This is a genomic window from Pseudomonas sp. KB_12 (assembly GCF_052114545.1).
Taxonomy (GTDB): Bacteria; Pseudomonadota; Gammaproteobacteria; order Pseudomonadales; family Pseudomonadaceae; genus Aquipseudomonas; species Aquipseudomonas brassicacearum.
In genome coordinates this window covers 1-55205 of record NZ_JBFREY010000036.1, presented here as the reverse complement: position 1 = coordinate 55205, position 55205 = coordinate 1, and the positions used below count along the sequence as shown (strand labels likewise).

At 62.1% G+C, this 55205-nt stretch carries 41 protein-coding genes; 23 read left to right on the top strand and 18 right to left on the bottom strand.

Annotated features, from left to right (window positions below; translation table 11 throughout):
* Positions 1-439 precede the first annotated feature (439 nt).
* From cobG to AB4Z20_RS23755, 5 genes are all read left to right on the top strand, one after another.
* Complete coding sequence (gene cobG, locus AB4Z20_RS23775; protein WP_442090689.1) at positions 440-1789, top strand: precorrin-3B synthase; 1350 nt, start codon at positions 440-442, stop codon at positions 1787-1789.
* Positions 1782-2408 (top strand): precorrin-8X methylmutase, encoded by a 627-nt coding sequence (locus AB4Z20_RS23770; protein ID WP_442090688.1) that lies wholly within the window; start codon positions 1782-1784, stop codon positions 2406-2408. Before cobG ends, AB4Z20_RS23770 begins: the two co-directional genes overlap by 8 nt.
* Positions 2408-3139 carry a precorrin-2 C(20)-methyltransferase gene (locus AB4Z20_RS23765; protein WP_053185496.1) on the top strand — a complete coding sequence of 244 codons (732 nt, stop codon included), beginning with the start codon at positions 2408-2410 and terminating at the stop codon, positions 3137-3139. Before AB4Z20_RS23770 ends, AB4Z20_RS23765 begins: the two co-directional genes overlap by 1 nt.
* Entirely contained in the window at positions 3139-4839 is a 1701-nt protein-coding gene (gene cobJ / locus AB4Z20_RS23760) for a precorrin-3B C(17)-methyltransferase (RefSeq protein WP_442090687.1), read from the top strand. Before AB4Z20_RS23765 ends, cobJ begins: the two co-directional genes overlap by 1 nt.
* Positions 4840-5358: 519 nt before the next feature.
* Positions 5359-12417, top strand: coding sequence for a TcdA/TcdB pore-forming domain-containing protein (locus AB4Z20_RS23755; RefSeq protein ID WP_442090686.1), 7059 nt, complete (start codon positions 5359-5361; stop codon positions 12415-12417).
* A gap of 12 nt (positions 12418-12429) precedes the next feature.
* Here AB4Z20_RS23755 and AB4Z20_RS23750 read toward each other — a convergent pair whose 3' ends face one another.
* Complete coding sequence (locus AB4Z20_RS23750) at positions 12430-13026, bottom strand: MarC family protein (protein ID WP_003186248.1); 597 nt, start codon at positions 13024-13026, stop codon at positions 12430-12432.
* 246 nt (positions 13027-13272) lie between these two features.
* Here AB4Z20_RS23750 and AB4Z20_RS23745 point away from each other — a divergent pair, with 246 nt between their 5' ends.
* The 3 genes from AB4Z20_RS23745 (at position 13273) to AB4Z20_RS23735 (ending at position 15470) form a co-directional block, all read left to right on the top strand.
* On the top strand, positions 13273-14049 hold the full coding sequence (locus AB4Z20_RS23745) for a hypothetical protein (RefSeq protein ID WP_053177932.1): 777 nt from the start codon (positions 13273-13275) through the stop codon (positions 14047-14049).
* A gap of 60 nt (positions 14050-14109) precedes the next feature.
* A complete protein-coding gene (locus AB4Z20_RS23740) occupies positions 14110-14838 on the top strand; it encodes a hypothetical protein (protein WP_253471348.1) in 729 nt (242 codons plus the stop codon).
* Between the two features lie 98 nt (positions 14839-14936).
* Positions 14937-15470, top strand: a complete 534-nt coding sequence (locus AB4Z20_RS23735; protein ID WP_442090691.1) for a hypothetical protein — start codon at positions 14937-14939, stop codon at positions 15468-15470.
* A 29-nt stretch (positions 15471-15499) separates the two neighbouring features.
* On the opposite strand, the gene AB4Z20_RS23730 is transcribed toward AB4Z20_RS23735, so the two are convergent.
* The 7 genes from AB4Z20_RS23730 to prmA all read right to left on the bottom strand — a co-directional run bounded on the left by AB4Z20_RS23730 (position 15500) and on the right by prmA (position 25195).
* On the bottom strand, positions 15500-18274 hold the full coding sequence (locus tag AB4Z20_RS23730) for a hybrid sensor histidine kinase/response regulator (RefSeq protein WP_253471352.1): 2775 nt from the start codon (positions 18272-18274) through the stop codon (positions 15500-15502).
* A gap of 99 nt (positions 18275-18373) precedes the next feature.
* Positions 18374-19669, bottom strand: coding sequence for a phosphoribosylamine--glycine ligase (gene purD / locus AB4Z20_RS23725; RefSeq protein WP_253471354.1), 1296 nt, complete (start codon positions 19667-19669; stop codon positions 18374-18376).
* Positions 19670-19858: 189 nt separating this feature from the next.
* Complete coding sequence (purH, locus tag AB4Z20_RS23720; protein WP_253471356.1) at positions 19859-21466, bottom strand: bifunctional phosphoribosylaminoimidazolecarboxamide formyltransferase/IMP cyclohydrolase; 1608 nt, start codon at positions 21464-21466, stop codon at positions 19859-19861.
* 83 nt (positions 21467-21549) lie between these two features.
* The gene (fis, locus tag AB4Z20_RS23715; RefSeq protein ID WP_003186237.1) at positions 21550-21870 is read right to left on the bottom strand and encodes a DNA-binding transcriptional regulator Fis; all 321 of its coding nucleotides are present in this window, start codon (positions 21868-21870) and stop codon (positions 21550-21552) included.
* Positions 21867-22874 (bottom strand): tRNA dihydrouridine synthase DusB, encoded by a 1008-nt coding sequence (gene dusB, locus AB4Z20_RS23710; protein WP_253471358.1) that lies wholly within the window; start codon positions 22872-22874, stop codon positions 21867-21869. The genes fis and dusB overlap by 4 nt, the downstream gene beginning before the upstream one ends.
* Positions 22875-23059: 185 nt before the next feature.
* Positions 23060-24286 carry a DUF3426 domain-containing protein gene (locus AB4Z20_RS23705; RefSeq protein ID WP_253471361.1) on the bottom strand — a complete coding sequence of 409 codons (1227 nt, stop codon included), beginning with the start codon at positions 24284-24286 and terminating at the stop codon, positions 23060-23062.
* Positions 24287-24316: 30 nt separating this feature from the next.
* Complete coding sequence (prmA, locus tag AB4Z20_RS23700; protein WP_013692161.1) at positions 24317-25195, bottom strand: 50S ribosomal protein L11 methyltransferase; 879 nt, start codon at positions 25193-25195, stop codon at positions 24317-24319.
* 194 nt (positions 25196-25389) lie between these two features.
* Between prmA and AB4Z20_RS23695 the strand changes: the two genes are divergently transcribed.
* Positions 25390-29343, top strand: coding sequence for a type III effector 1 (locus tag AB4Z20_RS23695; RefSeq protein WP_442090685.1), 3954 nt, complete (start codon positions 25390-25392; stop codon positions 29341-29343).
* An 80-nt stretch (positions 29344-29423) separates the two neighbouring features.
* Here AB4Z20_RS23695 and accC read toward each other — a convergent pair whose 3' ends face one another.
* The 5 genes from accC to AB4Z20_RS23670 form a co-directional block, all read right to left on the bottom strand.
* Positions 29424-30779, bottom strand: coding sequence for an acetyl-CoA carboxylase biotin carboxylase subunit (gene accC, locus AB4Z20_RS23690; protein ID WP_018605713.1), 1356 nt, complete (start codon positions 30777-30779; stop codon positions 29424-29426).
* 17 nt (positions 30780-30796) lie between these two features.
* Complete coding sequence (gene accB / locus AB4Z20_RS23685; RefSeq protein WP_018605714.1) at positions 30797-31261, bottom strand: acetyl-CoA carboxylase biotin carboxyl carrier protein; 465 nt, start codon at positions 31259-31261, stop codon at positions 30797-30799.
* A 47-nt stretch (positions 31262-31308) separates the two neighbouring features.
* On the bottom strand, positions 31309-31761 hold the full coding sequence (aroQ, locus tag AB4Z20_RS23680; RefSeq protein WP_442090684.1) for a type II 3-dehydroquinate dehydratase: 453 nt from the start codon (positions 31759-31761) through the stop codon (positions 31309-31311).
* Positions 31762-32564: 803 nt separating this feature from the next.
* Positions 32565-33608, bottom strand: coding sequence for a methyl-accepting chemotaxis protein (locus AB4Z20_RS23675; protein WP_442090690.1), 1044 nt, complete (start codon positions 33606-33608; stop codon positions 32565-32567).
* Positions 33609-34563: 955 nt separating this feature from the next.
* On the bottom strand, positions 34564-36234 hold the full coding sequence (locus AB4Z20_RS23670; protein ID WP_253471369.1) for a diguanylate cyclase: 1671 nt from the start codon (positions 36232-36234) through the stop codon (positions 34564-34566).
* 284 nt (positions 36235-36518) lie between these two features.
* Here AB4Z20_RS23670 and AB4Z20_RS23665 point away from each other — a divergent pair, with 284 nt between their 5' ends.
* From AB4Z20_RS23665 to AB4Z20_RS23640, 6 genes are all read left to right on the top strand, one after another.
* A complete protein-coding gene (locus AB4Z20_RS23665; RefSeq protein ID WP_003197431.1) occupies positions 36519-37586 on the top strand; it encodes a DUF2333 family protein in 1068 nt (355 codons plus the stop codon).
* A gap of 3 nt (positions 37587-37589) precedes the next feature.
* Positions 37590-38147 carry an NUDIX hydrolase gene (locus AB4Z20_RS23660; protein ID WP_024617882.1) on the top strand — a complete coding sequence of 186 codons (558 nt, stop codon included), beginning with the start codon at positions 37590-37592 and terminating at the stop codon, positions 38145-38147.
* A 168-nt stretch (positions 38148-38315) separates the two neighbouring features.
* The gene (locus AB4Z20_RS23655) at positions 38316-38687 is read left to right on the top strand and encodes a translation initiation factor Sui1 (RefSeq protein ID WP_003197435.1); all 372 of its coding nucleotides are present in this window, start codon (positions 38316-38318) and stop codon (positions 38685-38687) included.
* Positions 38688-38898: 211 nt separating this feature from the next.
* Entirely contained in the window at positions 38899-40812 is a 1914-nt protein-coding gene (gene speA, locus AB4Z20_RS23650) for an arginine decarboxylase (RefSeq protein WP_014336393.1), read from the top strand.
* 413 nt (positions 40813-41225) lie between these two features.
* The gene (locus tag AB4Z20_RS23645; RefSeq protein ID WP_253471371.1) at positions 41226-42533 is read left to right on the top strand and encodes a type VI secretion system Vgr family protein; all 1308 of its coding nucleotides are present in this window, start codon (positions 41226-41228) and stop codon (positions 42531-42533) included.
* Positions 42530-43327, top strand: coding sequence for a DUF4123 domain-containing protein (locus tag AB4Z20_RS23640; RefSeq protein WP_253471373.1), 798 nt, complete (start codon positions 42530-42532; stop codon positions 43325-43327). Before AB4Z20_RS23645 ends, AB4Z20_RS23640 begins: the two co-directional genes overlap by 4 nt.
* Positions 43328-43330: 3 nt before the next feature.
* Here the strand turns inward: AB4Z20_RS23640 and AB4Z20_RS23635 are convergent, their stop codons facing one another.
* Both AB4Z20_RS23635 and AB4Z20_RS23630 read right to left on the bottom strand, forming a co-directional pair.
* Positions 43331-44680, bottom strand: a complete 1350-nt coding sequence (locus AB4Z20_RS23635; RefSeq protein ID WP_442090683.1) for an MATE family efflux transporter — start codon at positions 44678-44680, stop codon at positions 43331-43333.
* A gap of 183 nt (positions 44681-44863) precedes the next feature.
* Entirely contained in the window at positions 44864-45157 is a 294-nt protein-coding gene (locus AB4Z20_RS23630) for a hypothetical protein (RefSeq protein ID WP_018607618.1), read from the bottom strand.
* A gap of 164 nt (positions 45158-45321) precedes the next feature.
* Between AB4Z20_RS23630 and AB4Z20_RS23625 the strand changes: the two genes are divergently transcribed.
* The 4 genes from AB4Z20_RS23625 to AB4Z20_RS23610 are packed head-to-tail and all read left to right on the top strand — an operon-like array spanning position 45322 to position 47581.
* Entirely contained in the window at positions 45322-45627 is a 306-nt protein-coding gene (locus AB4Z20_RS23625; protein WP_003186192.1) for a MazG-like family protein, read from the top strand.
* A complete protein-coding gene (locus AB4Z20_RS23620) occupies positions 45624-46373 on the top strand; it encodes a methyltransferase (protein WP_253471379.1) in 750 nt (249 codons plus the stop codon). Before AB4Z20_RS23625 ends, AB4Z20_RS23620 begins: the two co-directional genes overlap by 4 nt.
* A gap of 12 nt (positions 46374-46385) precedes the next feature.
* Positions 46386-47003 carry a DUF4136 domain-containing protein gene (locus AB4Z20_RS23615; protein WP_320389844.1) on the top strand — a complete coding sequence of 206 codons (618 nt, stop codon included), beginning with the start codon at positions 46386-46388 and terminating at the stop codon, positions 47001-47003.
* Between the two features lie 20 nt (positions 47004-47023).
* Positions 47024-47581: a DUF4136 domain-containing protein gene (locus tag AB4Z20_RS23610; protein WP_024617878.1), complete on the top strand. Its 558-nt coding sequence runs from the start codon at positions 47024-47026 to the stop codon at positions 47579-47581.
* A 97-nt stretch (positions 47582-47678) separates the two neighbouring features.
* On the opposite strand, the gene AB4Z20_RS23605 is transcribed toward AB4Z20_RS23610, so the two are convergent.
* Positions 47679-48533 (bottom strand): MaoC family dehydratase, encoded by an 855-nt coding sequence (locus AB4Z20_RS23605; RefSeq protein ID WP_253471383.1) that lies wholly within the window; start codon positions 48531-48533, stop codon positions 47679-47681.
* Between the two features lie 2 nt (positions 48534-48535).
* Positions 48536-49888 (bottom strand): 3-oxoacyl-ACP reductase, encoded by a 1353-nt coding sequence (locus AB4Z20_RS23600; protein ID WP_253471385.1) that lies wholly within the window; start codon positions 49886-49888, stop codon positions 48536-48538.
* A 256-nt stretch (positions 49889-50144) separates the two neighbouring features.
* Between AB4Z20_RS23600 and AB4Z20_RS23595 the strand changes: the two genes are divergently transcribed.
* Positions 50145-51422 carry an acetyl-CoA C-acetyltransferase gene (locus tag AB4Z20_RS23595; RefSeq protein WP_442090682.1) on the top strand — a complete coding sequence of 426 codons (1278 nt, stop codon included), beginning with the start codon at positions 50145-50147 and terminating at the stop codon, positions 51420-51422.
* Here the strand turns inward: AB4Z20_RS23595 and AB4Z20_RS23590 are convergent.
* The gene (locus tag AB4Z20_RS23590) at positions 51409-52437 is read right to left on the bottom strand and encodes a bile acid:sodium symporter family protein (protein ID WP_253471389.1); all 1029 of its coding nucleotides are present in this window, start codon (positions 52435-52437) and stop codon (positions 51409-51411) included. The two genes, AB4Z20_RS23595 and AB4Z20_RS23590, sit on opposite strands and share 14 nt — an antisense overlap.
* A gap of 79 nt (positions 52438-52516) precedes the next feature.
* On the opposite strand from AB4Z20_RS23590, the gene AB4Z20_RS23585 reads away from it, so the two are divergent.
* The 3 genes from AB4Z20_RS23585 to AB4Z20_RS23575 all read left to right on the top strand — a co-directional run bounded on the left by AB4Z20_RS23585 (position 52517) and on the right by AB4Z20_RS23575 (position 54834).
* Positions 52517-53308, top strand: coding sequence for an AraC family transcriptional regulator (locus tag AB4Z20_RS23585; protein ID WP_018607635.1), 792 nt, complete (start codon positions 52517-52519; stop codon positions 53306-53308).
* A 239-nt stretch (positions 53309-53547) separates the two neighbouring features.
* Positions 53548-54441, top strand: coding sequence for a PA4780 family RIO1-like protein kinase (locus AB4Z20_RS23580; protein WP_018607638.1), 894 nt, complete (start codon positions 53548-53550; stop codon positions 54439-54441).
* 249 nt (positions 54442-54690) lie between these two features.
* Positions 54691-54834, top strand: a complete 144-nt coding sequence (locus AB4Z20_RS23575) for a hypothetical protein (protein ID WP_442090692.1) — start codon at positions 54691-54693, stop codon at positions 54832-54834.
* Positions 54835-55205 lie beyond the last annotated feature (371 nt).

The window sequence follows — 55205 nt, the reverse complement described above, 5'->3', positions numbered from 1 at the left end:
GGCGGCGGTCCATTCAACATCATCTTTCCAGACAGACCGCTATCGCGAGCAGGCTCGCTCCCACRGTTTTGATTGAGGGTGTTCACAAAACCGGGTCCGCCACCAATCCTCTGTGGGAGCGAGCYTGCTCGCGATGGCGGCGGTCCATTCAACATCATCTTTCCAGACAGACCGCTATCGCGAGCAGGCTCGCTCCCACRGTTTTGATTGAGGGTGTYCACAAAACCGGGTCCGCCACAAATCCTCTGTGGGAGCGAGCTTGCTCGCGATGGCGGCGGTCCATCCAACATCATCTTCTCAGGTAGACCGCTTTCGCGAGCAGGCTCGCTCCCCAGTTTGGAATGGGGACGTTCGGAAATTGTGTGTCCGCCGTCAGCAATCCGACCGGCAAGCTTTTCATGACCCCCGGCAAAGCAGGCATAATGGCGGTCCTTCGCCGATGCGGCGTTTCTTATTTGTCGGTTTTCCCTTGAACGAACGTCCATCCTCCAACGTCGTACGCCCCTCCGGTTGCCCGGGGTTGCTGCGTGTCGTCCAGGCGCTGGACGGTGGGATCTGTCGGATCAAGCTCGATGGCGGTGCCATCCAGGCGGATCAGGCCGAAGTCGTGGCGTCGGTGGCCGAGCGGTTCGCCGCTGGCGTGATCGAGGCGACCAACCGAGCCAACCTGCAAATTCGCGGGATCGGTCCTGGGCACGACGCGCTGATCCAGCCATTGCTGGCCGCCGGGCTTGGTCCGCGCAAGGCGGCCGGCGATGACGTGCGCAACCTGATGCTCAGCCCTTCGGCCGGGATCGACCGGCAGATGCTGTTCGACACCCGCCCGTTGGCGGCGCAGATCCTCTTCACTCTGCAAACCCACGAACGCTTCCCCGAGTTGTCGGCCAAGTTCGCCGTGCAACTGGACGGTGGCGAAGCGTTGGCGATGCTCGAACATCACCACGACCTGTGGCTGTCGGCCCTGGTCCGTGATGGCGAGCCTTGGCTGGCCTTCGGCTTGGCCGGTTGCCCATTGGATAAACCGGCGGGCAGGGTGCCCCTGGCCCAGGGGCATACCTTGGTGGTGGCGGTGCTGGAACTGTTCCTCGACCTGGCGCGCCCGGACCAGATCCGCATGCGTCACTTGTTGGCTGAACTCCCCAGTGATGAATTCATGAGCCGATTGGCCCGCCGCGTGCCGCTGCAAACTTGCCTGGATTGGCAACGGGACGGGGCCAGCGACGGACTGCACATCGGCGTTCATCCCCAGCACGACGACCGGGTCTACGTCGGCGCGGCGGCGCCCCTTGGCCGACTCGACGCCGGCATGCTGGGGGAGGCGGCGCAATTGGCGCGGGAGAAGGGCGACGCAAGCCTTCGTTTCACCCCTTGGCAAAGCCTGCTGCTGCCCAACGTGCGCCGCGAGGACGCCGACGAAGTGCTGGCGCGGCTTGAGGGGTTGGGCCTGTTGGTTTCGGTCGATCAGCCCCTGGCACAACTCATCGCCTGCACCGGCTCCAGTGGCTGCGGTAAAGCCCTGGCCGACACCAAGGCCGATGCTCGTCAATTGGCCGAGCTGCTGCAACGCCAGGGCCAGACCCTGAAAGTCCATCTGTCGGGCTGCCCGCGTTCCTGCGCGGCGGCCCATATCGCGCCCGCCACCTTGCTGGCGGTCGCCCCTGGTCGTTATGACCTGTATTTTCGCGATGCCACGCTGCCGGGTTTCGGCGCGTTGCAGGCACACAATCTGACTATTGAAGCGCTCGGCCACTGGCTCGACGCTCGCCCCCGGAGCCCCCTTGATGCTTGATTACATCCGCGACGGTCAGGAGATCTATCGCAACTCCTTCGCGATCATCCGCGCCGAAGCCGACCTGGCGCGCATTCCGGCCGACCTGGAAAAACTCGCGGTACGGGTGATCCATGCCTGCGGCATGGTCGAGGCCATCGATGGCTTGCAGTTTTCCGAGGGCGCGGGCACGGCCGGGCGCCAGGCGCTGGCCGCCGGTGCGCCGATCCTGTGTGATGCGCGGATGGTCTCCGAAGGCGTGACCCGGGCTCGTCTGCCGGCCAACAATCAGGTGATCTGCACCTTGCGCGACGAGGGTGTGCCGGCATTGGCCCTGGAACTGGGCAACACCCGTTCGGCGGCAGCGCTGGAGTTGTGGCGTCCGCACCTGGAAGGCAGCGTCGTGGTCATCGGCAATGCGCCGACCGCGCTGTTCTACCTGTTGGAAATGCTCGATGCCGGCGCGCCGAAACCGGCACTGATCCTCGGTTTTCCGGTGGGCTTCGTCGGGGCTGCCGAGTCCAAGGCGATGCTGGCGGCCAACAGCCGCGGCGTGCCGTTCGTGATCATGCAAGGCCGCCTGGGCGGTAGCGCCATGGCCGCCGCCGCCGTCAACGCCCTCGCTACGGAGATTGAATGATGCAGCAGCCTGGACGTCTGATCGGCCTCGGCGTGGGCCCCGGTGACCCGGAACTGATTACGGTCAAGGCCCTGCGCCTGTTGCGCGAATCGCCGGTGGTGGCGTACTTCGTCGCCAAGGGCAAGAAGGGCAACGCCTTTGGCATCATCGAGGCCCATTTGCAGGACGCGCAGACCTTGCTGCCGCTGGTCTACCCGGTCACCACCGAAGCGCTGCCGGCGCCGCTGTCCTATGAACAGGTGATCGCCGACTTCTACGACACCGCCGCCGAGCAGTTGGCCGTGCACCTGGATGCCGGTCGCGACGTGGCCGTGATCTGTGAGGGCGATCCGTTTTTCTACGGCTCCTACATGTACTTGCACGATCGCCTGGCCGAGCGCTATGAAGCCCAAGTCATTCCTGGCGTGTGCTCGATGCTGGGCGGGGCCTCGGTGCTCGGTGCGCCGCTGGTCTATCGCAACCAGAGCCTGTCGGTGCTCTCCGGCGTCCTGCCCCACGACGATCTCAAGCGTCGCCTGGCCGACGCCGATGCGGCGGTGATCATGAAGCTGGGGCGCAATTTTCCCAAGGTTCGCCAAGTGCTTCAGGAATTGGGTATGGACGGGCGGGCGCTGTATGTCGAGCGGGCGACCATGGCCAACCAGAAAATCGTGCCGTTGGATGACGTCGAGCCGATGTCTTCGCCGTACTTCTCGCTGATCATTGTCCCGGGCGAACGGTGGCAGGGTTGATGACTTCTACCGCGCCGGCCATCGTCATCCTCGGCCCGGGCAGCCTCGCAACGGCCCGGCGGATCCAGCAACGCTATCCCGAAGCCGTGATCCACGGCCTGGCCGCAAGGGTCGAGGGCGCGGATCGCCAATACATCGAGTTCGGCGCGACGTTGCGTGAGCTCTACCAACAGAACATACCGATCATCGCCCTGTGCGCGGCCGGCATTGTCATCCGCACCCTGGTGCCGCTGTTGCTGGAAAAAGGCGTCGAGCCGCCGGTGCTGGCGGTGGCCGAGGATGGCAGCGCCGTGGTGCCGCTGCTGGGCGGCCTGGGCGGGGTCAATGTCATGGCCCGGGAGATCGCGGCAACGCTGCAAGTGGCGCCGGCGATTACCACCAGCGGCGAATTGCGTTTTGGCACCTGCCTGCTCAATCCGCCAAGCGGCTACAGCCTCGGCGACCTGGAGCAGGGCAAGCGCTTCGTCTCCGACCTGTTGGCCGGTGAGCCGGTGCGCATCGAAGGCGCGGCGCCATGGCTGGATCAGGCGCAGTTGCCGCAAGACCCGCAAGCCCGACGCACGATCCACGTCGGCCATGCCGAGCGTGAGGCGAGCGCCCATGAACTGCTGATTTATCCGCGCAGTGTCGCGGTGGTGGTGAGCGCCGAGGTGGCTGATCTGCCGGGCGCCATTCGTGCCGCTTTGCAGCAAGCCAACGTGGCGCTTCCGAGCCTGGCGTGCCTGGTGGCGGCGCAGACGCTGATGGCCAGCACGGCCTTGCGTGAAGCGGCGCTGGAACTCGGGGTGGCGCTGCGCTTTGTGGCGATGACCGGCGATGCCGCCACCTTGGCGCGCAGTTCGATGCCGGCGGCGAACATCCTTTCGGCGACGGACAACCTGGCCATTGCCATTGCTGCGCAGCCCTTGGATGTGGCCCAAATCGGTCGTCCACGCGGACGCCTGGCGGTGATCGGCCTGGGGCCGGGCGCGGCCGAACTGATGGTGCCGGCGGTGAAGGCCGAACTGACGCGGGCCACCGATGTGCTCGGCTACGAAACCTATGTGCGCATGGCCGGCCCGTTTCGCGACGATCAAGTGCTGCACTGCACCGACAATCGCGAAGAAATGCAGCGTGCCCGACACGCCTTTGAATTGGCCGCCCAAGGCCGTTCGGTGATCGTGGTGTCGTCCGGCGACCCGGGTGTATTCGCCATGGCGGCGGCGGTGCTTGAAGCGTTGCACGAATCCAGCGACCCAGCCTGGCACCAGGTTGACCTGGAAATCCTGCCCGGCGTGTCCGCCTCCCTCGCCACCGCCGCCCAGGCCGGTGCGCCGTTGGGGCATGACTTCTGCGTGATGTCGCTGTCGGACAATCTCAAGCCTTGGTCGATCATCGAAAAACGCCTGGACCTGGCGGCCGAAGCCGATCTGGCGTTGGCTTTCTACAACCCGATTTCCCGTGCGCGACCGTGGCAATTGGGGCGCGCGCTGGAGATCGTCGCCCAGCACCGCACCCCGGAGACGCCGGTGGTGTTGGGGCGTGACATCGGTCGTCCGGGCCAGACCCTGCGTGTCACCACGTTGGGGCAACTCACTGCCGAGCAGGTGGATATGCGCACCATGGTCCTGATCGGCTCCTCCACCACCTGCGTGTTCCCGCGCGCATCCGGTGGGAACTGGGTGTACACGCCTCGCTGGTATGGGGCTAAACCGGCCTGAACCGCGACACTGTTCTGTGGTGGGGGCGTTACTGTGGCGAGGGAGCTTGCTCCCGCTGGGCTCTGTAGGAGCTGGCGAAGCCTGCGATCTTTTGATTTTGATCTTTTGCTCTCGACTCAATTGTCAGTGGAAAGATCGCAGCCTCGTTGCACTCGTCAGCTCCTACGGCGCAACCCAGCGGGAGCAAGCTCCCTCGCCACAAAAGAGAAACATCGCCCTCAGGACCGTGCATTCGATTCTTTCGCTTTAGTTGTCGTCCGTATAAATAAAAGAGCAAGTTTCAGTCTTGATCCTTCTTTGAAATGCATTGAAAGCCTTCCCATTTGAGTTGTTGGTTTTCAAGCGTTAGTTTGCGTGCCTGATAAGTTGTCGGTGTGCGCTTGTCAGTGCTTGGCAAACGCTTTAGATGTCGCCAGGTTGCAAAATATTAAATTGAATCAATAGGTCGCCAGAACACGTGCTGGCGACGGCGTTGTTATAGGCCTGTTTTTAATGGAACAGGCCAAGGAGTGTCTTTTTATGCAGGAAGCAAACATCAAGACAGGCGACAGTGCGCTCGGCTTCATCAGCCTTTTCAAACTGGCCGACCTCGAACGGGCACTGTTGCCCTACAAAAACAATGAGCACTACGACGTGGTCATCCGTTATTACTTTGCCTGTATCGGCATGCCGGATTCCCACAGGCTGCTCGAGCCACTGGGGCTCTTGAAGCAGACGCTGGCCAGGCTGGTGGGCGCGCGCAGGGTCAAGCGCAGCCAGGAGACACATATCTCTGGCCCTGCCAGGGCGGGGATAGACCTGCCGCAGATATACGACAAAGTCGAACAGCACGAAGCGCGCCTGCAGTTCAGTGCCGAGCAGATGAAAAAATTGCCCGCGGAGGTGCCCAGGACGTTGCACTTCGTCTGGCTCGGCGGTGGCCTTGGCGACATTCAGCGCGATTACCTCAATGTATGGCGACAGGTGTTGGCCCGGCAGGGTTATACCTTGAATCTTTGGTATGACAGTGATGCACTGCTGGCCTGGCAAACCAATAAGCTTATTGTCGAGGCCGCCAAGGCCAATGTTTTTTTACACGACGTAGATGTGCGTATTAGTGAAATCGAGTTGGGGGCACTGTACAACGAACATGCCCTGGTTCTGAAACAACAGATGCAGGCCCATATCAATACCGCGGTAACGAATGGCGGATCCGCCGATGAGGCCCGGATCGATTTACTGACCCGCGCCTACGGTCAGGATACGCAAGTGCTGCGCCAACAGTTGGAACGCAATCGGCGCAGTGTCCTGGACATGGACGGCTTCAAGTTGCGCGATCTTGCCGCCGGCGCAGTTTCGCTGCAATTGCAGGAGGTCTATGACCGGCAGATGCGCTTGCTCGGCAATATGGCGGCAGCCTCGGATGTGGTACGCGCTGAAGTCCTGTTTGCCGAAGGTGGCAGTTATACCGATATCGACCACCTTCCGCCGTTATCGGCCACCCTGGGCGGCGTCGACATCAGCGGGTTTGGCCAGGATGCCCGTCTGGGGGCCCTGCAATTGCTGCTGAACGAGAACCCCGGATGGATGCCGAGCCGCCAGGCCTCCTCCCGTTATCGCGTGCATATTCCTGCCGAGCATCTGCCGGCACTGCAAGCGTACGCGCGAAGCCGGCCAAGCTTGAGCGAGGTCTTCGAGCTGCCGACGGAGCGGTTGGCCCGACCTTTCGCGCTGCGGGCCTTGAGCATGGAAATGTCGTTATCCAATGCCTTCCTGATGGCCCATCCGGGCGCTGAGATGCTTGAAAGCGTGATCGATCGTCTGTGCGCCAATCACGAGTTGATTGAAGCGTCGGTACAACTGGCCGCCCAGCGCGATGTGACATTGAGCGACGTTGCCGGGATGTTAGCTCTGGTGGAAGAAGTCTTCGAAAAAACCAATGGACCGCTGAGCCGCCTGCCGATGGGCGAAGTGCTCAGGGCGATCGCGCGAATATCGGGAGTAGCGACCCACTTCGGCGACGGCATTCGCTTCGAGAGCGAAGGAACCGTCCATCTGACGGGCCCCGGCGCCATGCGCGACGGCATGGCCGACTATGCGAACACACACTTGAGCGCGGAAGTTGCCAGCACTTTACACAAGGAGGCGGGCATTGCTCCCCACCTGACGGTCAATGGCGCCACAGAAGAAGAGCAGGATCACTCCTGGAAAGAAAATGGCAACCAACCCGAAAAATGGGTCAGCGACGAGCAGGCACGCTGGCGTGAAGGTCAGTACCGTACGCGCTACAGCGGCGACATCGCCCAGTTGCTCAAGCATTCGACTGTTGAGTTCCAGCAGGGCTGGCCGCTGATCGAAGGCCGCGCCGTGCTGCTGACCGATGTGCTGGAGCGTTTGGTCGAGGGGCTCGGCGAGCCGTTCATCGAGGCGATGAGCCGGGGACACGATGGTGAGATTCGCTTCGACAAGCCGCTGCCCTTGAGCTTCGATGATCGCCAGCGTATCCGGCACCAGCCTGCCGATGCACTGGTTCCGGTGTTCCTGAGCGATGCAAAGATGCAAAGCCTGGGGATCGATGACGTACTGGGCGAGATTGCCAGCGGCTTGCGGCGCGTCATTGAGGCCAGCCCTGTGCAAAGGTTGTCGCTGGGCGTGCTGCTCGGCTTGGAGACTCTGGATAACCCGCATTTCAACGCGGCTACCAGCGCGCTGGAGAACCTGGCCAACAGCGTTGCCGAACAGGCTGTGGCCGGCCGTTACGCAGTCATCGAGCGGCAATTGTTCAAGCGCAAGGCGCCAGGGTTCATGAACGGCCTGGCGAGCGATTTGGCGGATGTGCCGCTGTCGTCCGACAGCGCGCTGGAGCTGAAGAAAACCGCTTTGAAACAGGCGCGGACGCTGTTCCAGTGGGGGCGTCATGTCGCACGGATCCAGAAGGTGGCAACCCTTGAGCATCGCCTCCAAGTGGTCGAACGCTCCGGGCAGGTGCTGGACGGATTCGGCCACACCGGTGTGCAAATGGTCCCCCAGGATTTGCTGCTCAACGGCGATGGCGAGGCGATTGGTGGGCGCTGCTATCCCTTGGCGTTGGTGATGAGTGCAGCGCTTGCCCAGGGTGACGTCGCCTCCGGGCACTTGCGCGAGCGTTTCTTCCTGGCGGTGCTCGAACCCGGGCAAGCCGACTCCCAGGCCTTTGTGCAAAGCCTGGAAGCTCTGCGGGACGTGTCGCTGGGCGAGGTGGGTACGCGGCTTGGCCAGGCGAGCCTGGACCAGGTCACTGCCGCACTCGAAAGACACGTCGCGCCCCGTACGCTGATGCTCAACTCGGACAACCATTCGATGCTGGTGGCCAAGACCGCCAGCGGAGAACGCGCCAGCTATCATTTTTTCGACCCCAACTTTGGCCTGTGCAAATTTGATCATGTGGACGGGCTGCAACGTGCGCTGGAACACTTTTTCCAGACCGAGGGCATGGCCCGCTATTACGTCGCCTATGGTTCTGAAGCTCGACCGCAATTCGATCTGATCGACCTGCACAGCGCAAAGATCTCGACCTTGGAACTGTCTGACGGTTTCACGGTGGAGCACCTGCTCAAGCCTGATCCCTTGCCAGGAAAACCGGCGCTTGAGATTCGCCAGCGCTTGAACAGGGCCTATGGAAAATCCCTGGTCGACAACTCGCACCTGGGCAGCAGTTTGCTGGCGCTGGACAGCCATTGGTGGGGCCAGCAGATCGCCCAGGCAACGGTCGATTTGCAGGACTTGCATGGTTCGGCGACGCCGCTGGTGCCCTTGTTCGAAACGCTGGAAATCACCCCCGAGGGCAAATACCGGGTGAGCCTGATCGACCCCGCGCAACCGCAACAGTCGGTTCAGGTGCTCAGCGACGATCAGCGCCTGTTGCGGATCAAGAACTGGCTGTCGGAACAGTTTTCGACCCTGGCCCGCCAACCTGTGCAGAGCGGTGGCGTCCTGGATCCGACCGAGGCCGACAGTGTCCATACCCTCAACGCCGGTTTCACCATCCAGGCCTTGATGAACGCCTTGCGCGGGCGGGAAGGGGATGACCGAACCTTGACCACTGCCGTGCGCTTGCATGCCTACGTCAACTACGCGCAGCTGGTGCACGGCAATGTCGTGGATGTGGCGGGGCTGGTGCAGTTGGTCCGCACAGCCCTGGCGGAAGAACGGCTCATTGCCCGCACGTGTGCGCCGGTCGTTGGCCAGGCGCTGGGGCATGCGGCCAACGAGGGCGTCGGCGCGGTGTTGGGGCTGGCCAATGTCGGCTTCGATATCTACCAGTTGAAGACTGCGCAAAACGACATCGAAAAAGCGCAATTCGGTACCCAGCTGACATTCGACTCTGCCAGCCTGGCCTTGACGGCGGGCGGTGTCGGGGCGGGGTTGGCCGGGGCATCGACCGCTGCGGCGGTGCTCGGTGGTGCGGGCGTGATTCTGGGTGGGGTGGCGGTAGGGGTCGCCGCCCTGGCCCAGGGATTTGCCACCATCGCTCGCGAGGCACGGCAAGTCGGTCAGTTTTTCGACGACCTGGAACAGGCCTATCGTGGTGACGCCTACCGCTACGATCACACGCTGGCCGCGTGGGTGGCACGTCCGTCACTGCTGATTAAAAGCATCGATCTGAACGACGGAACGTTGCAGCTCGACAGTCCAAGGCTGTATCCCTTGCATGATCATTTCGGTGTGCCGGGTTTCGATCCCGATGACGCGCGGGCCATCGATATTCGCCGGGAGCTGGGGCTACCCAGGCAGATCGGATTCACCCCGCCTGGCGGACAACCCATCGTGCTGCCCTGCACGCCGCAAACCACTTACGGCTATGAATACAAGGCGCTGCCCTTTGCTCGCTTGCGCCATGATCGCGGCTTCGACACGGCCCGGCGGCTGGAGAAGAGGCAAGCGGACGGCACCTGGCTGTTCTTGTTCTCGTTCTATTCGTTTCCGTCCGACTACATTCTCAATCGCCTGAACCCGGTGTATGGCGAAACGGTCATCCGGGTGAACCTGGATGCGCTGGAGCGGACGCTGGTGATTCCCGTGCTGCCAGACGCCTGGCACGGAAAGTTGTCCTATCGGCTCAGGGGCGCGGGTGCGCGCTGTACCGTGACGCTCAATCCCGGGGTTGATATCAGCCTTGTCGCACCGAACCAGATGTATTGCCGCTGGGTATTGCAGGCAACCTGGGCCAATGAAAGCGATATCCGAGTCGAGCCTTCAGGCGAGCTGTACATCGGCTCCGTCCATGTCAGGCGTTCCGGCGACCGGCAGGAAGTGCTGATCCGCACGGCCGACCAGTTGTTCAGCGTCACCCAGGGTAAACAGCAACTGGACCTGGTCGAGCAGACCGCGCCCGAGGGGCTTGATGAGCAGGCGTTGCTTGACCACTACAAGGACCTGGCGCGGGAGCATCGATTGGCGCTGCCGTATACGCCGGTCCAGCGTTTCCTGATCCCGTTCGAGGAGCCCGGGCAACCGCGCTACACCACCGCCTGGTATGACGCCCACGAAGACCGCTTCCTCTACATTCGCGACGACCTGGAAGTGCTCGGTGAGCCGCAGTTGTCGGTGGTCCTGGGGGGGGCTGCGTATTTCTACGACCCCGAGCAATTGCAGATATGGCAAACGGATTGCGCCACGGGCCTGCTCAAGCGCCGTTACCTGTTGCTCATCCAGGACGGCCAAAGCACCGTTCGCAGCGTCGAGGCGGATGCTCAGGGCGTGATTCATGTGGTGCAGGAATACCTCTTCGAGAATAAAACTACCCGGCAATACCGCTACCTGATTCATGACGGGCAATTGCTGTTGAGTTCCGTCACTTACGACACCGCGCCGCAACTGCAGGCGCTGCTGTTGACCAGCGATAGCCTGCCCGAGTGGTCGTCCGTACTGGGCGACTTTCTGCGGTTGCCCCCCGGGCCTTCGAATAACGGGGCGCCGACCGTCGATTGGCAACCGGCTTCGTACGTTTCGATCTGCTGGACGATTGCGCCCGATTCCCGAGACCTGGCGTGGGTTCGCAGCAGCGATCGACGGCTGATCCTTGCGCAACCCGCCATGCCTCATCCCCGTGGCTGGGATGACTCGATCAAGAACCTGGACGGGTTGCTGCTATTGCCGATGGCCGACGACAGCGATGTGTTCTTCGTGTACCAACGAGTCACCTCCAACCAGACGCTCTGCCGACTGCAACGCAGCGTGTACGACGGTAGAGCGCTGTGGACCCAGCAATGGGTGCAGCCTGAGGGGCTCAAACAGATCCTGGCCGTCGACGGGGGCTATGTGGCGCTTGATGAAAACGGACGGTTCTTCAACCTGGCCGCACAAGGACCGTTGCAGTTTGCCGGCGTGAGTGAGCACTGGCTCAAGGACCGTGCCCAGTGGTGGCAGGCGCTGGAGCCGTTGGCCAAGCGCTATCCGGACAAGGATTTCGCCATTGCCGGCCTGCGCAATGCCGCCGGTGACGGCAACCTGTGTGCCTGGTACGTGAAGCACCGGTTGCTGTTGTGCGATCCAGGGTTCGACAAGGAAGTTCGCGTGCTTGGCGTGACGCCCGACAATCAGTCGGTCTGGCTGTTCGAGCGATCGAGCGGTGAAGTCGTGAGCCAGGCATTCTTCGACCCACTGCAACTGGATCAGGCATTTGGCACCGGCGCGCAACTGTTGCCAGGCGCCAGTCTGCCGGCTTATCGGCGCGAGTGGGCGGGCTGGAGCTTCGCCGACGTCACGCCCGAAGGTAGCGGATTGCGCGGGACAAGCGTGGACGGCGTGTCGCTGGCGCTGGGTCATCAGGAAACGGCGACCGTCATCGGGGTCAACCACGCCTGGGTGCTCGCCCAAGGTGAGCACTTGATCGAAGCCCTCCAGCGGTTGCTGGACGCGGTGCAACATGCGGAGTTCGTGTCGGTGGAGTCCGAACCTGGAAGCCTGCAATGGTACGACGTGCAAAGTGCCCGGCTGCTGCGGGTCACCGGCAGGAACCTACCCAGGGACTTTACTTTGCTGGGCACGCAAGCGCAGGTGAACGTGCTGTTGCACGAGCATCAGGATGGGCGGGTGCTGATCTATCCGGACAAACGCAGCATCGGACCGTTCGATTACGTCCGGCGCAACGTGCAGGTGCTGGTGGTCGAGGGGGAGAAGGTCGGCCGCGATCTCTTGCCGCTGATTCCCGACGAGGTCAATCGGTTGATCCTGCGCATGGGGCAAGGCGCGGTGACTTGCCATTTGACAAGGGCAGTGTGGCTGAAGCTGGAGTCGGTCATTGTCGACTGTCGACATGCCCTGAATGAACCACCTGCCACGGCAAGCACGTTGGTCTGGGCTTTCGATGAGCCTGGAAAACTCGTGTTCGAAATTGTCCAGGCGCATCTGGTCATTGTCGATCCGGACAGTGAACGCTGCTTGATCTTGCGTGACGTGTGTTCCACCGATCCGGCCTTGCGCGGTGAGATATGCCTGGGCTTCAACGCCGCGCAATCTCGCCCGGTGTCGACGTTCGTGGCGCGGTTAAAGGACCTGGGGGCGACTGGCAGTGCAACCCTGCAGGAGCTGCTGGCGACAACACCGGTAGCAGAATAAACCGTCCTCCTTTTACGGCACCAGGTAGCCCTTCACCCCGGTAAAAATGATCTGCGCCGCCAAGGCGCAGACAAACAGCCCCATCAGGCGGCTGACGATCTGCAAGCCCTGGTCGCCGAGGATTCGTTCGATACGGCTGGACAGGTAGAGCACGACGCCGACGGTGAAGCTCGCCAGGGCGATGCTGATGATGGCCATAAGTTTGTCGTCCCAGTGCGGCTGGCTCACGCCCATTACCAGCAGGGCACCGATGGTGCCGGGGCCGACGGTCAATGGAATGGTCAGCGGGACGATGGTCACGTCCTGCTGCACGTTGTCGGTCTGCACGGCCGACTTGCCCTGGGCCATGCCCAGTGCCGAAATGAACAGCACACTGCCGGCGCCGATACGGAAGGCATCCACGGTGATGCCGAACACGCTGAAAATCACCCGTCCGAACAAATACAGCAACACGCTGGAGACCAACGTCGCGGTCGCGACCTTCCAGGCCAGGCGGCGTTGTTCCTTGCGCGAATAGCCGCGAGTCAGCCCGATAAAACACGACAGCACGAAGAAGGGGCTATAGAGCACCAGCATCTTGAGGTACACGCTGAATAGCACGTGGAGCATGGTTCAGACTCATTGCGAAAGACATCGCTGGAGTCTATCAGCCTCTGAATCGACTGTCGGCATTTGATTGGATGTAATGGCGGGGCGTTTTTTATTCGAAGGGTTGTTTTGAGTTTGTTTTATTAATGTTGCTGGGTTGACTTTTATTTTGAAGTTACAAGTCAGGTGTTGTTGTGCCTGATTGAGTTGGTTAGTGTGGGGTCGCAGGTCATGGAGTGACTTGCTTTATAACTTAAGGAGTAACTTATGAGTTTTGAAGTGTGTGATAGCAGTGTGGCCGCCTGTGTGGCGCGCCTGGAAAGTTATGATATTTATCCCGATGTCAGTCCCCGCTCGTTGTATTCGGGTGATATCGAGCCCCCTGCGAAGGGGTCGGTTGTCGGTGAAGGCATCCTGGCCTTCGCCGGTGGTCTTTCTCCCCAGCATCAAGAAGACGCGCAGCATGCTTTTCTCTTTGCTTCCCTGGTCGCCAACAGGCAATACCCTCTCGAATCCCAAGGACGAGAGTGGTACTACAAGTTTGTTGAAGTCATGACGAATGCCGGTTGGGTCGCTACCCAGCGGTTCTATGATGACCTGAGCATTGCCGGTAACACCGTGCGGATGGACAAACTGGTGTTGGACATCCTCGCGTCCGTAGTGTCGGGTATTGCCCTTGGAAGCGCGGCTTCGGCGTTGCTGCTGAAGGTCGCTGACAGTGCGATTACTGCCTTGCAGAAGAAAGAAAAGACGCTGACTCTTTTTGAACGAAACCTGCTGGAGCATGGGGTGGGCGGAATGGCGGCCGGTACCTGCGTCGAGATTGATGGTGAAGTCAGCATGTTGCTTGGCACCGTGCGCTTTATCCGGCGCAACAGCGCGACCCAGGTCCTGTTTGCAGATTGGAGCAGTCGCGAAGTGAAGTTGTATAAAGGTGAGTCGGTTTTCAGGAAAGTTCCGAGTATTGTCGAGCGCACCCGGGGCATCATTATTGGCAGGTTGGGTAATCATGCCGTAAGCAAGATCGAAGAATACGAAATCTAAGCTTCATTTCAATAAGGCAGCCGGAGGGTCGGTTGCCTTTTTTTCAAAAGGAATAAAAGCATGGACAAGGCATATTCGGTTTTTGTTAACGCGGCGGCGATTGTTTTAGTTCCCTCCATTGTGCGGGACGCGGCAATTGACGACCTGATGAACTCGGTCTTGCTCGCGCAATTGGTGGCTAACAAAAATCTGCAACGCCTACCAAGCGCTGATTGGTACGGTAGTTATATGGACGTCCTGGGTGTCGCCTGGATATCAGGTGCCAAGCGGCGAAAGGACCTGCTACCGAAACAAGAAGGGACTAGCTCGCCATTGGAGTGGGTTGCAGCAATACCCTTGGACGATCGTCCGGATCAGCAACAGCAGATCATGGCGGTGTTGGACCGTGTCGCAGCGTTACCCGGCTCGCTGCCAGCGCTGAGTATCCTGCGCAAGCATATGCAAAAACACAACGAACCTGATCCGCCGCAGAGCCCTTCATCGTCCAGCCCCGTGCGCTTGTTGGTGATCGTGGCGCACAGCCCTGTTTCGATGGCAGGTGTCTATTTGCAATTCGACACAGTGAAAGTGATCGAGGCCAATCCTTGGAGGCAGTGCTTTGATGGCAAAGACATCGACGGCTGTGTGACGGCACGTTATTTCCGCGTGCAACTGAGCGAAACATTGTTCGCCCCTGCCCGTGAGGTTATCGCCCGTAAGGTTGCGGCTGTCGTCGGCGACACCATTGCCGATATCACCAAGGCTATCGATGATGCAGGTGTTCTTCCTGCCGAAGAGGTCTGCAGATGAGGGGGCCGATTCCATCTGCCGCAGTCGTTGGCGGCAGTGTCGTTTCGTTCGCTGCCGGTCTACCTGATTCCCATCGGGAAGATGTGTACTTGAGCACGATGTATGCGCAACGGGCCACTTGGGCGGCCTATCGCGACGGGTTGTCTGGTCACTGGTTCGACTATTACTGCAATCAGCTCAGATTCCTGGGCTGGGACGTACCGCGCCCGCAGACGCTGCCGGCCATTGAAGGTCCGATGGGGGTGGGAGCGACACAACATATCGAGGCTCGTCTTGGCGAAGCTTTTCATGCCCCGGCCAGTGGTGCGTTGGTGGCATTGGAGAGCAATCCCAAAGCGCTAGAGCTGTTCGAATCAACCAGCCTGTCGCGCGACACAGGCATTTTCCAGATGATTCCCTGCGTGCCGAACGGCACCCATCGAATTGCAATGGGCGTCTATCACTGCCAGTTCCAGCTGCGTCGACAGACGTCTCGATTCTTGTTCATCGAGCGCGGCGACTGGGTGCGCAACAGTGTCGAGCGAATGACCTTCATCAACTTCAATACGCTGTACTACGCCACCTTCAGGGAAAAGGTAAAACGTTCGGTGATGTCCCAAGCGTCCACCTACCTCAGCGCCCTGGAACTCTGAGGCGTGCTCTCCCGCAGGCTTGGCTCGGTTCAATAAGTCGATGCAGTCGGTTTTTGCTGATCGCGCTGGGCCACCCAGTGTTCGATCAGCTCACGCAGCTGCGACAGCTCCACCGGCTTGGCCATGTGGCCGTCCATCCCGGCCTGGCGGGCGCGTTCCTTGTGCTCGGCCAGGATGTGCGCGGTGAGCGCCACCACGGGAGTGCGGGTCCGCTGGTTGCCCATTTCCCAGGCGCGCAATTGCTGGGTGGCGGAAAACCCGTCGAGGATCGGCATTTCGCAGTCCATCAGGACCAGGTCGTAGCGCTGCTCCTTCATGGCCTTGAGGGCTTCTTCGCCGTTGCTGGCGGTGTCGGGTTGCAGGTTGAGCTTGCCGAGCATGCCGCGGATGACCTTGGTGGAAATGCTGTTGTCCTCGGCCACCAGGATGCGGAAATCGCTCGGCACCTTTACCGGTAGGGGAGGGCCGGCGTTCACCTGCACATTCGTCGCCTGGCCCCGGTTGCGCTGGTTCAGCTCGTCCGCCAGGGTGGTCTTGAGGGTATAGCCGGCCACCGGTTTGGCGAGGATGCGCTTGACCCCGCTGTTGCGTGCCACGATCTTGCTCGGCGCGTTGCTGATACCGGTGAGCATGATCAACAGGATGTCGTGGTTCAGGCTCGGGTCTTCCTTGATCTTGGCCGCCAGTTGCATACCGGTCATGCCTGGCATGTTCTGATCCAGTAACACCACGTCGAAATAATCGCGCAGGTGCGCCTTGGTGCGCAGCAGCGCCAGGGCTTCCTTGCCCGATGGCACGGCGCTGACGTTCAGGCCCCAGGCGCTGCACTGTTGCACCAGTACTTTGCGGCAGGTGTCGTTGTCGTCGACGATCAATACCCGCGCCCCTTGCAGCGGGCCATCGAGGTCGGAAGTCGGATGTTCGAGGCGATCCGGGTCCAGCGGCAGGGTCAGCCACAAGGTACTGCCCTGGTTGCTGCCGCTTTTGATGCCGAATTCCCCGTGCATCAGGATGATCAACTGACGGGCGATGACCAGGCCCAGGTTGCCCCCCAGGCGCGTGGCCGACAGGAAGTTCTTGCTGTGCAGTTCGGCGTGCATCAGCGTGTCGCGCTCTTCGGCGTCCATCGGCGTCCCGCTGTCCTGCACGGCGATGCGCAGGCGCGGCTGATTGCTGCGCTCGTCGAGGGCGACGACGATCAGCACTTCGCCCTCGTCGGTTTTCTTCAGGGCGTTTTCCAGCAGGCTCAGCAGCGCCTGGCGCAGCCGCGTCGGGTCACCGCTGATCACTCGCGGTACCTGGGGCTGGATGAAACTGATCAGCTCGACATTCTGCTGTTCGGCCTTGGCACGGAAGATACTCAGGCAATCCTCGATCAGTGCATTGAGGTCGAACTGCACGTCGTCCAGTTCGATCTGCCCGGATTCGAGCCGGGAGATGTCGAGGATCTCGTTGATCAGGGTCAGCAGCTCATTGCCGGCGCTGTGGATCGTCTGCACGTAGTCGCGTTGCTTGACCGACAACGGCGTACCCAGCAGCAGCTCGGTCATGCCCAGCACGCCGTTCATCGGGGTGCGGATCTCGTGGCTGATCTTGGCCAGGAACTCGGCCTTGGCATTGATCTCGGCATTGCTCGCCGCCAGGTCGCGGCTGATGCTGAACCGGCTTTCGTTGATCGAGCGCTGGCGCTCGCCCAGGGCGACACTCATCAACAGGCCGCTGATGCAGATGAAGATCAGCAGGGTGATGATCAAGCCCTGGGGAGCAACCTCCGTGAGCCCTTGCAGTGCCGGAAGGATAATCAGCGTGCCCAGGTTGAAGACCACCATGGCCGCGACGAACAGCCGGGCCGGGCGGTAGCCCTTTTGCCAGTGCCAGGCGCTGACGAGCAGCATGCTCAGGCCGGCCAGGGCCACGAGGGCGTAGGTCATGATATTGAGCGGCAGCGTGTTGACGAACAACAGCAACAGGCTGCACAGCATGACGAGCACGATGTCCCCCAGCAGCAGCCGATTCAACGGGTGCGGCCCCAGGGGTGCGAAGAAACGGTAGGCGAACATCAAGCCGCAGGGCGCAGTCAGCAACAAGGCCAGGTAGGCTCCGGGCGTCTGGACGGCTGGCCAGTCGGGCAGCCAGGGTCCGGCCAGATTCAGCAACAGCGCCAGGCTGAGCATCAGCAGTCCTTCACAGGCTGCCAGCCACAGGCAACTGCGTGAACGGGTGTAGGCATAGCGGGTGAGGTTGTGCAGCACCAGCATGGCGATGCAGCCGAACAGCAACCCATAGATCAGTGTCTGGTTCTGATCGGCCGCGGCCATGACTGCCGATTGCAAGGTGATGTAGGGGCGCAGTTCATGGCGCGAGGACAGTCGCAGGTAGACGTCCAGCGATTTGTCGCTGCGCGGCAAGGGCAGCATGAAATCGCTGCTGGGTACCGCAGGTTCGGTGTGCGGCGTGGCATTGCCGCTGACTTGCTGGTCAACCAGGGCGTCGCCGTCCAGCACGTAGAGGTTCAGGCGCGACAGGTCGGGCGCGAAGATGCGCAGGATCTGTTCATGCCGGTCGGGGGCCAGGCGGAAACGCAACCACAATGCCCCGCCGGGCTCGGCGGCCTTGAGGCGGTCCAGGTCGATGGGGCTGAATTGATTGGTGTAGCGGGCAGAACGGATGTCGCTCAGCGTCAGGTCGCCCTGTTCGTCGAGCAATACCGCCCAGCCACTGCCTGGCGCGGCCTGGGCCGGGAGCATGCAGAGCAGCGTCAGCAAGGTGACGGTAAGGCCTATGGCAATCCTGAGCCAGCGCACGGCGAAATCCCTTCGTAGGTTGATGCCAGATTATAACTATGCGCGGCGCCGGAACAGTCAGGCAAGGGCCGCAGACCCTTGCCTGGCTGAATGGCTGGGTTATTCCAGATTTTCGCCACGCTCGCGGGCAATGGCGCGGTAGCCAATGTCCTTGCGGTAGAAGCAACCTTCCCAGTCGATCTCGGCGGCAAGCTTGTAGGCCTGCTGCTGAGCTTCGTCGACACTGGCGCCCATGGCGGTGGCGCAAAGCACACGACCGCCGGCGGTGACCACTTGCCCATCCTTCAACGCCGTGCCTGCATGGAAGACCTTGCCTTCCAGGCGAGCCGCGGCCTCCAGGCCCTGGATCGCGCTACCCTTGGCGTAGTCGCCCGGGTAACCGCCAGCCGCCAATACGACACCGACGCTTGGACGCGGATCCCACTGGGCTTCGACCTTGTCCAGTGCCTGGGCCAGTGCGGCCTCGACCAGCAGGACCAGGCTCGACTGCAGGCGCAGCATCACCGGCTGGGTCTCAGGATCGCCGAAACGGCAGTTGAATTCGATGACTTTTGGGTTACCAGCCTTGTCGATCATCAGGCCAGCATAGAGGAAACCGGTGTAGACATTGCCTTCTTCGGCCATGCCGCGCACGGTCGGCCAGATCACCAGGTCCATGACGCGCTGGTGTACTTGGGCAGTCACCACCGGGGCCGGGGAGTAGGCACCCATGCCGCCGGTGTTCGGGCCGCTGTCGCCGTCGCCGACACGCTTGTGGTCCTGGCTGGTGGCCATTGGCAGGACGTTCTTGCCATCGACCATGACGATGAAGCTGGCTTCCTCGCCGTCGAGGAACTCTTCGATCACCACGCGGGAACCGGCGTCACCGAAGGCATTGCCGGCGAGCATGTCGCGCACGGCGTCTTCGGCTTCGGCCAGGGTCATGGCAACGATCACGCCTTTACCGGCAGCGAGGCCGTCGGCCTTGATCACGATCGGTGCGCCTTTCTCGCGCAGGTACGCCAGGGCCGGTTCGATTTCGGTGAAGTTCTGGTAGTCGGCGGTCGGGATCTTGTGACGCGCCAGGAAATCCTTGGTGAACGCTTTCGAGCCTTCCAACTGCGCGGCACCGGCAGTCGGGCCGAAGCAGTCCAGGCCACGGGCGCGGAACAGATCGACCACACCGGCGACCAGCGGCACTTCCGGGCCGACGATGGTCAGCGAGACGTTCTTCTCGGCGAAGTCGGCCAGTTGTTCCAGGGCCAGCACGTCGATGGCGACGTTTTCGCATTTGGCTTCGATGGCGGTGCCGGCATTGCCCGGTGCCACGAAAACCTTCTGCACGCGTGGATCCTGAGCCACTTTCCAGGCCAGGGCGTGTTCGCGGCCACCGCTGCCAATGATCAAAACATTCATTTCAAAAACCTCGGATGACGCTGATTCTGTTGAGCATCGCAGAGATGCTTTTCTGTGGGAGCTGGGCTTGTGTGGGAGCAAGGCTTGCCCGCGATAGCATCACCTCGGTTTGCCTGATGGACCGAGTTGCCTGCATCGCGGGCAAGCCTTGCTCCCACACCCACCCAGCTCCCACAGTGGGTCGGTGTATCAGTGACGGAAGTGGCGCATGCCGGTGAATACCATGGCGATGCCGGCTTCGTCGGCGGCAGCAATCACTTCAGCGTCACGCATCGAACCACCCGGCTGGATCACGGCGGTGATGCCGACCTTGGCCGCGTTGTCGATGCCGTCGCGGAACGGGAAGAACGCATCGGAAGCCATGACCGCGCCTTGTACCTGCAAGCCGGCGTGTTCAGCCTTGATGGCGGCGATGCGGGCCGAGTTCACGCGGCTCATCTGGCCGGCGCCGACACCGATGGTCTGGCGGTTCTTGGCGTAGACGATGGCGTTGGATTTTACGTACTTGGCGACTTTCCAGGCGAAGATCAGGTCGTTGATTTCCTGCTCGCTCGGGGCGCGCTTGGTCACGACCTTGAGGTCTTCGCTGCCGATCATGCCGATGTCGCGGCTCTGGACCAGCAGGCCGCCATTGACGCGCTTGTAGTCCCAGGCCGGCACACGGTCGGCCGACCATTGGCCGCAGGCCAGCAGGCGCACGTTGGCCTTGGCGGCAACGATGGCGCGGGCTTCTTCAGTGACCGAAGGGGCGATGATCACTTCGACGAACTGACGCTCGACGATGGCCTTGGCGGTCTCGGCGTCCAGCTCACGGTTGAAGGCGATGATGCCGCCGAAGGCCGATTCGGTGTCGGTGGCGTAGGCCAGTTCGTAGGCCTGGCGGATGCCGCCCTCGGCGTCCGGGCTCACCGCCACGCCGCACGGGTTGGCGTGCTTGACGATCACGCAGGCGGGCTTGACGAAGCTTTTCACGCATTCCAGCGCGGCGTCGGTGTCGGCCACGTTGTTGAACGACAGTTCCTTGCCTTGCAGCTGGGTGGCGGTGGCAATGCCGACTTCGGCAGGCTTGGCTTCCACGTAGAACGCCGCGCTCTGGTGCGGGTTTTCGCCGTAGCGCATTTCCTGGGCCTTGACGAACTGGGTGTTGAAGGTGCGCGGGAATTCGCTGCGGCCTTCGGTCGACAGGGTTTCAGCAGCCTGGTTCACGGTGCCCATGTAGTTGGCGATCATGCCGTCGTAGGCGGCGGTGTGTTCGAAGGCCTTGAGCATCAGGTCGAAACGCTGGGCGTAGGTCAGGCCGCCGGCCTTGAGGTTTTCCAGCACGCCGGCGTAGTCGCTGGCGTTGACCACGATGGCCACGTCCTTGTGGTTCTTGGCCGCCGAGCGGACCATGGTCGGGCCGCCGATGTCGATGTTCTCGATGGCGGTCGGCAGGTCGCAGCCGGGCTTGTTGATGGTGGCTTCGAACGGGTAGAGGTTGACCGCTACCAGGTCGATCGGCTTGATGCCGTGTTCGTTCATGATGGCGTCGTCGATGCCGCGACGGCCCAGGATCCCGCCGTGGATTTTCGGGTGCAGGGTCTTGACCCGACCGTCCATCATTTCCGCAAAACCGGTGTAGTCCGCGACTTCCACTGCGGCGACGCCGTTGTCCTGCAGCAGCTTGAAGGTCCCGCCGGTGGAGAGAATCTCGACGCCCAGCTGTTGCAGCTCGCGGGCGAATTCGAGGATCCCGGTCTTGTCGGAGACGCTGATCAAGGCGCGGCGGATCGGCAGGCGGGTGGTCTGGTCGGTCATTTCAATTTCCATCAAAAGCAAGGGAAGTCAGCAAAAAAGGCGACCGTTTTTTACGCGGGCGCCTTTCTGGTTTGATTGAATGCTTACAGCAGATCGTACTGCTTGAGTTTCTTGCGCAGGGTGCCGCGGTTCAGGCCCAGCAGCTCACTGGCCTTGGTCTGGTTACCCTTGACGTAGTTCATCACGCTTTCGAGCAGCGGCGCCTCGACTTCGGAAAGCACCAGGTTGTACACATCCGTGACGGCAGCGCCCTCAAGGTGGGCGAAATAATTGTGCAGCGCCTTCTCGACACTCCCGCGAAGGGTCTGGCCTTCTTCGCTGGGCGTATTGAGGTGCTGTTTCAAATTCACGTTGTCGCTCACGGGTGTTGTTCCACTCACTAAAGTCTCGGTCATCATCGTCATGCGGCCACCCCTTCGTCCCCTGTCAGGCTCTTGTAACGCTCAGCGAAGAACGCCTGAACGTCGGCGCATTGTGCTTGTGTACCATCCAAACGATTGAAACGGGCGCGAAACTCCCTGGCGCCCGGCAGGGTTGCGAGATACCAGCCCACATGCTTGCGAGCGATGCGTACACCCATGACTTCTCCGTAGAAGGCATGTAGCGCGGCCAGATGCTCTAGCAGAATACGTTCCACCTCGGACAACTGCGGCGCCGCGAGCTTTTCGCCCGTGCGCAGGAAGTGTTCGATCTCACGAAAAATCCATGGCCGCCCCTGGGCGGCCCGGCCGATCAACAGGCCATCGGCACCGGTCGCGTCGAGCACGTACCGGGCCTTCTCGGGCGAATCGATGTCGCCATTGGCAAACACCGGAATCGACACCGCCTGCTTGATCGCGGCGATGGTGTCGTACTCGGCCTCGCCGGTGTACAGGTCGGCACGGGTGCGGCCGTGGACCGCCAGCGCCGTGATGCCCGCCTGTTCGGCGATCTTCGCCACTACCAGGCCATTCTTGTTCTCCCGGTCCCAGCCGGTGCGGATCTTCAGGGTCACCGGCACATCGACCGCGGCGACGACCGCCTGCAGGATCTCGGTGACCAGTGCTTCATCTTTCAACAGTGCCGAGCCTGCGGCCTTGTTGCAGACCTTCTTTGCCGGGCAACCCATGTTGATATCGATGATCTGCGCCCCCAGCTCGACGTTCGCCCGGGCCGCCTCCGCCAGCATCTGCGCGTCGCCACCGGCGATCTGTACCGAGCGGGGCTCGGGATCACCTTCGTGGATCATGCGCAGACGCGATTTGCGGGTGTTCCACAAACTCATGTCGCTGGTGACCATTTCCGAAACCACCAATCCTGCACCCAGTCGTTTGCACAACTGACGAAAGGGCTGGTCGGTGACCCCCGCCATAGGGGCGAGAATCAGGCCGTTCTGCAATGTATATGGGCCGATGCGTACCGCCGACATAGGACTTCCCTGAAGTGGGGCCGGATCATGAGACTTCGAAAAAGGGTTGGCATGATACCCGCTCTCGATGACTGGATAAAGATCGAATTGGATAAAATCTGAACAGCTATTTTGTTATCGCCAGCGGTTTGGTCTGGGTAGGGTCAGTCAGAAAGCTGCCGTCAATTGGCCGACCCTGGCCGGCTTCATTCGGGGGAATGGAAGCTCAGACTGTAGTTAACCGCCTTGGGGCCAGGGTCCAGGATATCCAGCGCGATGTGAATGGGCGTCTGGGGCGGCATTTCGCCGCGGTCCTCGAGGTCGCCACCCAGGTATTCGCCGGGCTTGAAGCGACGGCTGGCGATCAGGTGTCCGTTGAGGTCGGCAAAGCGCAGTTCCAGCAACGGAAAAGGTTGGGAGAAGGGCGCACGGTTGTAGATGATCGCGTCCACCACCAGGGCACCGCTGAACTCCGGATGGCTGCGCACCACCAGGTTGCTGCTCTTGATCTTGGCGATGTCGACCTTGGACGGTACTTCGCAGCCGATGGTCGGACAGATTTGCAGGAACCACGGCCGGTACTGGTCCTGGCGGGCCAGCTCTTCGAAATGGTAGGCGATGTACTGGCCGCCCAGGGCCGCGCTGGCGAGCAGTATCAGCAGGCCCCACAACAAGCGTCGGCCCCAGGGCGAGCGGCGTTTGCGCCAGTCCAGTTGCAACGGGTCGTCGTCCAGGTCGTGGAGGGCTTCGGCGCGTATTCCCGGCTCCTGGCGTTCCCGTGACTTGCGCAGTGGCACCGGTGGCTCGGGTTCGTCGTCGTGGTCGTCGGTGGCGGACAGGCGTTCGAGGTGTTCCTCGGGCTCGTCGTCCGGCGCGAGGCGGAGCGGGGCGACCGGTTCGTCGTCCGGCTCCAGCGGTTCGAGGGCCAGGGACAGGGACGGCTCGGTACGCGGTGGCCGCACCGGTTCGTGGGGTTCGAACGGTTCGAAGGGGGTATCGAGGACGGTTTCGGCGCGTTCGCTCAGGGTTTCGCTGTACAGGCTGTCATCCCAGGCTTGCTGTTCGCTGGAGAGCGAGTCGCGTTGCGCGCTCAGGTTGTCTTCCCGGCGCCGGCCGGTATTTCCGGGCGCGCGATTGTCGCGCCGCTCCAGGCGCGCCAGTTCCTTGTCCAGGTCATCCAGATCCAGCTCGGCGGCGCTCCATTGTTTCTGGCTGATCGCCCGGGGCGGGGCTTCGACGGCAGGTTTGGTGGGCGGCGCGACGGCAGGTGCCGCTTGCTTGGCAGTGCGTTGTTCCAGCAACTGTCGTGCGGCATTGAACACCTGCAGGCACGAGCCGCAACGAACCACCCCGCGGGCCACGCTCAATTGAGCATGGCTGACGCGAAAACGGGTATGGCAATGCGGGCACTGGGTGACGAAGCTGTCAGTCATGCGGCAATCCGGTGGATACAGGCGGTCATTCTAGCGCCGACGTCCGGTGATGCGCACCCAGCCATCGCGATTGGCGATCGGGTCCAGGTCAAAGTCCGCGGCATAAGCGGCGGCGACTTCTTCACCCTGTTCGGCCAAGATGCCCGACAGCGCCAGGCGTCCGCCCGGCTTGACCAGGCTCGACAGTTGCGGCGCCAGGGACACCAGCGGGCCGGCGAGGATGTTGGCCACCAGCACGTCGGCCTGGACCTGTGGCAAGTCCTGCGGCAAGTACAGCGGGAACAGGGCTTCGGCAATGTTGTTGCGCCCGGCGTTGTCGCGGGAGGCTTCCAGGGCCTGGACGTCGATGTCGGTGCCGACTGCTTCCCTGGCACCCAGCAGGAGTGCGGCAATCGCCAGGATCCCCGAGCCGCAGCCGAAGTCGAGTACGTTGCAGCCCTTCAGGTCCTGGCCGTCAAGCCATTCCAGGCACAGTGCGGTGGTCGGGTGGGTGCCGGTGCCGAACGCCAGGCCCGGGTCCAGCAGCAGGTTGACTGCGTCAGGCTCTGGCGCGGCATGCCAGCTTGGGACGATCCACAGGCGCTGGCCGAAACGCATTGGCTGGAAATTGTCCATCCAGCTGCGTTCCCAGTCCTGGTCCTCGATCACTTCGCTGTGATGCTCGGGCAGCGGGCTGCCGGTCAGGAGCTCGAGATGGGCCAGTACGCTGGCCGCCTCGGTACCGCCTTCGAACAGGGCCAGCAGGTGGGTGTGGGACCACAGCGGGGTGGTGTTGAGCTCCGGCTCGAAGATCGGCTGGTCTTCGGCGTCCATGAAGGTTACCGATACGGCGCCTACTTCAAGAAACGCGTCTTCGTAGGTTTCGGCTTGTTCCGGGCTGATGGCCAGACGTACTTGCAGCCAAGGCATGGCGGGCACCTTTGGAAAAAAATCTACAGGGGGCAGCGCAGGGCTGCAAAGGCGCGCAGTGTACGCCAGGTCGCCGCCAAAGTGGATAAGCGAGTCTCGTGCCGTCCGGGTGGGTGTTTCGATATATATATGTATGCCATGGGCGTATCGCCGGGCGGATAAGGTGCCGGTCCACACAGCAGGGAGGAATGTGTATGGACATCACTGCCGAACGGCACAGCAACATGGCGCGCACGGGGCCGGTCTCTTCCCCGCAGGTGGCGACTGCACAAATGACCCTGGAGAAATTGACGCGTTGGCAGGTGGCTATCGACGCGCGACTGCAAACCCAGATGAGCTTGCTGGAGGTGCTGGAAGAGTACCTGCTGGTCGAGCTGCGCACCCATTATCACCAAGGCAACATCGATCCACACTTCATTGGCACCCTGCTCGACACGGTGTTGCAGCGCATGATCGACCAGGCGCCTGTGGTTTATGACGAAGAGCAGGATTTGCCCTACCGTTGGCCCGAGGGGGTGGACCTGGGATTTGCCCCCGAGCGCCGCGAGTGCGTTGCCCAGGCGGTGGAAAGTGCGGCGCTGAGGTTTGTCAGTCACTACAAGGATTATCTGCGACGGCATTGGCGAATGGCGTCGCAGGATGCCTCGCTCGAAGCGTTGCTCAGGCAAAAACTCGATGAGCATGGGGTTGCGGTCGACGGGCTTTTCCAGCCTGACCATCTGGCCGGCCTGGACGTCGATGAATTGCGAGAACAGATCGAAGAGCTTCAGGACGCCTGGCGCCAGGCGAGTCGCTTGACCGCGTTGGCAACAACCCGCGAGCGGCGGGATCTTGGAGCGCTCGCGCGATTGCAATTGCCGCATTGGCTGCGGGGCTTGAGCAATCCGGATCGTGAACGGCTGCGGGCGCTTGAAAACCAGGCCGCGCTGGCGCAGGTACAAGTCGATGAACTGGTCGATGACCTGGTTTCGCTGCGGGCCTTCGCTCGGCAATTGGCCAGGGACTATGCCAGGGATGAATTGGACATGCTGGTCGAACCCGACAGCATTCGCGTGCAGTTACAGTGGCGAACGGTGATGGGCCAGCCGGTGCACACCTACAACCTGAGTGAGTTGGTGGCGGCAGGCCCGGTACGGCCGGACGCAGTGTCGGTGTTCCTGGTGGAAAATGGCGGCATGCTGCGTAACCAGTCCCTTTCGCCAGCCTTCATTGGCCGATTGCTGGCGAACGTCGATGCGCCTGCCGGGTACCTGCAAGCGCTGGCCGACCGATACGAACGGGCTGACCTGAAAGAGGCCATGTTCGATTGGTTTTTGGCGCGCCTGCAGCACAGTGCGTTTATCGCGCGTTGTGCGGGCCAGTTGTCGGCGACCGGCCATGACGCTCTCCATGCCCTATGGGAGAGTGACGTCGCGACGCCAGCCGCCAGCCTGGTGCTTCCCAATGGCCTGAAGTGTGCCGATCTTCTTCTGTTCTACCGCGAAGACCTGGGCGACGACGTCAGCGGCTTGCTGCTGTATGCCCCCGGCAAACCCGATGGCCAGGAATGGGTCGAATTGACCTCGCTTCGGGCGCTGAGCGGGGAGGTCGGTGCCTGGACCCAAAACGAAGCCGGTCGCGAGTATCTGCTGCAGCAACTCTCTGCGACCGATCATGGGCGGGCCCGGGAATACTTTGCTGGCGTGGCGGAAAAACCAGCCTCGTGGGACCTGGGCAAAGACCTCAGGGGGGCGGTCAGCGGTTTCAGGGCCGGTCTTCAGAACGCGGTCTTGACCGGCCTGGCCAATAACCTGACGCAAGTGGAACTGAACGAGTCGCCTCGCTGGTACTCGGCGTTGCCGCTTGAGTCCCGGCGCAACATCAGCGGCTTGAACCAGGAGTTTCTGGTTCAGCGGCAGGTGTTCGATGACCAACTGGTCGACTATGAAGTCTTCATCGACTTCGCCAAGCGCACCTTCGCCCATTTGATTGCGCCGTACCTGCGTAGCAAGGGCGTGCTTGAAGCGGTCGATCCGGCCACTGTGCTCATCGACTACAGCCCAGGGCTGGCAGCCGAGAAAAAAACCGCCAGCCTCTTGGACCTTGCCATTTTTGGATACGAGCACAACTCGGATATCGACGACCCCGCAAGAGGCGTGCGTTCTTCTGTCGGGCAGGATTTGAAGCAGGTTCGCAGCGCCGAACTGGCGTCGCACATCCGCGTGGCTTACCTGGGGGAACAATATGCCAAGCACATCCGCGCCAGCTTTCTCGATGCCAAGGACCCTGAGTATTCGAAACGCCGCGAGGCTTACCGCTACATGGTGTTGGCCCGGATGGATCGCGACCTGCGTGTGGCCCACGGCAAGTCGATGTTGAACACCGACGAATTCCAGTGGCTCACCCGGCAAGTCACGCTGCTGAGCGATGGGAGGCCTGTGAACAGCGCCACGCACCCCGGCGCTGCCGTGGCGCGCGAAGGCGTGATCAAGTTGACCGTCGGCGGTCACGTCGTGCAAGGGGTCTACGTTTTCACCTACTTCGACCCTAAGGTTTTTTACTGGTTGTACACACCCGACGCCCCGGACGGGATCCTGTTTCGCAAGTACCTGGACTTCTCCGGGAGCATCGCCGCGCAACTGCATCATTACCTACTGGAGCGGGTCGCACTGAGCGCGCGTGCCGCTGCAGGACGTTCGCTGGTGGCTCTGGCGAACGGGAGCACGCGCGTCGATACAGTGCGCGAATTCAATCGGGTCATGGACATCAGTGCTGAGTTCGATGCCTGCATCGAGCGCGCTGTCACCGATGTGGAGGACATCACCACAAGTCGTGCCGAAATGATCAGGGATCAGGTGTTCAAGGGCCTGATCTTCGCGGCGGCTCCTGTGTGCATGGTCTACCCCCCGTTTGCCTTGTTGCTGGACATTGGCTTGGTGGCGGTCAGCGCCGGGCAGGCGGTCGAGGCGCATGGGCAGGGCGACACGGAAGGCGCGCTTGGCCACTGGCTGGCCGCGACCTGGGGGACGCTGTTCGCCACGCTCGGTGCCGCAAGCATGGCCACGCTGCTAGGGCGCGCGGCCAGGAACCTGAAGCTTGCGGTGAAACCGCTGTCGTTGTCCGCTCAACGCTTGAGGCGCGCGACATCGGGCATCGCCAAAGAGGCTGGGCCGGTGATCCCGCCCATACGCCTGAAGCCGCAGCAGGCGGTCAGCAGAACACCGGAGCACTTGCAGCCGGTGACCGAGGAGGGGATTTTTTTTGGCGCCTATCGCAGCCCGTCCAGCGCAACGCAACCGCGAGGCGCTCACTACATCCAGAGCAAGGGCCGGTACTACCAGGTGATGGAGGATCCCTACTTTGGCGGGTTATGCCTGGTGGATGCCAGGCGTCCCGGCGCGTTGTACAAGCTGCCCATCCGCAGGCTGGCGAATGGCAAATGGACCCATAACAAGGTTGGCTTGAGAGGCGGCAACGACCATGTGCGCAACCTCGGGCGAGTGGGGGAGCTGCGGGAGGCGTTTCCCGGGCATGTCTTCCCGGACGTGACGAGGGGGGCGTTGCAGGGCGAAGCCGTGGTGGCGAGGTTCAGCGAGGCGGCGGACAATTATCTGTTCTCGCTGAATGCGCAAACGTGCGTGATCGCTTCGTTGTACAACCCGACCACCAAGGTCGGGGCGGTCATTCATTTTGATCACAACATCCGCACGCTGATCGAGCGCAGTGTTCGCGATGTGACGCGGCGCCTGGGGGGATCGCCCAAGGACATTCGTGCCACGCTGGTGGGTGGGGACTGGCTGACGGGGGCCGACATTGGCGAGCCGGTCCGGTTGGTGATGAGGCGCCAGGGTCTGCAGCCCACCTGGGATCACTGGTCGTATTCTTCCTGCTTTGGGAATAACTATGGTGTTGCGCTGGATCTGCGCAGTGGTGTCACCTCAGTGTTCAAGACCTCGCAGAGTCAAGTCGAGCGCTATTACATACCGGTACTGGCGAGGGCGAAGCAGGGCTCTGATCCGGTATCGATACGTGCGCGCGGGTTCATGACGCGCTTGCGCAGCGAACCGTTGGTGGCCAATGCCAACGGTGCCGTTCGCACCCATCAGGGCCGGCCGGCGACTGCGGCGCAACTGGCCTTGCAGGAATTCTCTACGGTGATGCTGAGCTGATGCCGTTGCCTGCATCGTGAACGACAGGCAAAAAAAGACCCCGGCCAATGGACCGGGGTCTTTTTACATCACTTGAAGCATCAGTGCTGGTTGCCCAGCTTGTGTTCCAGGTAATGGATGTTGACGCCGCCTTTGCAGAAGCCTTCGTCACGTACGAGGTCGCGGTGCAGCGGGATGTTGGTCTTGATCCCGTCTACCACGATTTCGTCCAGCGCATTGCGCATGCGCGCCATGGCTTCATCACGGGTCGCCCCGTAGGTGATCAGCTTGCCGATCAACGAATCGTAGTTCGGCGGAACGGCATAACCGCTGTACAGGTGCGAATCGACGCGAACGCCATTGCCGCCCGGGGCATGGAAATGCTTGACCGTGCCTGGGCTTGGCATGAAGGTTTTCGGGTCTTCGGCGTTGATCCGGCATTCCAGCGAGTGACCGCGGATGACCACGTCATCCTGGGTGAACGACAGCTTGTTGCCGGCGGCGATGCTGAGCATCTCCTTGACGATGTCGATACCGGTGACCATTTCCGAAACCGGGTGCTCCACCTGAACACGGGTGTTCATTTCGATGAAGTAGAAACGACCGTTCTCGTACAGGAACTCGAAGGTACCGGCGCCGCGATAGCCGATGTCGATGCAGGCCTTGACGCAACGCGCCAGGACTTCCTCGCGAGCCTGCTCGTCGATGCCCGGTGCCGGCGCTTCTTCGAGGACTTTCTGGTGACGACGTTGCAGCGAGCAATCGCGGTCGCCCAGATGGATCGCATGGCCCTGGCCGTCGGACAGCACCTGGACTTCGACGTGACGTGGGTTGGTCAGGAATTTTTCCAGGTAGACCATCGGGTTGCCAAACGCCGCGCCAGCTTCGGAGCGGGTCAGTTTCGCCGAGGAAATCAGGTCTTCTTCCTTGTGTACCACGCGCATGCCGCGACCACCGCCGCCGCCAGCGGCCTTGATGATCACCGGATAACCAACTTCGCGACCGATGCGCAAAGCGGTTTCTTCGTCTTCAGGCAGCGGGCCGTCGGAACCCGGAACGGTCGGCACACCGGCCGCGATCATGGCGTGCTTGGCCGAGACCTTGTCGCCCATCAGGCGGATGGTGTCGGCTTTCGGGCCAATGAAGGCAAAACCGGAATTTTCGACCTGTTCGGCGAAGTCGGCGTTTTCCGCCAGGAAGCCGTAGCCAGGGTGAATGGCGGTGGCGCCGGTCACTTCGGCAGCGGCGATGATCGCCGGGATGTGCAGGTAGGAGTGCGCAGCCGACGCCGGACCGATGCAGACGGATTCGTCCGCCAGGCCCAGGTGCATCAGTTCTTTGTCGGCCTTGGAGTAAACGGCGACGGTCTTGATGCCCATCTCTTTGCAGGCACGCAGAATCCGCAGGGCGATCTCACCGCGGTTAGCGATCAGAACTTTTTCCAACTTCGCAGTCATCAAAGGCTCTCCGCGGTTCAAACGATGGTGAACAGCGGTTGGTCGTACTCAACCGGCTGGCCGTCTTCGACGAGGATGGATTCGATCACACCGCTGGTTTCAGCTTCGATGTGGTTCATCATCTTCATGGCTTCGACGATGCACAGGGTGTCGCCTTTCTTCACGGTCTGGCCGACTTCAACGAAGGACGGCGAGGATGGCGAAGACTTGCGATAGAACGTGCCCACCATTGGCGAACGGGCGACAGTGCCGTTGAGCACTGGCGCAGCCGGTGCGGCTGGCGCTGCTGCGGCAACCGGCGCTGCTGCTGGAGCAGGCGCGGCGGCTGGAGCATGCATCGGTGCCGGTGCATAGAACTGCTGGGCCGGGGTCTTGCTGTGGCGGCTGATGCGTACGGACTCTTCGCCTTCCTTGATCTCAAGCTCGTCGATGCCGGACTCTTCCAGCAATTCGATCAATTTCTTAACTTTACGGATATCCATGAATCATCAACTCCCAAGGGTCGGTCAGGGGCGCTTAACGCTTGTTTTCAAGCTGTTGCCTGTTTTTCAAGCTGCTCTAGGGCGGCCTCCAAGGCCAGCCGGTAACCGCTGGCGCCAAGGCCGCAGATCACTCCCACTGCTACATCCGAGAAGTAGGAGTGATGGCGGAAAGGTTCGCGTTTGTGCACGTTGGACAAATGCACTTCGATGAATGGGATGCTCACCGCCAGCAGCGCGTCACGTAATGCGACGCTTGAGTGTGTAAAAGCTGCTGGATTGATCAAAATGAAGTCCACGCCTTCGCCACGCGCGGCATGGATACGGTCGATCAATTCATATTCGGCGTTGCTTTGCAGATAGAGCAAATGATGGCCGGCGTTGCGGGCCCGCTGCTCCAGGTCCTGGTTGATCTGCGCCAGTGTCACGGCGCCGTAGACGCCCGGTTCACGGGTGCCCAGCAGGTTCAGGTTGGGTCCGTGCAGGACCAATAGGGTCGCCATCTGCTGTTCCTTGTTATCTGTGAGCAGGTATCAGAACCTGGCGACTATGCCGCAAAGCCTTTGTGACTGTCCAGTTCTCTGCAATAGCCAGCACGATGACCGATGTTTGCGCGAAATTTGTGACCCGGGTCCCTGATCCAGTCATACGGTTGGAGCCGAACCCCTGTGGGAGCGAGCTTGCTCGCGAAGACGGCGGCACATTCAACAGCGATGCAAGCTGACCCATCGCTATCGCGAGCAAGCTCGCTCCCACAGGGATTTGTGGTGAACACACAATTTATGCCTACTGAATATCCAGTGTGGGAGCGAGCCTGCTCGCGATGGCGGCGGTACATTCAACATCGATGCAAGCTGACCCAGCGCTATCGCGAGCAAGCTCGCTCCCACAGGGATTTGTGGTGAGCACAAAATTTAAGCCTGCTGAAGATCCAGTGTGGGAGCGAGCTTGCTCGCGATGACGGCGGTACATTCAACATCGATGCAAGCTGACCCGGCGCTTTCGCGAGCAAGCTCGCTCCCACATGGATTTGTGGTGAACACACAATTTATGCCTACCGAATATCCAGTGTGGGAGCGAGCCTGCTCGCGATGGCGGCGGTACATTCAACATCGATGCAAGCTGACCCGGCGCTTTCGCGAGCAAGCTCGCTCCCACAGGGAATCTGCGGTGAACATCAGTTCCCGAGTCCCCCCGAATCAATGCGGGAGCGAGCTTGCTCGCGATGACGGCGGTACATTCAACATCGATGCAAGCTGACCCAGCGCTATCGCGAGCAAGCTCGCTCCCACACTGGATCTGAGGTCTAAACCCGAAACGCCTGTACTGCCGTATGCAACCGCCCGCCGAGGACCAACAGGTTGTCGCCTTGTTCGCGCCCCTGGCCGATGCGCAGCAGGTTGTCGCCGCCCAGTTGGTGAATCCGCTCGCTGTGATCGCGGATTTCGCTGACGGCGCCGCTTTGTTGGGCGGTGACGTCGGCAATGCGTACCGCCGTGTCGGCGATGGTCTGGATGGCGCCGACGATCTCATCCAGCGCGCCGTCGGCCGCTTGCGCCTGGTTGGCGGTGGCTTCGGCGTGTTCGACCTGGGCGCGCATGCCGTCCACCGATTGGCGTGCGGCCTGTTGCAGACGGGCGATCAGCGTCTGGATTTCGGCGGTGGCGCCGGCCGTGCGTTGGGCCAGGGAGCGGACTTCCTCGGCCACCACCGCGAATCCCCGGCCCATTTCCCCGGCGCGCGCGGCTTCGATGGCGGCGTTGAGGGCCAGCAGATTGGTCTGGTCGGCAATCGAGCGAATCACCGTCAGCACACCACCGATGGTGGCCGACTCCTCGGCCAGTTGCTCGATCATCTGCGCGTTGCCTTGTACTTCTCCCACCAGCGCATGCAGGCCTGTGAGGCTCAGGCCGATGACTTTCTGCCCTTGTTCCACCGCATGCCCGGCGCTGCGGCTGGCGTCTGCGGCCTGGCTGGCATCGCCGGCCACTTGCTGGATCGTCGCTTCCAGTTCGCTGAGGGAGTCGCGGATCAGCGCCGTATCGTCGGCCTGATCCTCCGCACCACTGTGCAGCTCGCCGCTCAGTTCGGCCAGGGTCCGGCTGCTACCCGCGACCTGTTCGGCGTTCACCCGAATGGTGCCCACCAGGTCCACCAGGTAAGCGCGCAGACGATTGAGCGAAGCCTCGATGTCTTGCAATTCGCGGTTACTGGCGCCTACGTGGATATCACGGCTGAAGTCGCCCTCGGCCCAAGTCGACAGGGCTGGCGCTAGGTGCGTCAAGGTGCGCGCCAGGCGCCGCTGCAAGGTGTCGATGAGCAGCGCGATCAGCAGGATCAGGCCAATCATCACCCCCTGGATCAAGCGAACCTCTCCCTGGATCTGCCCATGCTGGGCCCGTACCGCCGGCTCCATGGCATCGATTGCCTGTTGCACATCGGCGATTTTCAGGTGCGTGGCGCTGCTCAGTTCGGTGCGTTTCTGGATCAGTTCACGGGTGCGGGCCAATTCTGCCGGGTAACGACCGAGCAGGCTGTTGAGTTCGCGCTTGAGGGCGATGCCAGCGTCTTCGGCGGCGGTTTTTTCCTGGGTTTCCAAACCCATCAGCGCGGCGAAATCATCGCTGCCTGATTCGCTGCTGGCGGTGACGCCCAGCAGTGGCAGGCTGTCGAGGCGTTCGGCCTCGACACGGATGCTCGCCAGTTCCCGCTCGACGTCGGCGGCCAACTCGCTGCGGCCACTGCTGACCAGTTTGTCCCGCGTGAGGGATAAGCGGCCCAGGTGCTGCGACGCGGCAAACAGCGCGGGCAAGTAGGCCGGGGCGCCATTGGCGTATTGGGCCAGTTGGTCGAGGCTGGCGCTCAGTTCACGCTCGGCCTGCAGCAGCAAGGCCTGCGGATCGCCGGCCAGTTTACCGGCGGCCAGCAGATCGGTCTTGCTGAAGCCATCGAGGTTCGACAGGCTCGGGCGCAGGGGCTTGGCCAGTGTCGGGGGGAATTGATCGAGGTCTTTTTGCAGGGTCTCCAGGGCCTGGGTGGCAGCACTCAGGCGCAAGGCGTCGCCGCTGGCCAGGTAGTCCTCGATGTTGCGCGCCACTTCGCCCTGGAACTGCCGCGACAATCCCAGGTAGCGCTCCATCAGCAGATAGGGTCGCTCCAGGGCAATTTGCGACCACCACAGCGTGGCCCCAAGGCCCAGGCACACGGCAACTAAAAGAAGGGTGTTGAGATTGGTCAGCAGCTTCAGGCGCATCAAGGGTCTACCAGGGGCAGAATCGTAAGTGCCTGAAGTTATTGCGTTTGCGTTACAAGTTTATGACCGAATCGGTCGATTCCGATGAAAAGGTGGCACTTTGCTTTGATTGGCGGGCGCTCTGCACCCGGTTGCGCCCGGCATGCTTGGCGCGGTACAGCGCTTCGTCCGCCTGGCTGGCCATCATCAGGCTGTCGAAATCATGGCTCATTTCCACCACGCCGGCGCTGAAGGTGCACCACAAATCATGGGGCTGGGCCGGGTAGTGGATTTCGGCAAAGCGTTGGCGAATCTCATCCAGCACCTTGCAGGCGGCGTCGATGTCGGTGTCGGGCATGACGATGGCGAACTCTTCGCCACCGTAACGGCCGATGAAGTCGGTCTTGCGCAGGCGCTGCTTGAGAAACAGCGCCAGGCTCTTGATCACGCGGTCGCCCATGGGGTGGCCGTGGCTGTCATTGACCCGTTTGAAATGGTCGATGTCGAGCATGGCAAAGCTCAGGGGCTTGCCTTCGCGGCGAGCGCGGAAGCTGCAATCCTCGAGCAGTTGCAGGATATGGGTGTGGTTGTACAGGCCGGTGAGGCTGTCGCGCACCATCCGCGCCTTGAGGTTGCGCGCCCGGGCGGCACGGTTGCGCACCGTGGTGATCAGGTGCCGGGGCTTGATCGGTTTGGTCAGGAAGTCGTCGCCGCCTTCGCTCATGGCATCGAGTTGCTTGTCCAGGTCGTCTTCGGCGGACAGGTAGATGATCGGCACGCTGACGTAGCGGTCATTGTGGCGTATCACCTTGGCCAGTTCCGTGCCGGTGCAGGCCGGCATGTACATGTCGAGGATGATCAGGTCGGGCTGGAAGTCCGCCAGCTCGGCCATGGCCTGGATCGGCTCGATCAGCGTGCGGGTGATGATGCCGGCGCTGTTGAGCAGGCGTTCGGTATGCATGGCCTGGGCGCGGGAGTCATCGATGATCAGTACTTTGTACGGATCGTACTGGGCGACGCAGGTCAGCACTTCGATCTTTTCCAGCAGGCTCGAGGCTTCGAGGGTGCCGGTGAGAAATTCCTGCCCACCGGCGCGCACCGCGGCCAGGCGTGTCGGCGTGTCGGTTTCCAACAAACTGAAGAACAACAGTGGCAGCGGTTGCTCCAGGCCTTCCTGGGCTTCGGCGGCCAGTTTCAGGCCGGCGCCGGGGCCGCTGAAATCCACATCCATGACAATCGCCGCCGGCAGGCGCTCGACCATCGAGGCGCGGAACGCTGCGACGCTGTCCAGCGCCTGGGCGCTGAGGCCGAAGAACTCCAACTGCTTGGCCAGGCGCTCGGCGCGGTCATGGTCCTGCAGCAACACGTAGATGGGTTTGCGCAGCGGCGGCAGGAAGGTGTGTTCGAGTTGGTCGCCATGGCGCAGGCCGGTACGAGACAAGCGCTGCATCAAGCGGTTGATTTCGGTGATCAGGTGGCTGCTCAGGCGCCCACGATTGGCGTCCACCGCTTGCAGCGATTGGCTGATGCCTTGGGCCAACTGGGAGTGCTCGGGCTGTTCGAAGCGCTCGGCAAAGCGCAGCAGGCGCAGGTTGGCTTCGCTGAGCTCCGACAGGTCGGTGCTTGACCACTCACTGCGTTGCAGGCGCTGCCAAATCTCCAGGATCTGACGAGCCTGATGAATTACCCGCTGGGCAAAGTGGTGCTTGAGGCGCTCACGGCTGGGGTCTTCTGGCTCGGTCATATCCTGACTACTAGTTAGGGTGCATGCTGAGATCGACTGGTGGCTCTATGCTAGCACCTCTTTTCCTCTGCATGAGTGTCATACGTCAATATTCTGTCCAGTCGCGAAATTCAGTTTGTGACTGACCAGTCTCGTAGGCCGATGGCAGCGCTTCCTTTATAGTGCTGTTCGATTGCCCTGTCGCGCCCGGCATGATTGGCGCCGCATTATCGCGTTTCAAATCAGGCACGATGGCGTAGGGTTGTGGTCGAACCGAGAACTCAAGTGATTGAAGGGATATCACCATGCTGGACTGGAAAAACCGCGCGGGCAGCGCGCCTGAACGTGCCGCCGAGCCGAAATCGGACACCCGCAGCTACCTGGGTGGGCTTTTTTTCAGCCGCGCACTGGCGACGCTGATCGGCCTTTACCTGCTGGTGACCATTGCCGTCGGCTGGTATTGGAGCCAGGAGCCCGCACTGTTCCCTGTGCAGCAGAACGCCCAGGCCGCGGCCGAGAAAGATGGCCGGCAGATGGTGGTGGGCTACACCACGGTCGAAACGCTCAAGACGGTGGCCGGGACCCTGCTGAGCAAGCCGGGTGGCTACATCTCCAACGACCGCTTCCCGCCTGGCCTGTGGATGGACAACATGCCGAGCTGGGAATACGGCGTGCTGGTGCAGGTCCGCGACCTGAGCCGTGCGCTGCGCAAGGACTTCGCCCGTTCCCAGTCGCAGTCCGCCGAGGACGCCGACCTGGCCAAGGCCGAGCCGCGCTTCAACTTCGACAACCGCAGTTGGGTGCTGCCCTCCAGCGAATCTGAGTACCAGGAAGGTATCAATTCCCTGAGCCGCTACCAGGCGCGCCTGTCCGACCCAAGCCAGAAGAGCGCACTGTTCTACGCCCGCGCCGACAACCTGAACAACTGGCTGGGGGATGTCGGCACTCGCCTGGGTTCGTTGTCCCAGCGCCTGTCGGCCAGCGTTGGCCGGGTCAAGCTCAACACCTCGCTGAAAACCGAAGTCCCGGCCCCGGGCCAGGTGCCGCAGGTGGACGAAGAGGTGGTCGAGACCCCGTGGCTGCAAATCGATAACGTGTTCTATGAGGCCCGTGGCCAGGCGTGGGCGTTGTCGCACCTGCTGCGCGCCATCGAAGTGGACTTCGCCGATGTCCTGGCGAAAAAGAACGCGACGGTCAGCGTGCGGCAGATCATTCGTGAACTGGAAGCGTCCCAGGAACCGGTCTGGAGCCCGATGATCCTCAACGGCAGCGGCTTCGGTGTATTGGCGAACCACTCGCTGGTCATGGCCAACTACATTTCCCGAGCCAACGCAGCGGTCATCGACTTGCGACAACTGCTGAACCAGGGTTGATTCATGAGCGAAAGCCCCCGGGAGGTCGCTCATCGAGTGGCCTCGGATGCCGAGCTGATTGCGTGGGTCGATGAGCACGACAACCTGCTCGGCAGCCTGGTGCGTTCAGAGCTGCGTGAGCGTGGCCTGATCGGACGCGGGACCTACATCATGCTGTTCAATTCGTCCGGTGAGCTGTGTGTTCATCGGCGCACCCTGAGCAAGGCCATCTACCCGGGTTTTTGGGACGTGGCGGCGGGCGGCATGGTGCAGGCCGATGAGACTTACGCCGAATCGGCTGCCCGTGAGTTGGCGGAAGAGCTGGGCGTGAGCGGCGTTGAACTGACCGCCCACGACCATTTTTATTTCGAAGACCCTGGCAGTCGCCTGTGGTGCTCGGCGTTCTCGGCGGTGTGGGACGGCCCGCTGGTCCTGCAGCCCGAAGAAGTCCTCGAAGCGCGTTTTCTGCCCCTCGAGCAGGTGCTCGATGAAATCCAGCGCAAGCCTTACTGCCCGGACTCCCTGGCGGCGCTTGAACGCTATTTGCGGGTCCATGGCGGCAGCGTCGCAAAGAAGCTATAAATTGGCGCTGATTGGCCCTTAGCAAGTCGGCTTTTTGCCGTTACACTGCGCGACTTTTCAAGCTGAACCGTGTCTGCGGTCCAGTAGCGCTGCCCCTGCCTGAGTGGGGTTTCGCGGTCGAGGCATGTTCCCCCTCGACCAGTCTTTGTCCTCCCAAGAGGATTGCCGGTGGCCAAAAAAGCCGCATCCTTCGCCGCCCTGGGCGGCCTGGTATTTTCTACCGACGCCGGTCGTCATTGTCCTGATTGCCGTCAGCCGGTGGATGCCTGCATCTGCAAACAGACCGCCATCCCTGCCGGTGACGGCATTGCGCGCGTGCGCCGTGAAAGCAAAGGTCGCGGCGGCAAGACGGTGACCACGATCACTGGCGTGCCGTTGGCCGAAGACGCGCTCAAGGAACTGGCTACCACGTTGAAGAAACGCTGTGGCACCGGTGGCGCGTTGAAAGACGGCATCATCGAGATCCAGGGCGATCACGTCGAGCTGCTGCTGGCGGAACTGGTCAAGCACGGTTTCAAGGCAAAGAAATCCGGCGGCTAGCAGCCTCTGTGAAAACCACCCTCGGCTTGACCCGCACCCCACGTTCGAGGTCGCCCGCATGGTTTTCACAGAGCCTGTTCTGAACGGGTTTCTAAACTCATCGCTGGGAGCAGGGTCTACCTTGCTAACAGGCAATTCGTCATTTTCACTCTCTAGACTGCCCCAGCCTCCGACCGGATGGTGCATTTTGACTTCTTTATAGGGGACTTCGATGTCCGTACGACGCACACGCAAAGACGATGGCAGCCAATGGACAGTTGCGGACAGCCGCAGTGTTTACGGGATTCGCCATTGGGGGGCCGGGTATTTCGCGATCAATGAAGCCGGTCGCGTCGAAGTCCGTCCGAACGGTCCCGACAGCTCGCCCATCGACCTGTTCGAGCAAGTCGACCAGTTGCGCCAGAGCGGCCTGTCGCTGCCCTTGCTGGTGCGCTTCCCCGATATCCTGCAAGACCGTGTGCGCCAGCTCACCGGCGCCTTCGACAGCAACATCGCGCGCCTGGAATACCAGAGCAAGTACACCGCGCTCTATCCGATCAAGGTCAACCAGCAGGAAGCGGTGATCGAGAACATCATCGCCACCCAGAACGTCTCCATCGGCCTGGAAGCCGGTTCCAAGCCAGAGCTGCTGGCAGTCCTGGCCCTGGCGCCGAAGGGCGGGACCATTGTCTGCAACGGCTACAAGGACCGCGAATTCATCCGCCTGGCGCTGATGGGCCAGAAGCTCGGTCACAACGTCTTCATCGTCATCGAGAAAGAGTCCGAAGTTGGCCTGGTGATCGAAGAGGCCGCAACGCTCAAGGTCAAGCCGCAGGTCGGCTTGCGCGTGCGCCTGTCATCCCTGGCGTCGAGCAAGTGGGCCGATACCGGTGGCGAGAAGTCCAAGTTCGGCTTGTCGGCCGCGCAACTGCTGTCGGTGGTCGAGCGTTTCCGCGCTGCCGGCCTGGACCAGGGCATTCGCCTGCTGCACTTCCACATGGGTTCGCAGATCGCCAACCTGGCGGACTACCAGCACGGCTTCAAGGAAGCGATCCGTTACTACGGCGAGCTGCGCAACCTCGGCCTGCCGGTGGATCACATCGACGTCGGCGGTGGCCTGGGCGTGGACTACGACGGCACGCACTCGCGCAATGCCAGTTCGATCAACTACGACATGGACGATTACGCCGGTGTCGTGGTCGGCATGCTCAAGGAGTTCTGCGATGCCCAGAGCCTGCCGCATCCGAACATCTTCTCCGAAAGCGGCCGCTCGCTGACCGCTCACCACGCCATGCTGGTGGTGCAGGTGACTGACGTCGAGAAACACAACGACGACGTGCCGGTGATCGACAACAAGCAGGAACTGCCGGAAACCGTGCAATGGCTGGTTGACCTGCTGGGCCCGACCGATATCGAGATGGTCACCGAGACTTACTGGCGCGCCACCCACTACATGAGCGACGTGGCGACCCAATATGCCGACGGCAAGCTGACCCTGGCCGAAAAAGCCTTGGCCGAGCAGTGCTACTTCGCGGTGTGCCGTCGCCTGCACAACTCGTTGAAGGCGCGCCAGCGCTCGCACCGCCAGGTGCTGGATGAGCTCAACGACAAGTTGGCCGACAAATACATCTGCAACTTCTCGGTGTTCCAGAGCCTGCCGGATACCTGGGCCATCGGCCAGGTGTTGCCGATCCTGCCGCTGCATCGCCTGGACGAAGAGCCGCTGCGCCGCGCCGTGCTGCAAGACCTGACCTGCGACTCCGACGGCAAGATCAAGCAGTACGTCGACGAGCAGAGCATCGAGACCAGCCTGCCGGTTCACGCTCTCAAGCCGGATGAAGACTATCTGCTGGGCATCTTCCTGGTGGGCGCCTACCAGGAAATCCTCGGTGACATGCACAACCTGTTTGGTGACACCGACTCGGTGAACATCTACCAGAACGCCGATGGCAGCGTGTACCACGCCGGTATCGAAACCCACGACACCATCGAGGACATGTTGCGCTACGTGCACTTGTCGCCGGAGGAGTTGATGACTCACTACCGCGACAAGTGCGCCAGCGCCCGTATCAGCGCCGCCGAACGTACCCAGTTCCTCGATGCCTTGCGCCTGGGGCTGACGCGTTCGTCCTATCTGTCTTCTTGATGGGGGGGAGGGAAGCTTACTCCCGCTCGGCTGTGCCCTGTAGGAGCTGCCGAAGGCTGCGATCTTTTGATCTTTCGCTTGGGACTCAAGCGTCTGGGGAAAGATCGCAGCCTCGTTGCACTCGACAGCTCCTACGCAGCTCAACTCGCCACAAGATTACAGCGGGGCTCGCCCTTTTAACTGATCGGCACCGCCCTCCGGGGCTGTCAGAAAATGCACCGCACGCCGCGGGTTTTTTCGGACAGTCCCGGAGGGCGTTTTTGTTTGTGCCGTTGTTATTTCTGCACGTCGGTGCATTTAACCGGCGATGTCCTTATTTCGTGTAGTCCCTTTCCTAACTTGTACTTGGCCCCTCTACTCGGCCATGGCTCTCGGCGAGAATCCCCGACCGCCCCTCCTGTAGAGAAACGCCGATGTCCGATCCAGCCAGCGCGCCAGCCTTTCGTCTGGAGATAGCCGGTCTGCCCGAGCCTGTTGACGTCGTGACCTTCACGGGTAGCGAAGCGATCAGCGAACCTTTCGTCTATGAAGCGCAGCTGTCGTTGCGCGACGCGAACCTGGACCTGGCGGGCCTGTTGTACCGCAGCGTCTGGTTGAGTTTCGGGGCCCCGGGCCGGGGCATTCATGGTCAGCTTCATGAATTGGTCCAACACCGTCATGGCGCTGGCTGCCGGGTGCGTATCGGGCCGAAGCTGGCCTGCCTGGCGCAGCGTTTCAGCCAGCGAGTCTTCAGCGCCCGCTCGGTGCCGCAGATCATTCGCCAGGTGCTCAAGGCCCATGGCATCAGTGGCCGCAGCCTGTGCCTGGATTTGGGTGGCGATTATCCACTGCAGGATTTCTGTACCCAGTATCGAGAGTCGGACCTGCAGTTCCTGCAGCGCGTATGCGCCCAGGCGGGTATCCACTTTCATTTCGAACACACCCGGGACGGGCATTGCCTGGTGTTCGCTGATAATCCGCACAGTTTTCCCCCTGCCGGTAAGGCGGTCTACGCGGACGACGAGCCGATTGCCGCGGTGCGGTTCTTCAGTGTGCGAACCGATGTGTCGGGGGAGCAGGTCGCCCAGGGCCGCAGCGACTTGATGAACCTGCACGGTGGTCAGGTGTTGATGCTGACGGCCCATCCGTTTGCCGACTGGAACCGGCGCTGGCTGCTGACGAAGGTCGAGCACCGCGCAGAGGCGGGGGTGTACGGCAATCATTTCAAGGCCATTCCCCGGGGCGTGCTGTTCGTGCCGGACGAGGTCCCGGTAAAACCGCGCATGGTGAGCCGGCAACGTGGCTGGGTCGTGGCGGTGGACGAGCCGTCGGAGCTGGGAGTGGGGCGCGTGGCGGTGCAGTTTGACTGGCTCTACCAGGGCGAAGGTTCCAGCCCCAGTCATTGCTGGCTGCCTTTGGCACCCGAACTGGCCCCGGGCGTGGCGGGTGCCTTGAGTGACGGTACCGAGGTGCTGGTGAGCTTTATCGAAGGCGATCCGGATCAGCCGATGATCAGTGCATTTCTGGATGCGCCTGCCTCGGTAGAGGTTGTGGATGGGTCATCCACAGGCGAAACGCGTGGGCCGTCGGTTGCCGATCCGCTCCTGTTGTCTGCAATCCGGGATGCCGAGCCGCTGGTCTTGTTGTGCTTGCTGCCCGAAGGCGGGCCTTTCAGCCCCTGCGCCCAGCCACTGTGCACCTGCCGTATGCTCATGCGGCGCGGCGCGGGTGTTGCTCGATGAATGCCGCGGCCTTGTCTGGATCAACGCCGCAATGGCTGTTGCTCGACGTACCGAGTGCGCCTGGCGCTGCGCGGCTTGTGCACGCGCAGTTCGCCAAGGCCCGGTGCTTTGCCTTGTTTGAAAACACCGAGCTGCATGGGCTGCGAGAGCACGGTCCGCTGCTGGTGGATCTGCGCCACTCGCCTGCGTTGGTCAGCCTCTGTCACCTGGACCCACGTTCCTGGCCGGGGCTGTTGTTGGTCAGTCCATCGCCCGCTGCGCAATTGCTGGCGCATCTGCGGCGCATGCTGACGGTGACCCTGGGTCTGCATCACAAAGCCTTGTTGAGCTATTACAACCCGCACATCGCCAGCTATTTCTTCGACGGTTGCGACCCTCAAGAACTCAGTTGCTGGCTGGGCCCGATCAGTTTGTTGCGCTGGTTTGGTGGCACCTGGGCCGACCGGGCGATCGGCAGCCAGGGTTGGCAACAACTGTCCAACCCGGGGCTGCCGGTGGCGGCGCTGGAGAAAGAGCACGGCCTCAGCGACCGCCAGCAGGACCAGTTGCAACGATGCCTGCTGGAGCGTCACGCCTGGCAATGGTGCCGCTCCACCGGATGTAATTACCAGCGGCTCTGGGGGGATTTGCAGCAGGGCCTGGCGCTGGGGTTTACCGAGCGGGCGGTGCTCGATGACTGGCTGTGGCTGCGCCTGCAACACCCCGATGCCCGGCCAGTGCCTGGCCTGGTGGGTGGTTCGCAGCGCGAGCGGCTCGAGCATCTGCGCCGGCGCTGGCAGGGCAGCCAGGATTGAAGGTTAGTGGGCTGATGCGCCGAGCCAGCGGTCGTGCCGCTGCAAGTGCCAGGCAAAAGCACCGAGGGTCAGGCTGCGCAGGGCCATGAACAGCAGGAAGGTGATCCACAGCCCATGGTTGCCCAACCCTTGCAGCGCCCAGGCGATTGGCAGCACCAGCAGCAGGGTCAGCAGCATGCCGTTGCGCATTTCCCGGGCACGGGTGGCACCGATGAACAGCCCGTCGAGCAAGTAACTCCAGACCGCAATCAGTGGCAAGGCGGCCAGGTAAGGCAGGTAGTGATAAGCGGTGGCGCGCACGTCGGGAATGTCGGTCTGCATGTCGATGAACAGGTGGCCGGCGAGCAGGAACAGCAGTGCAAAACCCAGGCTTGCAATCAACGACCAGCCGCACGCCACCACCAGCGAGCGACGCAGCGCCAGGCGGTCGCGGGCGCCAATGGCATGGCCGCACAGCGCTTCGACGGCATGGGCCAGGCCGTCCAGGGCATGGGCTGTCAGCAACAGGCCGTTGAGGAGCAGGGCGTTGGCCGCCACGGTCGCATCCCCCAGGCGTGCGCCTTGCACGGTGATCAGGAAAAACACCGCTTGCAGCGCCAGGCTGCGGATGAAAATGTCCCGGTTCACCGCCAGCAGCGGGCGCCAACTGTGCCACAGCCCCAGGGCGGCCCAGGCGATCTGCCCGGGCCAGGCGCGCAGTGTGTTGCGGGCCAGGGCCAGGCCGACCAGCGCGCCGGTCCATTCGGCAATGACCGACGCCCGGGCCGATCCGGTCACGCCCCAGTCCAGGCCGATCACGAACCACAGGTTCAGGGCGATGTTGACCAGGTTGGTCACCAGCAGGATCGCCAGCGGGGCCCGGGCATTCTGGGCACCGAGGAACCAGCCAACCAACGCATAGCTGGCCAGCGCCGCCGGCAAGCCGAAGAGCCGGGTGTGGAAGAAGTCTCGGGTCAACTGGTTGAGCTCGGCGGACGGCTGCATGAAGTGCAACGCCACGTCGCTCAATGGCACGCCGACGGCACCGAGCAGTACCGCCAACCCCATCGCCAACAACAGCCCTTGCAGCAACACTTGTCGCAACGCCGCCCCATCGCCACGCCCGGCAGCCTGGGCGGCGAACCCGGTGGTGCCCATGCGCAGGAAACCCATGGCCCACGCCAGCACCGTATACAAACTCGCTCCGACCGCCACGGCGCCCAGTTGATGAGCATGGGGCAAATGGCCGATGACGGTGCTGTCCACCAAGGCCACCAGCGGTACGGAAATGTTCGAGAGAATCATTGGCGCAGCCAGCGCCCAGACCCGGCGATGGGTAAGGCGGTCGCGCCAGTCGGTGGTCAGGTTGGACATGCGGGCTCCTTGATGGAGCGCGATTGTAGCGGGTTCTCGCCTGATCGTTCCCACGCCGGAGCGTGGGAAACGAGCAAAATCTGTGGGAGCAAGGCTTGCCCGCGATGAAGATGACGCGGTCTTTCAGGGAACCGAGGCGCCTGTATCGCGAGCAAGCTTTGCTCCCACCCAGTGCTCTGAGCCCTAGTGAATGATCCAACTCAACAACCACAACCCCAGCACCAGCCAGATGATGCCCATGACGATCGAGGCCCGCATGAACGCGCGGATGGCCGAGTAGAGCAGCATCAGCCCGAGGATCAGCGCGATGATGCTGATGATCGAGGTGTCCATGCCCAGGGTGCGTGACAGCCCATCGACAAAATTGCCGCCGGCATTGGCCAGGGTGTTGAAGAGACCGCTGAGCAGGTCGACGATGAAACGGATCACCGAACCGAGCGCCTGGCCGAGCCATTCGAAAAAGCTTTCTGCCTGCATATGTGCATCCTGATGGGAGGGGATCTGAGCTGAGCCGTTGGCTCCTGATTGTAGGAGCTGTGGCGGCCGAGTTGGTTCGATTATGGGGCAAACCGTCGCTTCGTACCGAGACTCTTGCCTTCCCTGGTCATCCCCCTGAAGCTATGCGCATTCAGGAGAACCCGATGAACCTTGTTGAACTGACCGAACGCCTGCATGCCATTCGTGACCGTAACGACTGGCGGCAATTCCACAGCCCGAAAAACCTCGCCATGGCCGCCAGTGTGGAAATGGCCGAACTGGTGGAGATTTTCCAATGGCTGACCGAGGACCAGTCGCGCCAGTTGCCGGCGGACAAACTGGCCCACGCCGGGCAGGAGGTCGGTGACATCGTGTTGTACCTGTTGCTGCTTTGCAGCGAACTGGGCCTGGACATGGACGCTGTGGTGCGCAGCAAGCTGGCCGACAGCGAACGGCGGTTCGGCCAATGAGCGACCGTCATTTCGATCAGCTCGCCACGCGTTTTGCCGAAAAAATCTACGGTGGGGCCAAGGGTGCGATCCGCCTGGCGGTGCTTCAGGCCGATCTGCTGGAGACCTTGCCACAGCGTCCGTTGCGTGTGCTGGACATCGGCGCCGGCCTGGGCCACATGTCGTTGTGGCTGGCCGAGCGGGGCCATCAGGTGACCCTGGCCGAGCCGGCCGAGCCCATGCTCGAAGGCGCCCGCCAGCGTTTTGCCGAGGCGGGCCAGAGCGCCACGTTCATCCAGGCACCTTGGCAGGACCTGCTCGGCCAGCTCACCGAGCCGTACGACCTGGTGTTGTGTCACGCGGTGCTGGAATGGCTGGCCGAACCTCACGCGATCCTGCCGGTGCTGCATCAACTCACGGTCCCGGGCGGTTGGTTGTCCCTGGCGTTCTACAACCGCGACGCGCTGGTTTATCGCAACCTGCTCAAGGGGCATTTTCGCAAGTTGCGCAAAAATGACATGGCCGGCGAAAAACAGAGCCTGACGCCGCAACAACCCCTTGATCCGCGAGAATTGGCGGCGCAACTTGAAGACCTGTGGCAGGTCGAAAACCAGAGTGGCGTGCGGGTTTTCCATGACTACATGCCGGTGGAGTTCCAGGGCCGCGTGGAGCTTGCGCAGCTGCTGGAAATGGAACTGGCCCACCGTCGCCATCCGGCGTTTGCCGGGTTGGGACGTTATCTGCACTGGATCTGCCGTCCAGTGTGACCGGAGAGCGAAATGAAAGGTCGTTCAGGGTTGTTGATGCTGTGCCTGGGACTGGCGGCCTGCCAGGGCAGCAACCCCTATGTCGCCACGTCCAATCCGCTGCCGCCGGCGCCGCCCGAGGCCGCCACGGTGTTCGACCGCAGCGCTTACCCTGCGCCGCCCCGTGACTATGGGCGCTATCGCAGTTGGACCTGGCGCGACGGGCGCCTGCCGTCGGGTTCCGCCTGGGCGGATTCGGCCCAGGTGGCCGAAGCGGTGAGCAATGCCCTGGACCAGCGTGGCCTGCGCCCGCTGCATGACAACCGGCCCGCCGACCTGTTCGTCAGCGCCGACCTGCGTCTGGAAACCCGCGTGCGCCAGGTCCGGGACGACTATGATGCCGGTTACTACGGCGGCTATAACCGTTATGACCGCTATGGTCCGGGTTATGGCATGTACCATCCGGTGCCGATGGTGCGCACGTACCAGGAGCAGGTCGTGGTGGTGCGGGTGGATCTGTTCGATGCCCGCACGGGGCAACCGGTGTGGAGCGCCAGCGCCGAGACCGGCCAGCGGGGCAGCCAGAGCGAACGCACCGATGCCATTCGTGCGGCGGTGGAAAAAGCCATGTCGGCGTATCCTCCAAGTTGATTACGCAACGGAGAAAAACCATGTTTCGCCGTCTTGCTCTACTGGCCTTCACCCTGTTGCTGGGCGCTTGTGCCTCTAACCAGGTCAACCATGACTTCGACACCAGCCGCGATTTCGCGGCGTATCGCAGTTGGAGCTGGAAAGACCCGGCGCTGCAATATCGCCCCGATGACCCTCGCATCAAGAGCGACCTGACCGAACAGCGGATCCGCCAGGCGGTGGCCGATCAACTCGACCAGCGCGGCCTGCGTCCGGCGGCGAGTGGGCACGGCGATGTGCTGGTGCAGGCCTATCTGATCGTCGAGGACCGCCAGCAGCAGGTCACCACCAACTACGGCGGCGGTGGTTGGGGCGGCCCTTGGAATGGCTATTGGGGCGGGCCGATGTACAACGAAACCCGCAACATCAGCTACAAGGTCGCCACCGTGCAAATCGACCTGCTCGATGGCAAGGACGGCAAGCTGGTGTGGCGTGGCAGTGACGAACAACTGCTCAGCAACTCGCCCAACCCGACTGACCGCAACACGGCCGTGCGCGAGACGGTGGGACGGATCCTGTCCAACTACCCGCCGCGTTGACCGCAGCGCATTCAAGATGGATGCGAGCTGACCCACCGCCATCGCGAGCAAGCTCGCTCCCACAGGGATGGGTGTGGAGACCATCCCATCATTCTGCTCAGGCCACCGGCCGCCACTCTCCTACCATATGCTCCAAACCCCCAGCCCCCATCAGTTGCAGTTGCCCGCTGGACCCCGCCGCACTCGCCAGCAGTGTCACCTCACTGGGCAGGCGCACCGGTTTCTTGAAGGTCACATCGATCTCGATGTTGGCCTCGGGCAGGTGGTCATCCAGCGCCGCCAGGGTCCGGGCCTTGTTCCACAGGCCATGGGCGATGGCGGTGGGGAAGCCGAACAACCGGGCACTGATACCACTCAGGTGAATCGGGTTGTAGTCGCCGGACACTTTGGCGTATTGCCGACCGATGTCCGCCGGTGCGGTCCAGTGCGCGACTTCAATCAAGGGCAGGCTGGCCTGCGGTGAATCCTCCACAAGTGCCCCGTCGAGCTGGACACCTTTGCAAAGCATCTGGCTCTGGGCCTCCCATAGCGGCCCCAACTGATCATCGAGGCGGGTCACCAGGTCGAATACCGCGCCCTTGGGGTGGGCTTGCAGATTTTCGACATGGACGCTGGCCCGCACCTGGCCAACCCCGCCCATAGGCCGCAATACGCGGATGCGATTGCTCAAGTGGATCAGCCCCAACAGCGGAAATGGAAAATTCCGCGCGGTGAGCAATTGCATTTGCAGGGCAAACGCCAAGACGTGGGGATAGGTCGGCGGCAGCAGTCCGCTATCGAGGAAACCGCAGACTTTGCGATAGGCCGCCAGGCGTTGCGGGTCGACCTGAAGCACTTGACGCAGGCCTTCCTCGGGCAAGGTCGTTCCGGTGACCTTGCGCCGTGTTGCCGCTTTCCAGTAAAGCCCGGACATGGAGGGCTGGCTGCTGACTTCATGCCATTGGATCGTCATGGTCACGCTCCCAGGAGGCTTTGCCCGCATACCCGCAGGGCCTGACCGGTCACGGCACCCGTGCCTGGTTGTGCGAGCCAGGCCACGGCTTCGGCGACATCCTGGGGCAGGCCGCCCTGGCCCAGGGAACTCATGCGTCGCCCGGCTTCGCGCAAGGCGAAGGGGATGTCGGCGGTCATGCGGGTTTCAATGAAGCCCGGCGCCACGGCGTTGATGCTGATGCCGCGTGGCTCCAGTAGCGGCGCCCAGGCCTGGGCCAGGCCGATCAGTCCGGCCTTGCTCGCCGCATAGTTGGTCTGCCCACGATTGCCGGCAATGCCGCTGATGGACGCCAGCAGAACCACCCGACCATTGTCGCGCAGGGTGCCGCTGTCGAGCAGGGCCTTGGTCAGCACTTGCGGGGCATTGAGGTTGACGGCCAGCACCGCGTCCCAGAACTCCGGGGTCATGTTGGCGAGGGTCTTGTCCCGGGTGATGCCGGCGTTGTGGACCACGATGTCGACGCCGTCGGGAAGGTGTTCGATCAACTGGGTGGCGGCGTCTTCGGCGCAGATATCCAGCGTGACGCTGCGTCCGCTCAGGCGTGCCGCCAGGGCGTCGAGGTCGGTCTTGGCTTGCGGGACATCCAGCAGGATCACGTCGGCGCCATCGCGGGCCAGGGTTTCGGCGATGGAGGCGCCGATTCCGCGGGCTGCGCCAGTGACCAGCGCCTTGAGCCCCGTGAGCGGTCGGGTCCAGTCCTGGACCTGGGTATCACAGGCGTTGAGGCGAATGACCTGCCCGGAGATGAAGGCGCTCTTGGGCGACAGGAAAAACCGCAGTGCACCTTCCAACTGGGCTTCGGCGCCGTCGCCGACGTACAACAGTTGCAGCGTCCCGCCGTGGCGCAGCTCTTTGGCCAGGGAACGGCTGAAACCCTCCAGCGCTCGCTGGGCACTGGCGGCGAACGGATCGGCAAGACTTTCCGGCGCGCGACCGAGGATGACGACATGGGCGCTGTGGTCGAGGTTTTTCATCAGCGGCTGGAAAAATTCCCGCAGCTGCTTGAGCTGGTCGGCCTGCACCAAATGGCTGGCGTCGTACACCACCGCCTTGATTTTCGGGCCATGGCCGGGGATCCACTCGGTGGCCAGGGTCGGCTCGCCGCCGTAGATGAAGATGGTGTCGGTCAGGCGCTTGGCAAACGTGCCGATCTGTTCGGTCAACGGCCCGCCGCCCAGCAGCAGTGCACCTTCGATCGGCCGCAGGCGCCCGGCCTGCCAGCGTTCCAGGCGCACCGGCGATGGCAGGCCGAGGGACCCGACCATGCGCCGGCCAATGGGCGAGTTGGCAAAGTCGATATAACGGTCAGACATGGAACACACTCCGGCTGATGAGGTTCCAAGTGTGGACCATGATTGGCAATCAGTCGTTCGATTGGCGAGATAAAGCCTAAGCTTGAGCGGGAGCGCTTTTTCCAGGCACCGAATCCCTGTGGGAGCAAAGCTTGCTCGCGATGCAGACACCGCGTTTTTCAGGTAGGTCGCGTCATCGTTCATCGCGAGCAAGCTTTGCTCCCACAGGGTTCGGTTGAGTCTTCACAGGGCACTAGACCTACACAGGGAGTTCTTCATGACACAACTACGCCGCGTCGCGATCATCGGTGGTAACCGCATTCCGTTCGCCCGCTCCAACGGGGCCTATGCCACCGCCAGCAACAAGGCGATGTTGACGGCTGCCCTCGAGGGGCTGATCGAACGCTACAACCTGCATGGCCTGCACATTGGCGAGGTGGCTGCCGGTGCGGTGCTCAAGCACTCCCGGGATATGAACATGACCCGCGAATGCGTGCTCGGCTCGCGGCTGTCACCGATGACGCCGGCCTATGACGTACAACAGGCCTGTGGCACCGGGCTGGAAACGGTGCTGCTGGTGGCCAACAAGATTGCCCTGGGCCAGATCGACAGCGGCATTGCCGGCGGCGTCGACACTACCTCGGATGCGCCGATCGCGGTCAATGAAGGGTTGCGCAGGATTCTGCTGCAAGCCAATCGCGCCAAGACCACCGCCGACAAGATCAAGACCTTCCTGCAACTGCGTCCCCAGCACCTCGTCCCCGATCTGCCGCGCATCAACGAACCGCGCACCGGCCTGAACATGGGCGAGCATTGCGAATTGATGGCCCAGACCTGGCAGATCCCCCGGGAGGCGCAAGACCAGTTGGCCCTGGAAAGCCATCAGAAAATGGCCGCGTCCTATGCCGAAGGTTGGCAGAACGACTTGATGACACCGTTTCTTGGCCTGACCCGGGACAACAACCTGCGCCCGGACCTGACCCCGGAAAAACTCGCTTCCCTCAAGCCAGCCTTCGAAAAAAGCGCGAAGGGCACGATGACCGCGGGTAATTCCACGCCACTGACCGATGGCGCTTCGTTGGTGCTGCTGGGCAGCGAAGAGTGGGCCAAGGCCCGAGGCCTGCCGATCCTGGCGTACCTGCGCGACGGCGAAACGGCGGCGGTGGATTTCGTCAATGGCGCCGAAGGGCTGTTGATGGCCCCGGTCTACGCCGTGCCGCGATTGCTGGCGCGCAACGGCTTGACCTTGCAGGACTTTGATTACTACGAGATCCATGAAGCGTTCGCCGCCCAGGTATTGTGCACACTGAAGGCCTGGGAAGACCCGGACTACTGCAAGACCCGCCTGGGCCTCGACGCGCCGCTAGGGTCCATCGACCGCAGTCGGTTGAACGTCAAGGGCAGTTCCCTGGCCGCCGGGCACCCGTTTGCCGCCACGGGCGGGCGCATTGTCGCCAACCTCGCCAAGTTGCTTGATGCCGCCGGGCGAGGTCGCGGCTTGATCTCCATCTGCGCCGCCGCGGGCCAGGGCGTGACGGCGATTATCGAGCGTTGAGGACGGCGCCGTCCTGGCGGGACGCCAGTTCCCGGTGATGGCTGGCGTAGCGCTCGGCGAGGATCGAGCAGACGATCAACTGCAGCGGGTGATAGATCATAATCGGCAGCAGGATCAGCCCCAGGCCGGGATGATTGCCAAAAATCAATGCGGCCATGGGCACCCCGGCGGCGAGGGATTTCTTGCTGGCACAGAACACCGCGGCGACTTCATCGGCGCTACTGAATTGCAGGGCGCGGGCAGTGCGGGTGGTCGCCCACAAGATGATCGCCAACAGTACGGCACTGCCAAGCACTGCGCTCAATAGCACGCCGTGGCCTTGCTGTTGCCAGATGCCGGACACCATCGAGTTGCAGAACGCCGCGTAGACCAGCAGCAGGATCACCAGCTTGTCGATGATGCTGGTGTAGCGCTTGTACCTGCCGAAAAAGCCAGCCAACCAACGCCGCAGGAACTGCCCCAGCACCAGTGGCAGCAGCAACATCATGCACAGGTCGAGCAAGGTTGACCCCAGGTCGATGCCACCGGCGCCGCTGCCGACCACGAAACTGACCAGCAGCGGTGTCAGGAAAATCCCCAGTACGCTGGACAGGCTCGCGTTGAGAATCGCCGCCGGCACGTTACCGCCGGCACTGCCGGTCAGCGCCACCGAGGAAGAAATGGTCGAGGGCAGGGCGCACAGGTAGAAGAACCCCAGCATCAGCAGCGCTGGCACGTGGCTGCCGACGAGCCAGTGGCTGATCAGCCAGATCAACGGAAACACGCCAAAGGTGAAACCCTGCACCATCACGTGCAGGCGGATGTTCTTCAAACCGTGGCGGATCTGTTCGCCGGACAGGTTGACCCCGTGCAGGAAGAACACCACGAAGATGCCGATGTTGACCACCCATTCGGCATGCATGGCGCCGCCCGTGGCACCAAAGGTTGGAAAGAAGTACGCCAACAGCGTGGCGAGCAACATGCCGCACAGGAACCAGTCGGTCACCATGCGTTTGAGGTGTCTGAGGATATGCATAGGGCACCGCAAGTTGTAAGAAAAGTCGACTTAGCCTAACGTCGTCCCTACCAGTCGTCTTGCGACATAAGGCCAATCAATGCCGCCTAACGGACACCAACAGCTCGAACGCCGCATCCCCGACCTGGCGCAATTGCCGAGGCCGCTGTACGCCCGTGTCGAAAGTTTGAGCGCCGGTTCCTGGACGCAAGCCCATCGTCATGACTGGGTGCAGTTTTCCTACGCCATCAGCGGCGTCCTCGGCGTACACACCGCAGCGGGTAGTTTCTTTGCCCCGCCACAACGGGGCATCTGGATCCCGGCCGACCTGGAACACCATGTGGTGACCTCCACCCGAGCGGAAATGCGCAGCTTGTATGTGCATCGCCACGCCTGCCCCTGGGCCGATGAGCGCTGTCGGGTGCTGGAAGTCACGCCTCTGGCCCGTGAGTTGATCAAGGTGTTCTGTCAGCTTCCGGTCGATTACCCGCAAGGCGACACTCAGGAACAACGGTTGGTGCAGGTGTTGCTGGACCAGTTGGCGACTTTGCCGGAGGTGGGGTTCTCCCTGCCGCTGCCGCGACATGCCCGTCTGCTGGGGCTATGTAACGAGTTGATCGAACAGCCTGAGCAGAACGTCACCTTGCACGCCTGGGCGGAGCGCCTGGGCACGTCGGAAAAAACCTTGATGCGCCTGTTCCAGCGCGAGACCGGCCTGAGCTTTCGCGCCTGGCGCCAGCGCATGCGCTTGTTGTCATCCCTGGGCTCGCTGGAGCAGGGCGACAGCGTCACCAGTGCCGCGTTGTCCTGCGGTTATGATTCAACGTCCGCGTTCATTGCGGCGTTCAAGGGGATGTTCGGGTTTACGCCGGGGGAGTTGTTCAAGCATTGAGTTGTCGCACTTCCTACAGCCGACGGTAGACATGGCTGTCAGCTCTTGTCGCAAATGCCTGGGCATTCAGTTACCAATGCCAGGTTCGGTCTCGGCTATGATTCGGCTCGGTCGATTGATCCGGCACATTGTGTGCATCACAGGTTCATAGGTCGGCAACCCCTCCCCGTGGAGGAAGGATTGCCGTATAACGACTGTCATTCGCGTGTTTGGTAATAAAGGACCCACAATAAAAGCTGATGAAGACTCCAAAACGCATTGAACCCCTGATCGAGGACGGTCTGGTCGACGAGGTGCTGCGCCCACTCATGAGTGGTAAAGAAGCAGCTGTTTATGTGGTGCGCTGCGGTAACGAGCTACGTTGCGCGAAGGTCTACAAGGAGGCGAATAAGCGAAGTTTTCGTCAGGCGGCCGAATATCAGGAAGGCCGCAAGGTCCGCAACAGCCGTCAGGCCCGGGCCATGGCCAAGGGCTCGAAGTTCGGGCGCAAGGAAACCGAGGACGCCTGGCAGAATGCCGAAGTAGCGGCGCTGTTCCGCTTGGCTAGCGCGGGTGTGCGCGTGCCCAAGCCGTACGACTTCCTTGAAGGCGTGCTGCTGATGGAACTGGTGGCCGACGAGTACGGCGATGCAGCGCCGCGTCTGAACGATGTGGTGCTGGAGCCGGACCAGGCCCGTGAATATCACGCCTATCTGATTTCCCAGATCGTGCTGATGTTGTGTACCGGTCTGGTGCACGGCGACCTGTCGGAGTTCAACGTCCTGCTCACGCCGACCGGGCCGGTGATCATCGACCTGCCGCAGGCCGTGGATGCTGCGGGTAACAACCATGCCTTCAGCATGCTGGAGCGGGACGTGGGCAACATGGCGTCCTACTTCGGTCGGTTTGCCCCGGAGCTCAAGCGCACCAAGTACGCGAAGGAAATGTGGGCGCTGTACGAAGCCGGCACCTTGCACCCGGCCAGCATGCTGACCGGCGAGTTCGACGAGCCGGAAGAACTGGCGGATGTCGGCGGGATCATGCGCGAGATCGAGGCCGCGCGCCTGGACGAGGAACGCCGCCAGGCCGTACGCGCCGCCGACGATGCCCCGCCCGGCAAGACCGAAGAACCACCGCCGCCGTGGATGCAATGATCGGTTGAACAGAAACCCGACCAATGGCCGTAATGCTGCTCAACTTAGAAAAAACGGCGCTTCTTTCAGAAATGGAAAGGCGCCGTTTTTTTTGGTTGGTGTGTATATCCATTTTTGTGGTAACGGCGGCTTATGGTTCCGCTCTTACAGCGGGTCACTTTCGAAAAGCGCGAAAGTAACCAAAGCGCTTTTGCCCCACCACTCGGTGCCTCGCCTAGGCTCGGCATGCCTGAACGAAGGCGTTGCTCCGTGGGCCGCCGCGAAGGGCCATCCATGGCCCAGCGCGGCTACCTCGGCATCCATGCCGAGGTGCCCACTGCGCAACACCTTCGTTCAGGCATCGTGGTTAACGGGGCGCCCGAGATCAACGTCCACCGCGAGGCGGCCTGGTAGCCGACCTGGTTCTTGATGGGGACTGCGTTTCTCCTGTGGGAGCGAGCTTGCTCGCGAAGGCGGTGGCTCATCCACATAGATGCTGGACATGCCCCCCGCTTTTGCTTTGCTTTGCTTTGGATTTTGATCTTGATCTTGATCTGGACGCCCCGTTAAACCACGCTGGCCGAACGCAGGCATTGCGCAGTGGGCATCCCGGCATGGATGCCGGGATAGCCGCGCTGGGCCATGGATGGCCCTTCGCGGCGGCCCACGGAGCAATGCCGGAGTGAGGGCACACCGAGCCTAGGCGAGGTGCCGAGTGGTGGGGCAAAGCGCTTTTGGTTACTTTTGGCGCTCTTCCAAAAGTGACCCGCCGTAAGGGCGGAACC

Bases quoted from the DNA above. Each gene is read 5' to 3' on its own strand.
- AB4Z20_RS23765 (WP_053185496.1), top strand. From the start codon at position 2,408: ATGCAGCAGCCTGGACGTCTGATCGGCCTCGGCGTGGGCCCCGGTGAC.
- purD (WP_253471354.1), bottom strand. From the start codon at position 19,669: ATGAATGTTTTGATCATTGGCAGCGGTGGCCGCGAACACGCCCTGGCC.
- AB4Z20_RS23580 (WP_018607638.1), top strand. From the start codon at position 53,548: ATGAAGACTCCAAAACGCATTGAACCCCTGATCGAGGACGGTCTGGTC.
- cobG (WP_442090689.1), top strand. From the start codon at position 440: ATGCGGCGTTTCTTATTTGTCGGTTTTCCCTTGAACGAACGTCCATCC.
- AB4Z20_RS23735 (WP_442090691.1), top strand. From the start codon at position 14,937: ATGTATGCGCAACGGGCCACTTGGGCGGCCTATCGCGACGGGTTGTCT.
- purH (WP_253471356.1), bottom strand. From the start codon at position 21,466: ATGACCGACCAGACCACCCGCCTGCCGATCCGCCGCGCCTTGATCAGC.
- AB4Z20_RS23605 (WP_253471383.1), bottom strand. From the start codon at position 48,533: ATGACGATCCAATGGCATGAAGTCAGCAGCCAGCCCTCCATGTCCGGG.
- AB4Z20_RS23630 (WP_018607618.1), bottom strand. From the start codon at position 45,157: ATGCAGGCAGAAAGCTTTTTCGAATGGCTCGGCCAGGCGCTCGGTTCG.
- AB4Z20_RS23695 (WP_442090685.1), top strand. From the start codon at position 25,390: ATGGACATCACTGCCGAACGGCACAGCAACATGGCGCGCACGGGGCCG.
- AB4Z20_RS23660 (WP_024617882.1), top strand. From the start codon at position 37,590: ATGAGCGAAAGCCCCCGGGAGGTCGCTCATCGAGTGGCCTCGGATGCC.
- AB4Z20_RS23635 (WP_442090683.1), bottom strand. From the start codon at position 44,680: ATGTCCAACCTGACCACCGACTGGCGCGACCGCCTTACCCATCGCCGG.
- AB4Z20_RS23670 (WP_253471369.1), bottom strand. From the start codon at position 36,234: ATGACCGAGCCAGAAGACCCCAGCCGTGAGCGCCTCAAGCACCACTTT.
- AB4Z20_RS23665 (WP_003197431.1), top strand. From the start codon at position 36,519: ATGCTGGACTGGAAAAACCGCGCGGGCAGCGCGCCTGAACGTGCCGCC.
- AB4Z20_RS23745 (WP_053177932.1), top strand. From the start codon at position 13,273: ATGAGTTTTGAAGTGTGTGATAGCAGTGTGGCCGCCTGTGTGGCGCGC.
- AB4Z20_RS23600 (WP_253471385.1), bottom strand. From the start codon at position 49,888: ATGTCTGACCGTTATATCGACTTTGCCAACTCGCCCATTGGCCGGCGC.
- fis (WP_003186237.1), bottom strand. From the start codon at position 21,870: ATGACGATGATGACCGAGACTTTAGTGAGTGGAACAACACCCGTGAGC.
- speA (WP_014336393.1), top strand. From the start codon at position 38,899: ATGTCCGTACGACGCACACGCAAAGACGATGGCAGCCAATGGACAGTT.
- cobJ (WP_442090687.1), top strand. From the start codon at position 3,139: ATGACTTCTACCGCGCCGGCCATCGTCATCCTCGGCCCGGGCAGCCTC.
- AB4Z20_RS23590 (WP_253471389.1), bottom strand. From the start codon at position 52,437: ATGCATATCCTCAGACACCTCAAACGCATGGTGACCGACTGGTTCCTG.
- AB4Z20_RS23705 (WP_253471361.1), bottom strand. From the start codon at position 24,286: ATGACTGACAGCTTCGTCACCCAGTGCCCGCATTGCCATACCCGTTTT.
- AB4Z20_RS23625 (WP_003186192.1), top strand. From the start codon at position 45,322: ATGAACCTTGTTGAACTGACCGAACGCCTGCATGCCATTCGTGACCGT.
- aroQ (WP_442090684.1), bottom strand. From the start codon at position 31,761: ATGGCGACCCTATTGGTCCTGCACGGACCCAACCTGAACCTGCTGGGC.
- prmA (WP_013692161.1), bottom strand. From the start codon at position 25,195: ATGCCTTGGCTGCAAGTACGTCTGGCCATCAGCCCGGAACAAGCCGAA.
- AB4Z20_RS23610 (WP_024617878.1), top strand. From the start codon at position 47,024: ATGTTTCGCCGTCTTGCTCTACTGGCCTTCACCCTGTTGCTGGGCGCT.
- AB4Z20_RS23595 (WP_442090682.1), top strand. From the start codon at position 50,145: ATGACACAACTACGCCGCGTCGCGATCATCGGTGGTAACCGCATTCCG.
- AB4Z20_RS23615 (WP_320389844.1), top strand. From the start codon at position 46,386: ATGAAAGGTCGTTCAGGGTTGTTGATGCTGTGCCTGGGACTGGCGGCC.
- AB4Z20_RS23640 (WP_253471373.1), top strand. From the start codon at position 42,530: ATGAATGCCGCGGCCTTGTCTGGATCAACGCCGCAATGGCTGTTGCTC.
- AB4Z20_RS23675 (WP_442090690.1), bottom strand. From the start codon at position 33,608: ATGATTGGCCTGATCCTGCTGATCGCGCTGCTCATCGACACCTTGCAG.
- AB4Z20_RS23770 (WP_442090688.1), top strand. From the start codon at position 1,782: ATGCTTGATTACATCCGCGACGGTCAGGAGATCTATCGCAACTCCTTC.
- AB4Z20_RS23750 (WP_003186248.1), bottom strand. From the start codon at position 13,026: ATGCTCCACGTGCTATTCAGCGTGTACCTCAAGATGCTGGTGCTCTAT.
- dusB (WP_253471358.1), bottom strand. From the start codon at position 22,874: ATGTCGGCGGTACGCATCGGCCCATATACATTGCAGAACGGCCTGATT.
- AB4Z20_RS23645 (WP_253471371.1), top strand. From the start codon at position 41,226: ATGTCCGATCCAGCCAGCGCGCCAGCCTTTCGTCTGGAGATAGCCGGT.
- accB (WP_018605714.1), bottom strand. From the start codon at position 31,261: ATGGATATCCGTAAAGTTAAGAAATTGATCGAATTGCTGGAAGAGTCC.
- AB4Z20_RS23620 (WP_253471379.1), top strand. From the start codon at position 45,624: ATGAGCGACCGTCATTTCGATCAGCTCGCCACGCGTTTTGCCGAAAAA.
- accC (WP_018605713.1), bottom strand. From the start codon at position 30,779: ATGACTGCGAAGTTGGAAAAAGTTCTGATCGCTAACCGCGGTGAGATC.
- AB4Z20_RS23755 (WP_442090686.1), top strand. From the start codon at position 5,359: ATGCAGGAAGCAAACATCAAGACAGGCGACAGTGCGCTCGGCTTCATC.
- AB4Z20_RS23585 (WP_018607635.1), top strand. From the start codon at position 52,517: ATGCCGCCTAACGGACACCAACAGCTCGAACGCCGCATCCCCGACCTG.
- AB4Z20_RS23740 (WP_253471348.1), top strand. From the start codon at position 14,110: ATGGACAAGGCATATTCGGTTTTTGTTAACGCGGCGGCGATTGTTTTA.